Raw genomic sequence first — 55,649 nt, 5'->3', positions numbered from 1 at the left:
GCGGACTTCCGCCGCTTCCTGGAGCGCGCCGCCGACCTCGTGGCCTCCTACGGTGGCTCGCTCTCCGGCGAGCACGGCGACGGGCAGGCCCGCGGCGAACTGCTCACCCGCATGTTCGGTGCGCGACTGGTCGGCGCCTTCGGCGAGTTGAAGGACCTCTTCGACCCGGACGACCGGATGAATCCGGGCAAGGTGGTGCGCCCCCAGCCGGTCGACGGGCAGTTGCGCCTCGGCGCCGACTGGCGCCCGGACAGCCCCGAGACCCGCTTCGGCTTCCCCGACGACGAGCACTCCTTCACGCGCGCGGTGCTGCGCTGCGTCGGCATCGGCAACTGCCGCAGCCACTCCGGAGGGGTCATGTGCCCCTCGTACCGGGCCACTCGGGAGGAGGAGCACTCCACGCGCGGGCGGGCCCGGCTGCTGTTCGAGATGCTCAACGGGCACGCCGACTCCGCCGTCAAGGACGGCTGGCGCTCCACCGCCGTCCACGACGCCCTCGATCTGTGCCTCGCCTGCAAGGGCTGCAAGTCGGACTGCCCGACCGGCGTCGACATGGCCACCCTCAAGGCCGAGTTCCTCTCCCACCACTACGAGGGCCGCCTCCGGCCCGCCGCGCACTACGCGCTGGGGTGGCTGCCGCTGTGGGCCCGGCTGTCCCGCCTCGCGCCGTTGCTGGTCAACTCCGCGCTGCACGCGCCCGGTCTGGCCCGCGCGGGCAAGCTGCTGGCCGGGGTGGACGGTTCCCGTGCGGCGCCGGTGTTCGCCGAGGAGTCCTTCGTGCAGTGGTGGCGCGCCCGCGGAGGGGAGTCTCCGGACCCGGCCGACCCGCGCACCGTCCTGCTGTGGCCGGACACCTTCACCACCTACTTCCACCCCGCGATCGGCCGCGCGGCCGTCCGGGTCCTGGAGGACGCCGGATTCCGGGTCGCCGTGCCCACCGAACCGGTGTGCTGCGGCCTGACCTGGATCTCCACCGGCCAACTCGACACCGCGAAACGGGTGCTGCGGCGCACCCTCGGCGTGCTCGCGCCCTATCTGGAGGCCGGCACCCCGGTGATCGGGCTCGAACCCTCCTGTGCCGCCGTCTTCCGCTCCGACGCCCCCGAACTGCTCCCGGCCGACCAGGACGTCCAGCGGCTCGCCGGGCAGTTCCGCACCTTCGCCGAACAGCTCGTCCACCACGCCCCGGACGGCTGGCAGCCGCCCGGACTCGCCCGCCAGGCCGTCGTACAGACCCACTGCCACCAGCACGCCGTCCTCAAGGACGACGCCGACCGCGAACTCATGCGCCAAGCCCACCTCGACGCCGACGTGCTGGACGAGGGCTGCTGCGGGCTGGCCGGGAACTTCGGCTTCGAACGCGGCCACCACGAGGTGTCCATGGCCGTCGCCGAACAGGGCGTGCTGCCCGCGGTGCGGGGCGCCGCGCCCGGCAGCCTGGTCCTCGCCGACGGCTTCAGCTGCCGCACCCAGATCGAGGAGGGCGGCACCGGCCGGCGCGCGCTGCACCTCGCCGAGGCCCTGGCGTCCGCCCTCGACGGGAATCTGCCGAGCGAGCGACCCGAACGCCTGGCCGACCGGCCGTCCCCGCCGTCCCGCGCCGCCCGCTGGGCGACCGCCGCCCTGCCCGCTGCCGTCGCCCTGCCCGCGGGCGCCGCGCTCGCCCGGCGCCTGCTGCGGCGCCGCGCCTGAGGAGCCCGCATGAGCGACCGGCCGACCATCGACGCCCTCGACACCGCCGTCTACACCGTGCCCACCGACACGCCCGAGGCGGACGGCACCCTCGCCTGGGACCGCACCACCCTCGTCCTGGTCACCGCCCGCAGCGGCACCACCACCGGACTCGGCTACACCTACGCGCCCGCCGCCACCGCCGGCCTGGTGCGCGAGGTGCTCGCCGGCACCGTCACCGGACGCCCGGCCCTCGATGTGCCGCGCGCCAACGAGGAGATGCTGCGGGCCGTGCGCAACGCCGGACTGCCCGGTGTGGCCGCGCAGGCGATCTCCGCCGCGGACATCGCCCTGTGGGACCTCAAGGCCCGCCTCCTCGGCCTGCCCCTCGTCCACCTGCTCGGAGCCGCCCGCGAGGAGGTGCCGGTCTACGGCAGCGGCGGCTTCACCACCTACGACGCCGAGCGGCAGGACCGCCAACTCCGCTCCTGGACGCAGGAGTCGGGCATCCCCCGCGTGAAGATCAAGATCGGGGAGTCCTGGGGGCGCCGTACCGACCGCGACCTCGAACGCGTCGACCGGGCCCGAGCCACCATCGGCGACGCGGCGGAGCTGTACGTCGACGCCAACGGCGCCTACACCGGCGGCCAGGCCCGGCGCCTGGCGGGCCCCCTCGCCGCGGCGGGCGTCACCTGGTTCGAGGAGCCCGTCTCCTCCGACCATCTCACCACCCTCGCCGACCTGCGCCACCGGCTCCCCATGGACGTCACGGCCGGCGAATACGGCTACACGCTGCCGTACTTCGCGCATCTGATCGACGCCGGGGCCGTCGACTGCCTCCAGGCCGACGTCACCCGCTGCGGCGGCATCACCGTCTGGCTGCGCGCCGCCGCGCTCGCCCACGCGCACGGCATCGACATCTCCGGCCACTGCGCGCCGGCCGCTCACGCCCACGCCGCCGCCGCAGCGCCGGGCCTGCGCCATCTGGAGTGGTTCCACGACCACGTCCGCATCGAGCGGCTGATCTTCGACGGCGTCCCCGATCCGAGCGGCGGAACCATCACTCCGGGCGCCGACGGGGCACCCGGACTGGGACTGTCCCTCGCGACGGAGCGCGCGGAGCCGTACCGGGTGACGTGAACCCGCCGACAGTGAACCCACCGACCAGGAAAGGGAGTCGAACGCCATGCCTACGACCGTCGTGATCACCGGCGCCAGTGCCGGGATCGGCCGTGCCACCGCCCGCCGCTACGGCCGGCGCGGGGCCAATGTCGTCCTGGTCGCACGCGGCGAGGGCGGCCTCGGGGCGGCAGCCGACGAGGTCGCGGCGCTCGGCGGCCACCCCCTCGTCCAGCCCGCCGACATGGCCGACCCGGCCCAGGCGGAGGCCGTCGCGGAAGCCGCCGAGCGGGAGTTCGGCCCCATCGACGTGTGGATCAACTGCGCCTTCGCCTCCGTGTTCGGGCCCTTCGACCAGATCACCCCGGACGAGTACCGGCGCATCACCGAGGTGACCTACCTGGGCTTCGTCAACGGCACCCGCGCCGCCCTCGCCCGGATGCTGCCGCGCGACCGGGGCACCATCGTGCAGGTCGGCTCCGCGCTCGGCGAACGCTCGATCCCGCTGCAATCGGCGTACTGCGGCGCCAAGCACGCCATCAACGGCTTCACCTCCTCGCTGCGCACCGAACTGCTGCACCGCGGCAGCCGGGTGCACGTCACCATCGCCCAGATGCCCGCCGTCAACACCCCGCAGTTCGACTGGGTACGCTCCCGGCTGGACCGCCACCCCATGCCGGTCCCGCCGATCTACCAGCCGGAGGTCGCCGCCCGCGGCGTCGTGTACGCGGCCGACCACCCCCGGCGCAAGCAGTACTACATCGGGGCCTCCACCGTCGCCACCATCTGGGCGAACCGCCTTTTCCCGGCCCTCCTCGACCGCTACCTGGCCCGCACGGGCTACGACTCCCAGCAGACGACGCGCATCCCGCCCACCGGCGAGGACAACCTCTTCACCCCCGTCGACCGCGGCCCCGCCGCCGACCGGGGCGCGCACGGCGCGTTCGACGACAGCGCACACGCCCACTCCTGGCAGGAGGCGCTGGTCCGGCATCCCGCCGGCACGGCCCTCGGCGCGGGCGCGGCGGCCCTCGCCGCCGTCGCGGGCCTGCGTCGTCTGACCCGCTCGGCGGCCTAGGCTGAGGCCGTGCGTCTCCTGCTCGTGTCCGACACCCATCTGCCCAAGCGCGCCAAGCGGCTCCCGGACGGGCTGCTGGACGAACTCCCGCGCGCGGACGTCGTGGTGCACGCCGGGGACTGGGTGGACGCCGCCACCCTCGATCTGCTGGAGCGCCGCAGCCGCCGGCTGATCGGCGTGTACGGCAACAACGACGGGCCCGAACTGCGCGCCCGGCTGCCCGAGGTGGCGTACGCCGAACTGGGCGGGCTGCGCTTCGGGGTGGTGCACGAGACCGGGTCCGCGCAGGGCCGCGAGGCCCGCTGCGCCGCCCGCTTCCCCGACCTCGACGTGCTGGTGTTCGGGCACAGCCACATCCCCTGGGACACCACCGCCCCCGGCGGCCTGCGGCTGCTCAACCCCGGCTCGCCCACCGACCGCCGCCGCCAGCCGTACTGCACCTATATGACGGCCGAGGCGGCGGACGGGGCGCTCACCGAGGTGACCCTGCACCGGCTGCCGCGACGGTAGTACGGCGTGCGGTCACGGGAGCCGACGCTCGGCCCGCGCCCCCGGACCCGCACCACCCTCCGTCCCCGGAGCCGCCCCGGCCGCCGCGCCGCGCACCACCGCCGCGAGCCGTTCCATCGCCGCCAGGCTGTGCCCCGCCACGAACGCGTCCACGCTCGGCAGCGCCGCCGCCATCCCCGCGGCCGTCGGCGCGTAACCCGGCCGTGCCTTGCGGGGGTTGGCCCAGATCACCCGGTGCGCCAGCGCGTGCAGCCGGCGCATCTGGGCGCCCAGCAGCGCGGGATCGTCGCGCTCCCAGCCGTCGGAGAGCAGCACGACGACCGCGCCGCGCGCCATGCCCCGCTGTCCCCAGCGGTTCAGGAACTCGCGCAGCAGCTCGCCCAGCCGGGTGCCGCCCCGCCAGTCGGGCACCGCCGCCGCGACCGCCGCCATCGCCGCGTCGGGGTCCCGCGGGGACAGCTCGCGCGTCACCCGAGTCAGACGCGTGCCGATCGTGAAGACCTCCGTACGGCCGCCCCGCGCCGCCGCGTGGGCGAAGCGCAGCAGCGCGTCCGCGTACGGCGCCATCGAACCGCTCACATCGACCAGCAGCACCACCCGGCGCGGCCGGTCCACACGGGCGTGCCGGCGCAGCCGGGCCGGTTCGCCGCCGCGCCGCAGCAGTTCGCGCACGGTACGGCGGGGATCCACCGCCCCGCGCCGCGCAGACCGCCGCCGCGCGGAGCGCCGGGCCTCGCCGCGCAGCGCGAACGCGGCCAGCAGACGGTGGAGTTGAGCGCGCTCGGCGGCGTCCAGCGCGGCGATGTCACGGTGCCGCAGCACCTCGGTGGAGCTGGCCAGCGCCGCGGCGGGCGGGCCCACCGGATCGCGTTCGCCCCCGGCACGGCCACCGCTCGTCATGTCCCGCGCGCGCAGCCGGGGCCGGGGCGGGGCGGGAGTGCGCACCGCCGGCGGCGCGGGGGACGCCTCGGCGGGACCGAAGTAGGCGGCGAACACCCGCTCGTAGCGCTCCAGATCGTCCGGCGAGCCGCACAGCGTCGCCCGCCCCGCCGCGCGCACCTCCGCCCGCACTCCGGGCCGCAGCACGGACACCGCCCGCAGGAAGGCGTACACCCGCTCGGTGCTCGCGTCGACCCCCGCCGCGCGCAACGCCCGTACGAAGCCGAGCAGTACGGCGTCCGCCCCGGCGAGCCCGGCCTCTGCTGCCCCGGCCATGCGGCTCACCCGTCCCGCGCCGCCAGCACCGCTGCCAGGTCGAGCCCTCTCGCCCGGTCCGTGTCCTCCCGGTACTTCAGGACCGAACCCAGCGTGGCGACGGCGAGTTCGGCGTCGACCTCGCTCGCGCCCAGGGCGTCCAGCGCCTCGGCCCAGTCGATGGTCTCCGCGACACCCGGCGGTTTCACCAGGTCCGCGCCGCGCAACGCCTGGACGAGCGCCGTCACCTGTTCGGCGAGCCGCACCGACACCGACGGCAACCGGCGCCGCACGATCGCCAGTTCGCGGGCGAAGCCGGGATGGTCGAACCAGTGGTACAGGCACCGCCGCTTCAGCGCGTCGTGCACCTCACGGGTCCGGTTGGAGGTGAGGACGACCACCGGCGGCACCTCGGCCCGCAGCGTGCCCAGTTCCGGGATGGTCACCGCGTACTCGGACAGCAGCTCCAGCAGGAACGCCTCGAACTCGTCGTCGGCCCGGTCGATCTCGTCCACCAGCAGTACCGACGGCTGAGTCTGGAGGGCCTGGAGCAGCGGCCGGGCGACGAGGAACCGCCGGTCGTACAGCTCGCCCTCCAGCCGCTCCGCGTCCCTGACACCGGCCGCCTCCGCCGCGCGCAGATGCAGCAGCTGACGCGGGAAGTCCCAGTCGTACAGGGCCTGCGAGGCGTCGATGCCCTCATGGCACTGCAACCGGATCAGCGGCGCGTCGAGCGCTTCGGCGAGGGCGGCGGCGAGCGCGGTCTTGCCGACGCCCGCGTCGCCCTCGCAGAACAGCGGCCGGTGCAGTCTCAGCGCCAGGTAGCAGGTGACGGCCAGCCCCTCGTCGACGAGGTACCCCGTCTCCTCCAGGCGGGCCCGCACCTGGTCCGGGCCGTCCATCCGGCTGATCGGCGCTCACCCCATCCCGGCGGCCGTCAGCACCGCCCGCCTGGTCAGCACCTGTGCCAGATGCGTCCGGTAGTCGGGCGAGGCCGAGGCGTCCTGCCCCGGCTGGGTGCCCTCGGCCGCCGACCGCGCGGCCCGCGCCACCGCGTCCGGCCCGTCGGCCCCGGCCAGCGCCGCCTCCGCCGCCCTCGCCCGCAGCGGGGTCGCGCCCATGTTGGTCAGGCCGACCCGTGCCTCGGCGATGTGCCCGTCCGCACGGCGCACCATGGCGGCGATCCCCACGATCGCCCAGGACTGCGCCACCCGGTGGAACTTCTCGTAGTGGAAGCCCCAGCCGTCCGCCTTCGGCACCCGCACCTCGGTCAGCAACTCGTCTGGAGAGAGCGCCGTTTGGAGGTAGTCGACGAAGAAATCCCGTGCCGCGATGGCGCGTCGGCCGTCCGGGCCCGCCGCGATCAGTTCGGCGTCCAGCGCCAGCGCCACCGCGGGCAGATCGCCCGCTGGGTCGGCATGCGCCAGCGAACCGCCGAGCGTGCCCCGGTGCCGTACCGCCGGATCGGCGACGGTCGCCGTGGCGGCCGCCAGCAGGCCGGCGTGGCGGCGCACCAGCGGATCGCGGATCACCTCGTGGTGGGTGGTGAGCGCGCCGATCACCAGGGTGTCGCCGTCCTCGCGCACCCCCGTGAGACCGGGGAGGCGCCCCACGTCCACGACGAGTTCGGGGAAGGCGAGGCGCAGCCGCAGCAGCGGCAGCAGGCTCTGCCCGCCGGCCAGCACCTTCGCCTCGTCGCCCGCCTCACCGAGCAGCCGCACCGCCTCCTCGACGGTCTCGGGGCGGGCGTACTCGAACGCCGGGGGAATCATGCCGTCGCCTCCCTCACCGCGCGCCACACCCGCTCCGGGGTGCAGGGCATCCGTACGTCGTCGACGCCCAGCGGCCGCAGCGCGTCCACGACGGCGTTGACCACGGCGGGCGTCGAGGCGATCGTGCCTGCCTCGCCGACGCCCTTCACCCCGAGCGCGTTGGACGACGCCGGGGTCTCGGTCCGGTCGGTGACGAACTCCGGCAGATCGGGGGCCGAGGGCACGAGATAGTCGGCCATGCTGCCGGAGACCAGGTTGCCCTCGTCGTCGTAGACGGCCTCCTCGTACAGCGCCTGCGCGATGCCCTGTGCCAGCCCGCCGTGCACCTGCCCCTCCACGATCATCGGATTGACCACATGGCCGACGTCGTCCACACAGACGTACGACCTGATCCGTGTCCGCCCGGTCTCCGTGTCGACCTCGACCGCGCACAGATGGGTGCCGTGCGGGAAGGAGAAGTTCTCCGGGTCGACCACGTGCTCGGCGTTGATGGAGGGTTCCACCCCGTCGGGCAGATCGTGGTTGGTGAACGCCTCGAAGGCGATCTCCTGGATGGACTTGCGCGCCTCCGGAGAACCCTTCACGGAGAAGACGCCCTCCCGGAACTCCAGGTCCTGTTCGCTCGCCTCCAGCAGATGCGCGGCCACCTTGCGCGCCTTGTCGACCACGGTGGTCGCCGCCCGGTGCACCGCCTCGCCGCCCACGGCCAGCGAGCGCGAGCCGTAGGTGTCCATGCCCTGCGGGGAGGACTTGGTGTCGCCGTGCAGCACCTCGACGTCCTCGAACGGCACGCCGAGCACGTCCGCCGCGATCTGGCTCCAGCAGGTCTCGTGGCCCTGCCCGTGCGGGCTGGTCCCGGTGACCACCTCGACCTTGCCGGTGGGCAGCATCCGGATGCTCGCCGCCTCCCAGCCGCCCGCGCCGTACCTGAGGTCGCGCAGCACCCGGCTCGGCGCCAGACCGCACATCTCCGTGAACGTCGACACGCCGATGCCGAGGCGCACCGGATCGCCGCGCTCGGCGCGCTCGCGCTGCTCGGCGCGGAGCGCGTCGTAGCCGAACAGGGCGAGCGCCTTCGCGGTGGCTGCCTCGTAGTCGCCGCTGTCGTAGGTCAGCCCGGCGATCGTGGTGTACGGGAACTCCTCGTGCCGGATCCAGTTGCGGCGCCGCAACTCCACCGGGTCCAGGCCGAGTTCGGCGGCCAGCTCGTCCATGATCCGCTCGATCGCGAACGTCGCCTCCGGACGGCCGGCGCCCCGGTAGGCGTCGGTGGGCGTGCGCGTCGTGAAGACACCGGTGCAGGTGAACTCGTAGGAGTCCATCTTGTAGATCGCCGGGTACATGAACGCGCCCAGGATCGGGATGCCCGGTGTGACCAGCATCAGATAGGCGCCCATGTCCGCGATCAGGTCCACCTTCAGGCCGAGCAGCCGGCCCTCGCGGGTGGCCGCGACCTCGATGTCCTGGATCATGCCGCGCCCGTGGTGGGTGGCGAGATAGCCCTCGGAGCGGGACTCGGTCCACTTCACCGGCCGCCCCAGCCTGCGGGCGACCGCGAGGGCCAGGGCCTCCTCGCCGTACACCTGGAGCTTGGAGCCGAAGCCGCCGCCGACGTCCGGGGCGATCACCCGCAGTTTGTGCTCCGGGATGCCGGTGACCGTGGCGAGCATGATCCGCAGGATGTGCGGGATCTGGGTGGCCGAGTACACGGTGTACTCGCCGGAGGCGGCGAGCGGGGTGACCACGACCGCGCGCGGCTCCATCGCGTTGGGGATGAGCCGCTGCTGGTGGTAGCGCCGCTTCACCGTCACCTCGGCGCGCCCGCGCACCGCCTCGAAGCTCTCGCCCGTGGCCAGCGGCCAGGTGTAGCAGCGGTTGGTGCCCTTGTCGGCGTGGACCAGCGGGGCGCCCTCGGCGAGCGCCGCCTCCAGGTCGAGGACCGGGGGCAGCGGCTCGTAGTCGACCTCGACGGCCTCCAGCGCGTCGGCCGCCGCGTACCGGTCGCGGGCCACGACGACCGCCACCGGGTCGCCCGCGTAGCGGACCTCCTCCACCGCGATCGGTGGATGGTCGGGCAGCACGATGTCCTCGGTCACCGGCCACGCGCAGGGCAGCGAGCCGAGTTCCCCGGCGAGGTCCGCGCCGCTGAACGCGGCGAGCACGCCGGGGCGTTCGAGCGCCGGGGCGACATCGACACGGGTGATGCGGGCGTGCGCCATCGGGCTGCGCAGGATGGCCAGGTGCAGCAGCCCGGCGACCTGGATGTTGTCGGTCCAGGTGGTCTGGCCGGTGAGCAGCCGGGCGTCCTCCTTGCGCAGCCGGGACCGGCCGACCTCCCGCCCCGTGCCGACCTCGCCCGCCACGGCCTGATCGGTCATGCCCCGACCTCCTCGCCGACCTGCGCTCCGGACGGGGTCTCGGCCCGCGCCCCGGAGCCGTCCTGCTGTCCGGCGGCGGCGAGCACCGCGCGGACGATGTTCTGGTAACCGGTGCAGCGGCAGAGATTGCCCTCCAGGGCGTCGCGCACCTCCCCGGAGGTGGGGTGCGGGTTCTCCCGCAGGAGGTCCCGCGCCGCCATGATCATGCCGGGGGTGCAGTAGCCGCACTGGAGGCCGTGCTGCTCGTGGAACGCGCGCTGGAGCGCCGTCCACTCGCCGTCCCTCGCCAGCCCCTGCACGGTCGTCACCGCGCAGCCGTCCGCCTGGACGGCCAGCACCGAGCAGCTCTTGACGGTCGCGCCGTCCAGGTCGACCGTGCACGCCCCGCAGCTGGAGGTGTCGCAGCCGATCGGGGTGCCGGTCAGACCGAGGCGGTCGCGCAGATAGTGGGCGAGGAGCAGCCGGGGCTCCACGTCGTCCTCGTAGACCGTGCCGTCCACGTTCACCTTGATGTGGGTCATGCGCCCTCCAGACCGTGCGGGCAGGAGTCGACCATCAGCCGGTCCGGCGTGATGCAGGTCACTCTTTGGCCGATGTAGGTCACTCTATGGCCGGGGTGCGGGCCCGGCGAGCGCTGCGGTCGCCGCGGCCCGGATTCGTCGAATGCCGGCCCATCGCCTGGCGGGGAGTGCTTCGATGCGCACACGGAACACGACGCTCCGTCGCCCCGAGTCACTCCCTTCGGCGCGCGGGATCCGGCGGGAACTGGTCTGCTGGGAAAGGGCCGGGCCGCCGTAGCCTTGCCCGTCCCGGCGCGCGGCCGCCGTCGCACGCGCTGCCGGGACCGGCCGCCCACCGTCGCTCGCGCAACCCTTCCGCGGAGAGATTCATGAGTAGCTATCGAGTCGCCCAGGTCACCGCAGCCAACGGCACGTTCGAGCTGGCAGAGCGCGAGGTGCCGAGCCCTGGCCCCGGCCATGTGCGGATCGCCGTCGAGGCGTGCGGCATCTGCCACAGCGACGCCCTCTTCGTCGGCGCCGCGGTGCCCGGCATCACCTTCCCGGAGGTGCCCGGACACGAGATCGCCGGGCGGATCGCCGAGCTGGGGGAGAGGGCGGCCGACCGCGGCTGGCAGGTCGGCGACCGGGTGGCCGTGGGCTGGTTCGGCGGCAGCTGCGGCTACTGCCGGGCCTGCCGCGAGGGCGACTTCATCGTGTGCGAGCGCCTCAAGGTGCCGGGCTGGGCCTACGACGGCGGCTTCGGCGAGCAGGTGATCGCGCCCGTCGACGCCCTGGCCCGGATCCCGGACGCGCTCGCCGCGAGCGACGCGGGACCGCTGGCCTGCGCGGGCGTCACCACCTTCAACGGGCTGCGGCGCAGCGCGGGGCGGCCCGGTGACCTGGTCGCGGTGCTCGGCCTCGGCGGGCTCGGGCACCTCGGCGTGCAGTACGCGGCCGCGATGGGCTTCGAGACGGTCGCGATCGCCCGCGGCCCCCAGAAGGCCGACTTCGCCAAGCAACTCGGCGCCCACCACTACATCGACAGCACCGCCGCCACCCCGGTGGCCGAGGCGCTTCAGTCCCTCGGCGGCGCCAAGGTCGTCCTCGCCACCGCCGGCAACTCCGAGGCCATCGCCGCGACGGTGGACGGCCTGCTCCACCGCGGCGAACTGGTCGTCATCGGCGCGGACGTCGCCCCTCTCGGCATCAACCCGAACCAGCTCCTGATGGCCGCCCGCGTGGTCCGCGGCCACCCCTCCGGGACCGCGCGGGACGTCGAGGACACCATGGCCTTCAGCGTCCTGCACGGCATCCGCCCGATGACGGAGAAGGTCCCGCTGGCGGAGGCGGACGCGGCGTACCGGAAGATGATGGCCGGGAACGCGAGGTTCAGGATGGTGCTGGCGGAGGGGTGAGCCGGGGGAGCGGGGGAGTCGGCACGGGAGTGCGGGGCAGGTCGGGTACGGCCCCCGCCCCCGCCGGGCGCCGCCGGGACGGACCGAGCCGCGTCAGGCGGAGCCGCGTACGGCCGGGGCGGTCGAGCCCCGGACGGTGCGGCCGAGTGGGACCGGGAGGCCAAGTCCCGTGCGGGGCGGCCGTGTACGACCGGGTGGTCGACCCGCGTGCGGGCGACCGCCTGCGACCGGGAGGTCAAGTCCCGACGGGGCGACCGCGTTTGACCGGGCGGTCGACTCGCGTACGGAGCGACCGCATCGGCCGCGCGTTGAACTTCCGTACGTGCGAGCCGCGTACGGCCGGTGCGGCCGGGCCCCGCGGCCGGGCGAGGCGTGACCGCCCCGCCCGCCTTCGTCAGGCCGCCTCACGTCCCCCTGCGGCCCGCTCCGCCGCCGTCACCGTCTGCTCCAGCAGCGTGGCGATCGTCATCGGGCCGACGCCGCCCGGCACCGGGGTGATCAGCGAGGCCCGTTCGACGGCCGAGTCGAAGTCGACGTCGCCGACGTTCCCGGCGTTGTAGCCCGCGTCGATCACGACCGCGCCGGGCTTGATGTCCTGGCCGCGCAGCAGCCGGGGCCGGCCGACCGCGGCGACGACGATGTCGGCCTCGCGGACCGCCGCCGACAGATCACGGGTGCGCGAGTGGCAGTACGTCACCGTCGCGTCCCTGGCCAGCAGCAGCATGCCCACCGGCTTGCCGAGGATCGCGCTGCGGCCCACCACCACGGCCCGCTTGCCGGCCGGATCGACGCCGTACTCGTCCAGCAGCCGCAGGATGCCGCCCGGCGTGCAGGACACGAAGCCCGGCAGACCGAAGCTCATGGTGGCGAAGGAGGCGAAGGTGACCCCGTCGACGTCCTTTTCGGGCGCGATCGCCTCGAACGCCGCCCGCTCGTCGACGTGGTCGCCCACCGGGTGCTGGAGCAGGATTCCGTGCACCGCCGGATCGGCCGACAACTCCCGCAGCGTGCCCACCAGTTCGGCGGTGCTCGTCTGCGCGGGCAGGGCCACGTGCCGGGAGGTGATGCCGGCCTTGCGGCAGCGGTTCTGCTTCATCCGCACGTACGTCACGGACGCCGGGTCCTCGCCGACCAGCACGGTCGCGAGACACGGCGTGACACCGGTCCGTGCGGTGAGCTGCTCCGCCCTGCGCGCGGTATCCCCGACGATGCGGCGGGCGAGGGCGGTTCCGTCCATGAGACGGGCCTGGGTCATACGGCACACTCCTGAGCTGGATCGATCCGACTCGCCCAGGCGCGCGGCAACCACGAAGGGCCGCTCCCCGGTGGTACTCCACCTCAGCGCCAGTCACGGCCCGCGTACAGCGTAACGGAGGGGAGGACGCGGCCGAGGACCGGGCGCCACGCCTTCGCGGTACCGGGGGGCCCGCCGGACCGGGGTGGCTCAGCGCGACCGGCCGTGCCGCACCAGCCGGACGCGCGGCGACCGCGGCACCGCGACCCGCGGACGCCCCCGCACCGCCCTCAGCACCGACCGCAACACCGCCGTCGCCACCGGGACAGCCGCCCCCGAGACCGGCCCGCGGCGCCGGGGCCGCGCCCGGCCCACCCCCGCGCGGGCCGAGAAGGTCCAGGTCAGCCGGGAGCTGACCTGGACCCGTGCGAACCTCCTGGCTACTCGTCCCATGCCTGGATCAGGATCTGCTCGGCGATCTTCCCGTCCCGCAAGGTGATCATCGACTCGGCGAGGACGCGGGTGCCGTCGCCGTACTGGCAGGTCTCGGTGAACGCGGCGTGGTCGCCCTGCACCACACACCGGTCCAGCTTGTGGATCATGTCGCGGCGGTAGATGTCGTCGAGCATCTCGGCGATCTCGCCGCGGCCGTGCACGATCTTCGGGTGGCTGGGCTGGCTGTCGCGGTCGACGATGCGGATCTCCGCGTCGTCCGCGTACAGGGACAGCAGCGTGTTCCCGGTGTTCCCCTCGATGCCCCGGCGCAGTGTCTCGACGTCGAAGGCGGAGCCTGTCGCGGTGCCCATGGTGACCTCCTTCAGGCGCTCGCGGCCCGGCGCGCGGCGGACCGTACGGCCCCGTCTTCGAGCGTCCTCCGGCCCGGCGGCCCCGGCAAGCGCACGGGACGCGCTCCGCCTCACGAGTGAGCGCGGGCCGCCACCCGTGTCCGGCCGGACGCCCCGGCCGTTGCTGAAAGCATGATCTCAACACGCCGTATCGTCGCCGCCCTCGGTCTCGCCGCTGGGGTCACGGGCCTGGCCGCGCCCCTCGCCAACGCGGCCGACGCGAGCGCCACGCACACCGGGCAGATCAACCCCATGACCGTGCTCGACACGCTCACCACCGGCAACATCCCCGCCGAGCAGCGGGCGCAGCTGCCCTCGACCTCCGAGCAGCTCAAGGCCCTGAACCAGATCAGCCGGCTGGAACAGCTCAGCGAGCTGCACCAGGTCACCGACATCGTGGCGCCGGTGACGGGCCTGGTGCCGGCCGTCGGCTGAGCCGACCCGCGACGCGGGGCGCCGACCCGCCGGAGGCCGACCCGTAGTGCCGCAGCCGAGGGCAGGCTGGGAGCCGAGGCGTCACTCCGCTACCGAGGCGTCATCCCCGGCATCGAGGCGCGTCGTCCCCGGCACCGAGGTGTCACGCCGGGGCGCCGCGCAGTCGCGGCCCGCCGCCCGTGTTCAGCACCGCCCAGTCCCGCGCCACGGCGTACGCCGGGCCGGGGGCGGTGCCGGGCGGCAGGCCGGCCGCGAGCGTCCGGACCAGCGCGTCCGCCGGGCCCAACTCCAGCCAGACACGCACCCCGTCCCGGTGCAGCAGGGCCGCCAACTCCGTGAACCGCCGGGTCCGCGGGCCCGGCAGCCAGAACCCCGGCTCGGCGGTCTCGGCGCCGACCGGACGGCCGGTCACATCGGAGACGAGGGGGAGCCGCGGCGGGCTCGGATGGAGGGTGGCGAGCGTACGGCCGTAGGCGGCGCGGAGCGTCCGCGGCGCCGCCTCCTGCGGGGCGCCGTCCAGCAGCCGGGCCAGTGTGCCGACCGCGTGGCAGGCGTCCGCGAGCGAGAAGACCCCGGCGGCGTACGCGGCGGCCATCCGCCCGGCCCCGAGCCCGAACAGCACATCGGGCCGTGCGCCCCAGCTGAGCAGCAGCCGGTACTGCGCCACCTGGAGAGCGAAAAGCGCCGGCCCGGCATACGCCGCCCGGCCCAGCAGCGCCGCGGTCCGGGAGCCGGGGTCCGCGGACATCACGCATTTCAACGGCAGTTCGAGATACGGGTCCAGACGCGCGCACAGCTCGTCCAGCGACTCGGCGAACAGCGGGAAAGCCGCCGCGAGTTCACGTTCCGTTCCACGGCGCGGCGAGGCACCGGCCGAGAACAGGAATGCGGTACGTCCCTTACGGCCATCAGCGAGCATCCCTCCATGAAGACACGGCCGGGTAAGCACCCGGACCGGCCGGACTCCCGCGGCGCGCAAAGGGATTGCCATCAGCGAACGTAGCCCTCCGGTCCGATTCTTGCGCAATTCATAAGCGTCCCGCGGGCCGCGCGGGACACGGATACCGGGAGCCGGTGCGCCCGTGGTCCCGCGGTGCCGGAGGTGCGGGAGGGGGCCCCGGCCGGCGCCCCGCCGTCGTCCGCGCGCTGCCGCCGCTGCCCGCCGGGGGAAACATCCACGATCCTCGCCGTGGCCCGCTCCGCCGCCCATCGCGCGCGCGTAGGGTCTGCACCGTAAGCACTCGATGGAAGGAACCAGAGCATGGCGCAGGAAGTACGCGGCGTGATCGCACCGGGCAGGAACGAGCCCGTACGAGTCGAGACGATCGTGGTGCCCGATCCCGGTCCGGGCGAGGCCGTCGTACGCGTCCAGGCCTGCGGTGTCTGCCACACCGACCTGCACTACAAGCAGGGCGGCATCTCCGACGACTACCCCTTCCTCCTCGGCCATGAGGCCGCCGGTGTGGTGGAGTCGGTCGGCGACGGTGTCACCGAGGTCGCGCCCGGCGACTTCGTCATCCTCAACTGGCGTGCCGTGTGCGGCAACTGCCGGGCCTGTCGGCGCGGCCGCCCCTGGTACTGCTTCGACACCCACAACGCCAAGCAGAAGATGACCCTCGCCGCCACCGGCCAGGAACTCTCCCCGGCCCTCGGTATCGGCGCCTTCGCCGAGAAGACCCTCGTCGCCGCCGGCCAGTGCACCAAGGTCGACCCGTCCGTCTCCCCGGCGGTCGCCGGCCTCCTCGGCTGCGGCGTGATGGCCGGCATCGGCGCCGCCATCAACACCGGCAACGTCGGCCGGGGCGACTCGGTCGCCGTCATCGGCTGCGGCGGCGTCGGCGACGCGGCCATCGCCGGAGCCGAACTGGCCGGCGCGGCGAAGATCATCGCCGTGGACATCGACGACCGCAAACTGGAGAAGGCCCGCACCCTGGGCGCCACCCACACGGTCAACTCCACGCAGCAGGACCCCGTCGAGGCCGTCCGCGAGCTGACCGGCGGCTTCGGCGCCGACGTCGTCATCGAGGCGGTCGGCCGCCCGGAGACGTACCAGCAGGCCTTCTACGCACGCGACCTCGCCGGCACCGTCGTCCTCGTCGGCGTCCCCACCCCCGAGATGAAGCTCGAACTGCCCCTGCTGGACGTCTTCGGCCGCGGCGGCGCCCTCAAGTCCAGCTGGTACGGCGACTGCCTGCCCTCCCGCGACTTCCCCATGCTCATCGACCTGCACCTGCAAGGCAGGCTGCCGCTCGACGCGTTCGTCACCGAGACCATCCGACTCGACGAGGTGGAGAAGGCGTTCGAGCGGATGCACCAGGGCGACGTGCTGCGCTCGGTGGTGGTGTTCTGATGGCCGCCCGCATCGAACGCCTCGTCACCTCGGGGCAGTTCAGCCTCGACGGCGGCACCTGGGACGTCGACAACAACGTCTGGATCGTCGGCGACGACCACGAGGCGATCGTCATCGACGCCGCCCATGACGCCGACGCCATCGCCCGCGCCGTGGGCGACCGCCGGCTCACGGCCATCGTGTGCACCCACGCCCACAACGACCACATCGACGCGGCGCCCGCCCTCGCCGACCGCACCGGCGCGGTCATCTGGCTGCACCCCGACGACCTGCCGCTGTGGCGGATGACCCACCCCGACCGCGAACCCGACCGGCTCCTCGTGGACGACCAGGTCATCGAAGCGGCCGGCGCCGACCTCACCGTGCTGCACACCCCCGGCCACGCGCCCGGCGCGGTCTGCCTCCACGACCCCGCGCTGGGCGTCGTCTTCACCGGCGACACCCTCTTCCAGGGCGGCCCCGGCGCCACCGGACGCTCCTTCTCCCACTTCCCGACGATCATCGACTCCATCCGCGGCAAACTGCTCACGCTCCCGCCCGAGACCAGGGTCCTCACCGGCCACGGCGACTCCACCACCATCGGCGCCGAGGCGCCCCACCTGGAGGAATGGATCAAACGCGGGCACTGAACCGCCTTGTGCGCATAGGGTCGCGGGCATGACCACGAACACGCTCGTGACCCTGCACGACGTCCGCGTCCTGCGCTGCGCCCCCGACGGCCCGCCCCTGGACGGGGAGCGCGCGGCACTGGACCTGATCGGCGACGCCTTCGGGCAGGACGCCCAGCTGGTCGAGGTGCCGGTGGCCCGGATCGCGCCGGAGTTCTTCCGGCTGCGGTCCGGCGTCGCGGGCGCCGTCGTGCAGAAGTTCGTGAACTACCGGGTGCGGCTCGCCGTCGTCGGCGACATCACGGCCCACACCGCGGCGAGCGACGCCCTGCGCGACTTCGTCCACGAGTCCAACCAGGGCGACCAGTTGTGGTTCCTGCCGGACCCCGCCGCCGTCGCCGACCGGCTCGCCGGCTAGGGTCTTTCTTCCGGATCAGGTCGGCTTGAGTTGGCGGTGCCTTACGACCCCGGCAAGATCCGGAAGAAAGGCCCTAGCGGCACCCCGGTCCAGGACGCCCTCTTCGGTCCACGACGGTGAAAGACCGCGCGGTGGGCCGTACCGTCACCCCATGAGCGATCACACCCGTTTCGCGGGACACGGAGTTCTCGTCACCGGCGCGGCCCGCGGCATCGGCGCCGCGGTCGCCCGGCGGCTCGCCGAGGAGGGCGGCCGGGTCCTGGTGACCGACCGGGACCCGGCCGAGGCCGAGCGGACCGCCGCCGGGCTGCGCCGACAGGGCCTGAGCGCCGAGGCGTTCGCCTGCGATGTCGCCGACCGCACCGCCGTGGAGGCGGCCGTCGCCCGCGCCGTCGACGCCTTCGGCTCCCTGGACGTGCTGGTCAACTGCGCCGCCCATTGCACCCCGGACGCCCCGCGCTTCGAGGACGGCACGGACGAGACATGGGCCCGCGACCTCGACATCACCCTGACCGGCGTCCACCGCACCTGCCGCGCCGCCCTGCCCCATCTGGCCGCCTCCGGACGCGGCGCGATCGTCAGCATCGGGTCCGTCAACGGCCTCCAGGACTTCGGCAACCACGCCTACAGCGCCGCCAAGGCCGGGCTCGGCTCGCTGACCCGCACCCTCGCCGGGCACGCGGCGGCGCGGGGCGTGCGGGTGAACCTCGTGGCACCGGGCACCGTGCGCACCTCGGCGTGGGACGGGCGCGCCGACGACCTGGAGGCCGTCCGCGCCCTGTATCCGCTGGGCAGGATCGGCGAACCGGAGGACATCGCCGCCGCGGTCGCCTTCCTCGCCTCCCGCGACGCCGCCTGGATCACCGGCACCACCCTCGTGGTCGACGGCGGCCTCACCTCGGTGCACACCGGCTTCCGCGCCGCCCTGCACGAGCCCCGCTGAGGGCCAAGTACCGGACATCGCCACGCTGATCGCCGCGAGAGGCCGCGAACCGGCCTTGAAACCGCCACGGCCGCCTCCGGGGTGAGGAAGCTCACCGTTTCGTCACGGCGTGACCAGAAAGGCAACCCTGATGCGCCCGATCGGGTCTACTTGTCCGAGATCGTGGGAAACGCGCACGAAGACAGCCAGGGGGAGGCCCTGGGCGAAACGGTGACACAAAGGAGAAGAACCCTCATGGGGGACATACGCAGACGAGGTGTGGTGGCACTCGGGCTCACGGGACTGGTGGCGCCGCTCACACTCGCCCTCACCACGGCACCGGCCCAGGCCGCGACGTCCTGCACCACGGCGGCGGGCCCGTACCAGAAGCAGGCGGAGAAGTTCCTCGGCCGGCCGGTCGACGGCCGTCAGTCCGCCGCCGACTGCAAGGCGATCCGCTCCTTCCAGACGAAGAACGGCATCACCCCCGCCATCGGATATGCGGGACCCGTGACCTGGGATGTGATGAACCTCATCAACCAGCAGAAGGCCGTGGGGAAGAACCCGAACAAGAGCGGCAAGTGCCCGGTGAACAAGGGCCGGATCGCCTGCGTGGACCTGACGCACCAGCTCAGCTGGATACAGGACGGCAAGAAGCTCGTCTACGGTCCGGTGCCGGTACGCACCGGCCGCAAGGGCTTCGTCACCCGGACCGGCCTGACGAAGGTCTACTGGCGTGACCTGCACCACGTCTCGACGCTCTACAACGTGTCGATGCCCTACAGCCAGTTCTTCAACGGCGGGGAGGCGTTCCACTCGGTCGGACTGAGCATGTGGAACCCGCCCGGCTCGCACGGCTGCGTGAACATGACCCCGAAGGACGCCAAGAAGTACTGGTCGCTGCTGCGGACCGGCGACGACGTCTTCGTGTACGGCCGCAAGCCCGGCACCTGAGCGTTCCGGGCACGTGGAGCGCGTGTCGTGGCTCACCCTCACCCGGCGGCCGCACCGGGGCCGCCGGGTGAGGGTCGGGTGTGAACTCCCGGTCACCGCTTGACACATCGACGTGATGAGCAACACGGTCCGAAATGTCCGTATCGGGTGCACTTACTCACAGCGCCTTCACGCCGATCAGCATATGCTTCACAGCATGTCCACCACTCTTGAAGCCGCCTCCGAGCGATCGGCCGCGGAGGTCAACGAGGAGATCCGGGCCCTGTGGCGCCGATCGGGCGGGACGCTGACCACCGAGCAGCGCAAGCAGTACCAGCGCCTCGTGATGGAATGGGCCGCCGCGGCCCCACGGCCGTACCGGGGCGTCTGACCTCACCGCGCGAACCCGCGACCGCCCTCGGGCGTCGCGGGTTCCCGACCCCTCCTCAGTCCTTGCGGGCCACCCCGCCGAACATCGCGACCTCCTCCGGCTCGGCCCCGTTGTCATGCTCCGGGCGCCAGCGCGAGCAGGAGACCACACCCGGCTCCAGCAGCTGAAGACCGTCGAAGAACCGCGCCACGTCCGCCGGTGTGCGCTGGGTCAGCTTCGGCGTGCCGTGCTCGTTCCAGAACTTCACCGCCTCGTCCACATCCGGCATCGACGGATGCGTGACCGTGTGCGACAGCACCAGATGGCTGCCCGCCGGAAGGCGGTCCATCAGCGTCCGCACCAGCCCGTACGCCTCGTCGTCGTCCCCGATGAAGATCACCACGCCGAGGAGTATCAGCGCGACCGGCTCGCTGAAGTCCAGGGTTCTCGCCGCGTGTTCGAGGATCGCGTCCACATTGCGCAGATCCTCGTCCAGGTAGTCGGTACGGCCCTGTGGCGTGCTCGTCAGCAGGGCCCGCGCGTGCGTGAGGACCAGCGGGTCGTTGTCCACGTACACGATCCGCGACTCCGGCGCGATGCGCTGGGCGACCTCGTGCGTGTTGTCGGCGGTGGGCAGCCCGGTACCGACGTCCAGGAACTGGCGGACGCCCTCCTTCTCGACCAGATGCCGCACCGCCCGGCCCAGGAACAGCCGGTCCGCGCGCGCGTACTCCCCGATGCCCGGATGCAGCCGGCGGATCTGGTCGCCGGCCGCCCGGTCCACCTCGTAGTTGTCCTTGCCGCCGAGCCAGTAGTTCCAGATCCGCGCCGTGTGCGGCTGGCTGGTGTTGATACGGGCGCGCAGCGACACCGCCACGTCGTTGGTGGCTGCGGGGTTGTCGGTCACGTGCGTCAGCTCCTGGGTGACTGGAGGAGTTATCTCAACCTTCAAGGCGCAATCTAATCCCCCGAGTTGACCCGTGCCGCCGGTCCGCCCCATTCCGGTGGCGCGCCCGCGGGTGCCCAGCCGCCGGTGTAGGGGCGCAGGGCCGCGATCAGGAACGGGTCGCCGCCGCCGGCCAGCCGGTCGGAGGCGATCCTGCGGGCGACACCGGCCAGGAAATCGGCGATCTGCACACGGGCGTCGTCGCGGGAGTCGACCAGCCGCAGGCCGTCGAGCGCGATCCCGTCGCGCCGGGCGCCCTGCACGATCGCCGCGATCCGGCCCGGTGTCAGCGCGTTCTGCTGATCGTGGACCAGTGTCACCGGCAACCCGCCGGCACTCCACCACCCGGCCGTGCGCCGGATCGCCGGGAAGAGGGGGTTCAGGACCGGGAACAGCGGCGGGGTGACCCGGACCCGCTCCCGGTAGGCGGCGGCGCGGGGACGGGCCGCGGACAGCCGGCGCAGGATGCCTGCCGCCCCGGTGCCGGGCCGGGCCCGCGCGAGCGTGTCGATCGTACGGAAGAAGTGATCGACGACGGTGAGCGGATCGCCGCCGGGGCGCACGCGCAGCAGACGGTTCGCCGCGCGCAGGAACTCCTGCCAGTCCGGCCCGCCGAAGGTGCCGGGGCCGTCCCGGTACAGCGGCCCGGCCTCGGCCGCGTCCCCGAGCAGCAGGGCGACGGTCCGCTCCACCACGAGGTACGCCTTCTCCGTCAGCTCGACATGGGCGTACCCGTGGATCGGGCCCGACTCGTCCAGCAGCCACTCCAGCACCGCCCGGTGCTTCTCCCGCAGCAGATGGTTCGCCTTGTACTCCTCGGCGGGCGAACGGATCCGGTGCCGGATCTCCCGGACGCACTCCGCCGCCGCGTCCACCGGCAGCGCCACGCTCGCGTGCGCGAACACCTCCGTGTTGCCGCCGGTCAGGTTCTCGCCGTCCGACCCCGACTCGTCACAGGCGACCTCCCGGCGGTGCGCCACGGCCCCGCCCGCCTCCTTGGCCCCGTACCGGCCCACCGCGCTGCCCCCTATCTTGTGCCTCATGACCAGCTTCCCGCACGACACCGCCGGCGAACCGGACCCGCTGCGCGCGCTCGACCTGGAGCGGCTGCGCCGTCGTACGAGCATGAAGTGGCGCACCTACCCCGAGGACGTCCTCCCGCTGTGGGTGGCCGAGATGGACGTCCCCCTCGCCCCGCCCGTCGTCCGCGCCGTCACCGACGCGCTCGCCGCGGGTGACACCGGGTACCCGGCCGGCACCGCCTATGCCGAGGCACTCGCCGCCTTCGCGGCCCGGCGCTGGCACTGGGACGGGATCACCGCCGACCGGACGGCGATCGTTCCGGACGTCATGCTCGGAGTGGTCGAAATGATCAAGCTGGTGACCGGAGCGGGCGATCCGGTGATCGTCAATCCGCCGGTGTACCCGCCGTTCTTCGCGTTCCTCACCCATATGGACCGGCGCGTGGTGGAGGCCCCGCTCGGCGCGGACCTGCGCCTCGACCCGGCGGCACTGGAGGACGCCTTCCGGCGGGCCACGGCAGGCGGGGGACGCGCCGCCTACCTGCTGTGCAGCCCCCACAACCCCACCGGCACCGTGCACACCGCCGACGAACTGACCGCCGTCGCCGAACTGGCCGAACGCCACGGCGTGCGGGTCGTCGCGGACGAGATCCACGCTCCGCTCACCGACCCCGGCACCGCCTTCGTGCCCTACCTCGGCCTGCCCGCCGCCGCGCGGGGCCTCTCGCTCATGTCTGCCTCCAAGGGCTGGAACCTGCCGGGCCTCAAGGCCGCCCTCGCCCTGGCCGGTCCGGAGGCCGCCGCCGATCTCGCCCGCCTGCCCGAGGAGGTCGGCCACGGGGCCAGCCATGTCGCGATCATCGCGCACACCGCCGCCCTGCGCGAGGCCACCGGCTGGCTCGACGCCCTGCTCGCCGGGATCCGCGCCAACCGCCGCCTGCTGGACGCCCTGCTCGCCGAGCACCTGCCCGCGGTCCGCGCACACCCCGGCGAGGCCACCTATCTCGCCTGGCTGGACTGCCGCGCCCTCGGCCTCGGCGACGACCCCGCCCGGATCTTCCTGGACCGGGGCCGGGTCGCCCTCTCGGCCGGCCCCCCGTTCGGCACCGGCGGCGCGGGCCACGCCCGCCTCAACCTCGCCACCTCGCCGGACATCCTGACCGAGGCGGTACACCGCATGGCCGCCGCCCTGAACTGACCGGAAGCCCAGGGCCTTTCGCATGGATCAGGCCGGACCCCGCGAGCCCGGCCTGATCCATGCGAGAGGCCCTACACTCCCGTCATGGACGACGAAGCGCGCACGGCCCGGCTCGCCGCCGGAAAGTACCTGCTGCTCACCAGCTACCGACAGAACGGCACCCCCGTGGCCACCCCCGTGTGGGTGGTCCGGGACGGCGCGGGCCTCGGCGTCTGGACCACCGCCGACAGCCACAAGGTCAGACGCATCCGCAACCGCCCCGGCGTCCTCGCCGGCCCCTGCGACGTGCGCGGCAACCCCACCGGCGACCAGTTCCCCGCCACCGCCGAGATCACCGACCCGGCCACCACCGCCCGCTACCGCGCCCTGATCGCCCGCAAGTACGGCATTCTCGGCCGCCTCACCCTCCTGGGCAGCAGGCTGCGGCGCGGCACCGGCGGCACGGTCGGCATCCGGGTGACCCTCGGCGCCTGACGGGCGGGGCCACCCGGAACCACCGGCGGATCAGGGGGCGTTCAGCACCGAACCCTCCAACACCAGTCCGTTCGGCCGTGGTTCACCCGTCATGTCGTCCGTCTGCTCGAACCGGACCGACTCCGCGGGCTCGGCGGCCTTGTCCTTGACGGTGGGGACCGTGATGACCGTACTCGTCCGGTGCGCGGGGATGTCGACCCACAGGTAGAGGCCGTTCACCTTGGACAACGGGCGCTCCGGGTCCGGGGTCTCACCGGAGACGTCGCGCAGCCAGGCCGCGGAGACGTCCTTGGTGGACAGCTCGGGACCGGCGGCCGGCGCGGTCGCGCGGAACCCGGCGCTCATGTCCACGTCGACCGGCTCCGACAGCGAGACGCGCCAGCTGAGCGAACGGCCCTCTGTGACGCGGTCCGCGAGCGGGGTGACGGTCATGGTGGGCGCGGGATCGTCGTCGTGCACGGTGATGCCGCCGCTGTAGGAACCGACGACGGCGCCGTGCACCGCCTTGACCAGCACGTCGTACGTCACGTCCGTGCCGTAGCGGGTGTTGCCCACGACCTCGACCGGCACGTCGATGTCGTGGCCGCCCGGACGCACCGTGACCAGCCGGGCCGCGGCGTGGCCGGTGGCCGGGTCGAGGACGTAGACGCGGACCTGCCCGCTGCCGTGCCCCGACACCCGGACCGGCACGTGATAGGTGCGGGTGCCCGAGTCGCCCTCGGGTACGGTCAGCCGGCCGAGGTCCACGCGCGGCAGCGCCGCCGCGCGCACCGCGGGCGTCCCCGGACGCCAGCCCCACGCGTCGACGAGCCAGGCCCACCCGGCCGCCGAACGCGCCGTCAGCTCCATCGACTTGACCGAACGCAGGTCGACATGGGCACGGGCGGCGGCCGCCAGCGGAACCCGGTACTCACGGGCCCAGTAGGAGGCGGTCCGCTCGCTGCCGGGCAGCCCGTCGGCGTGGATTTGGCCCAGCACGGCCCGGTGCCCGGCGGTGTCGGTGAGCGTCACATCGAACTGGGTGCCACGGGAGTTGGGCGGCACGAACAGCCGCAGCGCCAGGTCGTCGGCGCCGGACAGGGACAGCGGCCGCTGTGCGGTCACCCGCGTGCGGGCGCCGGTGTGCGTCCAGCGCAGCGCGATCGCGCGCCGGCCGGCCTCCCGGTCGGTGCCCCACTGCGCGAAGTGCGGCGAGGAGCCGCCCGCGTCGTCGCCGAGGCAGCGCCTGGCCGGGCTGGGATCCACGGCGGCGCACAGCCTGCCGCCGCTCACCGAGACCCCGCCGTCCGGCAGGAACCCGCCGCCGCGGCGCGCCCCCACCGCGTGGCTGAGGACTCGCGCCGGATCTGCCGACGGTGCCCGCCTGCCGGAGCCGTCCAGCAGCGGCCGCACCCGGTCGTCGCCGGCCACGAACAGCCGCGCGGCCGCCGCGATGTACACCGAACCGGCCCGGTGCTGGCGGTCGGCGCTGAGCCGGGTCGGGGCGCGCTTGCCGCACACCGGGTCCGGATGGTCCGGGTCGTCGTAGAAGTCGTCCTCGGCGGGCGCCGCCGAGGTGCCGGGCGTCCACTCGGAGTTGAAGAAGTTGTGGTCGGCGCCGACGACGTACACCGCACTGTGCAGCGCGGTGCCCTCGCTGACCGCGCGCGTCCCGTCGACGTACAACTCGCCTTCCAGGTCGGAGACATCGCCGTCGCAGCCCGGCAGCACCGACACCGACGGCACGTCCGGCACCGGGTTCTGGCCGAAGACCGTGGGGCCGATGAGCACCATGCCGCGCACGGTCCAGCGCACCGCGCCGTGGTAGCCGTCCTGGTCGGCGGGCGGCGGGTAAAGGCTGTCCAGGGCAGCCCGGTTGACGCCCTCGCCGCCCCGCGAGTGCCCGACGAGCAGGACCCGCGACAGGTCGGCACGGGGTGCCGAACGGACGATCGCCGGTGCCGACTCGGGGTTCTGCGCCCAGTCGGCCCAGTGGGCGAGGTGGAGCCGGACCAGGGAGGAGCGCGCCTGGGCGCCGCCGTCCTCCGCGTCGCCGTCCTGCCCGTTGACGCCGTTCGCCGCGATCGACACCGTCAGGTAGCCCTGGGAGGCCAGCAGTCGCTGGTCGCGCAGATAGCCACGGTAGCTCGGCACCGGCTGGTAACCCGGCTTGCAGGGCCAGTCGATGGTGATGTCGGCGCCCCGGTAGCAGCTGGCGTGGCGGCCGTGCAGAAAGAGCGCGAGCGGACGCTTGCCCGTCGCGCCGACGGGGGCGACGACCACCGCGCGCATCTCCACCGGCTGCGCGAAGCCGGGCAGCCGCACCGACTCCAGCGTGTACTCGCCGGTCCTGGTGCGGTAGGAGCCCGCCTTGCCCGGATCGACACCGTTCGCGGGCAGCGGGGGCGGGAGGGCCGGCTTGCCCGGTGCGGCGGGGGCCGCGGGGGAGGCGGGCGATGCGGGCGCCGCGCCGCTCGTACGGCCGTCCAGCCGGCGGCCACCGGCCCAGACCTGGAGCCCGTCGAGCCGTCCGAGCCCGGCCGGCCCGTGGGCTCCGTCCGCCGCCCGGTCGAGCGGCAGCCGGAAGGTGCGCCCGTCCGCGTCCTGCTCCGGCACGCCCAACAGGCGCCCGCCCGAACGGAATTCGATCCGTGCGTCACCCACCGGCACCGGCTGGTCGGACCGCCACTCCAGCCGGGTCCCCGAGCCCACACCGGTCAGCCGCCAGCCCGGCGGCAGCGCCCCGCGACCGTCCGGCGACGCCGACGCGGCGGTCGCCGACGGTGGTCGGCCCTGGGCGACCGCCACCCCTGGAGACACACCCGCCACCGCGCACAACGCGGCAGCGGTGACCCATATACGCCGGGCACGGACCACAGTTCCTCCTCGACCCCCGACCTCGGGAGCCCCGGCCCACCCGAGACCCCTCGCTCCCGGAGGACGGAGCGCGGAGTCTGTGGGTTGCCTGTGGGGGAGAAGTGAATCGATCACATGGGCGGGAACCGGACGCGGGGAAGCGGGGTGTGCGGGAGTGTCAGGTCCAGGCCCGGTACGGCTCGTCCAGCAGCTGGAAGACCGGCTCGCCGCGCACCGGGTCCTTGGCGGTCGACAGCCGCACCCGGTCGCCGCTGTGGACGCCGACCGGCGGACCCATCACCCGGCCCCGCACGACGAAGCCCTCGGCCATCTCGATCAGCGAGACGTTGCGCGCCGCCGGGGTGTTGCGGTGCACGATCGTGGAGTGGCGGACGGTGCCGATCCCCTCGCTGCGCTCGGTGCGCAGGTCACTGCCCTGGCACACCGGACACAGCAGCCGGTGGTACATCGCCGTGCCGCACCAGGTGCAGCGCTGGAAGTGAAGGGCGTCCCCGGCGTCCGCGGGGGCGGGATCGAGCACACCCGCCGCGGAGCCGGCCGCCGGTTGCGGGGCGCTCACTGTGTGCTGGTACATCCTGGTCAACTCCCTGCACTCGGCCGGAATCCCGCGTGCGCGTCCCGTGCACGCGTGCGCCCGGCGGCCTGGCCGCCGCGCATGACCGACAGGGTATGGCACGCAGTGTCACCCGTAAAGGTACTCGGTACCCCGGAATTGGCCCGGCGGTGGCCCGTGCGCCTCCGTGGTGCCGGACGCTCAGCCGCGGTCCAGTGCCGTCTCCAGCTCTCGCACCACCCGCCACAGCGGGGCGTCCCTGCGCGTGACGAGGACCAGGACGTCGTCGGGGCGCGGGGCGTCCGCGTCGTCCGGCGCGGAGCCGAGCCACACGGGGCCGCGGGCGCCCGGCGCCGGTTCGTCCGGGTGCCCGAACTCCCGCTGCACGTACGCGAGCGCGTGATCCAGCGCCGCCACCGCGTCTCCTCGCCCGTCCGCACGCAGCCACGAGCGCAGGGCGTTGTTGTGCGCGGCGACCACCGCGGCCGCGATGACATCGGCCCGCAGCGTCCCGTCGGGCCGTCCGGCGAACCGGCCGCGCAGATAACCGGCCATCGCGCGCTCGTACCGCCACACCACCGACAGTTCGGACGCCCGCAGGCCCGGCACCTGCCGGGTGAGGCGGTAGCGCTGCACGGAGAACGCCGGGTTCTCCGCGTACATGTGCAGCACCATCCGGGCCGCGTCGCACACCCGCCGCACCGGGTCGCACTCCGCGCCGCCCGCCGCGAGGAAGGCGGTCATCTCGGCGAGGCAGCGCTCGTGGTCGGGGAAGACCACGTCCTCCTTGGCGGGGAAGTACCGGAAGAAGGAGCGCCGGCCGACTCCGGCCAGGGCCACGATGTCGTCCACCGTGGTCTGCTCGTAGCCGTGTTCCGAGAAAAGCCGGAAGGCCGCCGCGACCAGGGCGTCCCGCATCGGCGGTTTGGCGGCCGGCGCCGCACTGCTGGAACTCATGGCACGGGAACGTAGCACCCGGACCAGTATTGTGACACTCGGTGCAGCGAGTGTGGAGATTTTAGGGAACTGAGTGCTGTACGGGACGCGCGTTGGCACTCAGGAGCGATCGCGGGGAGGGGACATACCCGACACGGCTGTGGGCGCAGTGGCCCGGCGGCCCGCACCGGACCGCCGGGTCAGCGGTCCAGCCAGTCGGCGATCTCCCCGGTGTGCTCGCCGAGACGGGGCGGGCGGCGGTCGTAGCGGGGCGGGGTGCGGGACAGCGAGATCGGGTTGGCGACGAGATCCAGCACCGTTCCGTCGCCCCCCTCGACCGGGGCGCGGGGCGCGAGACCCAGCCGGTCGGCGAGGGCGAACGCCTGGGCGATGTCGTTGACCGGACCGCACGGGACACCGAGCGGCGTGAGCCGCTCGAACCACTCGGCGGCCGTGCGGACCGCCAGCAATGCGCCCAGTTCCTCCGCCAGTTCGTCCACATGGGCCACCCGGTCGGCGTTGGTGAGGAACCGCGCGTCGCCGGCCAGTTCCGGGGCGCCGAGGCCACGGCAGAGCGCCGCGAACTGGCGGTCGTTCCCGACGGCGATCACCAGCGGCCGGTCCGCGGCCCGGAACACCTCGTACGGTGCGATCGACGGGTGCCGGTTGCCCATGACGCCCGGCACCCGGCCGGCCAGGGTGTAGCCGGCGGACTGATTGACCAGGCTCGACAGCAGGGTCCTCAGCAGATCCACCTCGATCAGCTGCCCCTCGCCGGTCGCGTCCCGGTGCCGCAGCGCGGCCAGCACCCCGACCGCGGCATGCAGCCCGGTGAGCACGTCCACCAGCGCCACCCCGGTCTTCACCGGCTCGCCCGGCGCGGGCCCGGTGACGCTCATCAGCCCGCCCACGGCCTGGATCAGCAGATCGTATCCGGGCAGCGCGGCCCCCGGCCCGGACCCGAACCCGGTGATCGAGCAGTACACGATGCCCGGATTGGTGGCGCGCACGTCGTCGTAGCCGAGCCCGTGCCTGCGCAGCGTCCCCGGCCGGAAGTTCTCGAACAACACGTCGGCGCGGCGCGCCAGTTCGGCGGCGCGGCGCCGGTCGGCCGCCTCGCGCAGGTCCAGGGCGGCCGAACGCTTGTTGCGGTTGACGGACAGGAAATAGGTGGCCTCGCCGTGCGCGTGCGGCGGGCCCCAGGCACGGGTGTCGTCACCGCCCGCCGGATGCTCGACCTTGATCACATCGGCGCCCAGATCGGCGAGGAGCATCGTCGCGTACGGCGCGGCGAGCACCCGCCCGAAGTCGGCGACGAGCACGCCGCTCAGCGGCAGCGGCGGCTCGGCGGCACTCATGGCGTCGTCCTTCCGGAGCCGTGCGGATACCCGGTGCGCCGGGGCCGCCGGACCGTGCCGGCCCGCCCCCGCCCGTCGCCTGCGATGGACCGCAAATCGTCACTCCCTTCGGCACGCCGTCCGCATGCCGGGGTACCCCGCGGCGTGCCGACGGCCTGGCTGAGGCGGCCATTGTGGGGGCGGCGGCCCCGGTCACGCACTGGACGAAATGGCCTGCTCCGGGGGGCCGTTGTGCGCCGGTCTGTCGATGGCGCCGCGCGGTGAGCGGAACCGCAGGTGGCCGAAAGGACGTGATCGAAAGGGCGCGATCGATCAGGCGTAACCTTTCTGCGCCCGAACGGTCCGACCCCCGCGCCGCCCAAGGAGACCCGCATGCCCGCCGCTCGCCCCCGTGTTCTCTACGTCACCGACCTGGCGTACCAGGCCCGCGGGCGCCGCTACTGCGACGAGGACATCTTCCTCACCTCCCGGCTGCGCGCCCACTTCGACCTCGCCCTGTGCCACCCGCTGGACGCGGCGGCCCTGCTGGACGGCCACGACGCCGTCGTCATCCGCAACAGCGGCCCCGTCCTCGGCTACCAGCAGGCCTACGACTCCTTCCGCGCGCGGGCGCTGGCACACGGCAGCCGGGTGTACAACCCGCTCACCGGCAAGGCGGACATGGCCGGCAAGCAGTACCTCCTCGACCTGACCGCCGCCGGGTACCCGGTGATCCCGACCGTCGACCGCCTGACGGACGTGCACCGGCTACCGCCCGCGCACCGCTACGTCGTCAAGCCCCGGCTCGGCGCGGACTCCCTCGGCCTGCGCATCGTCCCCGCCACCCGCCTCGACGCGCACGCCGGGGACGACGTCCTGATCCAGCCGCACATCGACTTCGCCTACGAGGTCTCCTTCTACTTCGTGGACGACGACTTCCAGTACGCCCTCTACGCGCCCGACCCGCGCCGCCGCTGGGAGCTGAAGCCGTACGCCGCGACCGCCGCCGACCTGGAGTTCGCCCGGCGCTTCATCGACTGGAACGACCTCGGCCACGGCATCCAGCGCGTCGACGCCTGCCGCGCCCCCGACGACGGCCTCCTGCTGGTCGAACTGGAGGACCTCAACCCCTACCTTTCGCTGGAGGCCCTGCCGGAGGAGGACAGGGACGCCTTCGTCGGCGCGTTCACGGCGTCGCTGAGCCGGTTCATACAGGGTGCGGGTGTGGCGGGCGAGGCGGGAGCGGACGCAGCGGCCGGGGCGGTCAGCGCAGCCTGACGGTGATCACCTGGGTGGTTCCCGCCGTACCGGTGAGGTCGCCGAAGGTCAGCGTGAGCGACGTGCCCGTCGCGGCCGAAGCGAGCGTGGCCGGTGCGGAGGTGACCGAGGCGACCGGACGCCGCCAGGTCACCGTCAGACCGGTACGCATGAGCATCGGATCGCTCACCGCGATCACCGCGCCGCCGTCCGCCGCCTCGCTGATCATCACGGAGCACGGATCGCTCGCGGTGAGCGGTCCGACCGTTCCACCGGACCAGAAGTTCACCCCGGTGAAGCCGAGCGAACGGACCGAAACGCCTTGCTGCCCCCTCGTGTTGGCCAGGACGGTCAGCCAGTGCCGGTCCGCCGATCGTGCGCGCGTTCGCGCCGCGCTCGCGCCCGGCATGAGCAGGTAGGCGTACGAGGCGTTCGCCGGATCGATGCCGTGATCGACGTACATCGTCAGGTACTTCCTGCTCAACACGCCTGTGGATCCACCCGAGTTGATCGAACTCCAGCTGCCCTCCCGCGCCTCCCGCAGCGCCCGCACCGTCGCCCCGCCGGGGAAGACGTATCCGCCGTGCCCGCCGATGTGCGCCCAGCCGGCGGCGGTGAGCGTCTGCGACCAGGGATAGCCGGCCGGTTCCGTCCTGCCGTCCACCGTGAACACCGCGCCGCCGGCCGCGCCGAGGTTGCGGTTCTCGACCGTCGTCTCCACGGCCGTCCCGTCGGTGCAGGAGATGCCGGCGCCCAGGCAGACCACCGTGTCGTCCAGGAAGAACCACGACTTCTTCGCGACCAGTGTCGACTGGAGGCCCTTGAGGTGCTGGCCGACCGCGGCCCGCCGGCCGTCCGTCGCGCCGCCCACCCAGTCCGCCTCCGGCCGGGCCGCGCCCCAGTCGCCGCCCGCCCCGTCGGCCAGCACCTTGCGCGAGACGGTCGTGCCGGGCAGCCGGTAGGGGTCGACGGTCGGCCAGAAGGCGTCGCTGTACTGGTCGTTGGCGAACGTGTCGCCCCACCAGTAGAGCATTCCGGAACCGGTGTGCCAGCCGCGCGGGTTCTCGCCGTTGCCGGACTCGTAGTACGCGATCCGTCTGCTCGCCATGCTCAGCGCGGCCGCCCAGCCGGGCCGGCGGTGCGTGGCCCGCGCCATCGCCGGGAACAGGCGGTGCCCGGTCGGCTCCGGGACCGCCCGCACCGTCGCATCGTCCTCGACTCCCCGCAGCAGGGCCAGGTTCGGCAGGCTGAGCACCGGATCCGCGAGCGGCGGCCGGTAGTGGTCGCGCCGCATCCAGCCCTTCACCAGGGCACGCCAGCGCGCGTTCCGGTCCGCGCTCGTGCCCTGCCCGAGCAGCACGATGGCGGCGAGGATGGGATGGCCGCGCAGATGATCGTCCTGCTGCACCTGCGCCGGATCGCCGGCGGACAGGCCCCGGCTGACCGCGCGGCCCGCGACGCCGTCCATGACCAGGCCGTTGTAGAGGAACGGCGCCCAGGCTCTCTCGACCGCGTCGAACACGATCGTCCGGTTCCCGTCCGTCACCTCCCAGTCCGACCCGGCCAGCAGCGCGAACAGCATCCCCAGACCGCCCAGGAACACCGAACCGTACGAGCCGGTGTACGGCACCCAGGTGTGCTGGATGAAGGAGCCGTCGGCGTGCAGACCATCACCCGAGGAGACGTACGGGAAGACGGGGGACAGGGCGTCGCGGGCCAGCGCCACCTTCGCCCCGGCCGCCCCGACCGCCCCGCGCAGCGCCAGCACCCGGCACAGGTCCACCCGGTTGGCGCCCGTGCTCGTACCGCTGTAGCTGCCCACCGCCGAGTCGGGCACGAAGTGGTCCACCGCGGCGAGGTAACCGGCGAGCCGGTCGGCCGGCAGCGCGTCGTACAGCAGCACGCACACGTCCAGCAGCGCCTGCGGGGCGCCGATCTGCCAGCTCCACCAGTTGCCGTACCGCACCTGGCCGGCGTGGTACACGTCGTCGTGCAGGTGGTCGAGGCCGGTGCGGACGGCGTCGCGCAGGTCCGCGTCTCCGGTCAGGCCGGTGCCGGGCTGGCTGTACGCCTGCGCGAGGGTGCTCAGCCGGGTGTAGCTGGTGCTCATGTTGCCCGAGAAGACGTACGACTGCGGGTCCTGGTCGGCGTACGGCAGGTCGGGCCACAGCGATCCGGCCGCGGGGGACATGGCGGCGAGGTACCGCCGTGCCGTGCCGCCCAGACCGGCCAGACGGGAGGCGAAGGGCTCGGCGGCGGGATCGAAGCCCTCGCCGAGGATCAGCGTGCGCCACTTCGCGCGCAGGGCGGCGAACTCGTCCGGTGCGGCTGCGGACGCGGGCGCCGCGGAGGCCGGGACGGCGGCGCCCACTCCCAGGGCGGCGGCGGTACCGGAGCAGACGGCCAGGAATCCACGACGTGACCAAGGAGTCGTCATGACGGCGCTTTCTAGCACGCGCTTACTCGCACCCTCAATAGGCGCGTTCCGGGCGATCGTCCGATCGTTTCGGCGGGCCGGGTGGGCGCGTCGCAGCGATGGGACGATTCGCCGGCGGCGTGCGGGGAACACCACCGCACGCGACGATGGGTCGCGAGGCGACCGCCGTGCGGACACGGCGGCCGGCACGGTGGAAAGCGACGGCGGACGGAGCGGAGCGGCATGACGCGAGCGGAGGACGGTTTCGTGGGGCGGCTCGACCCCGACATGTGCGTGGTCACGGCGGTGGCCGGGGGTGAACGCGCGGGTTGTCTGGTCGGCTTCGCCTCGCAGTGCTCCATCCAGCCGCCCCGGTTCACCGTGTGGCTCTCCAAGGCCAACCACACCTACCGCGTCGCCGGCGCCGCGCACCACCTCGCCGTACACCTGCTCACCCGCGACCAGCGGGCCCTCGCGGAACGCTTCGGCGGCCGAAGCGGGGACGACACCGACAAGTTCGCGGGTCTCGACTGGACACCGGGGCCCGGCGGCGCGGCCGTCCTCGGTGCCGCGGCGGCCTGGTTCGTCGGCACCATCCTGCACCGCGTCGACGGCGGGGACCACGTCGGCTTCGTCCTCGACCCCGTGGAGTGGGGCGAGGGCCGGGCGGGCCCCCTGCTCCGGCTGTCCGACGCGGTCGGCATCGAGGCCGGCCACCCCGTGGACTGACCCCCGCGCGCCCCCTCCCCGAGACACCCGGCCTCTCTACGGGCCCCCGGCCCCCGCAGTCCAGATCCCCTCGTCCCCGATGTCCGCCGCGTCTGCCGCCTCCACCGCGTCGACCGCCTCCTGCGTACGGCCTTCCACCCGCGCCGGCATCCGGATGTCCACCACGCACACATCGTCCCGCCACTCGTCCACCAGCATCGCCGCGAGCACGGCCTCCAGGGAGCCGGACCCGTCCTCGCCATGCGCGCGCACCGCCCGCGCGAGCCGGTCCAGACCCGCGTCCAGGCCCTCGCCGGGCCGCTCGATCAGACCGTCGGTGTACAGCAGCAGCCGGTCACCGGGTTCCAGGCGCAACTCCGCCGACTCGTAGTACGGGTCCGCGCTGGCGCCGAGCAACAGGCCGCCGGGGCGGTCGAGATAGCGCACCTCGCCGCCGCGCACCAGCAGCGGCGGCGGATGCCCGGCCTGGGCCCAGGCGAGGAGCTGGCGGTCCGGATCGTAGCGGGCCATGATCATGGTGGCCGTCATCCGGCTGTCACGGGAGTGCAGCAGCAGATGGTTCAGGCGCGCCAGCGCGACGGTGAGCGAGGTGCCGGTGCTGACCATCCCCTTCGCGGTGAACCGGAGCTGGGCCATGGTGGCGACCGCGTCGATGCCGTGCCCGGCCACGTCACCGACCACGAACAGCGCGTCGGAGTCGGGCAGTTCGATGGCGCTGAACCAGTCGCCTCCGACATGGATACCGGCCTGCGCGGGCAGATAGGCGACCTCGACGCGCAGTCCGGCCAGCAGTACCGGCTTGCTGGGCAGCGGCAGCAGGGCGTGCTGGAGCCGGGCCGCGAGCGCCCGTTCGGCCTGGAGGACCCCGCGCTGCACCGACATGGTGCGCTCGCTCTTGACCAGGGCGAGCTCCGCGCTGCGCTGCGCGGTGAGGTCCTGCACGAAGCCGTGCACCTCGGCCGGGGTGCCGTCCGGCTCGCTGACGGCCTCGGCGACCAGCCGCAGATGCCGTACGCCCTCGGAGGACATGACCCGGAACGGCACGTCGACCGGGCACCCCCGCTTGACCAGCCCGGCGATCGCCGCCGCGAGCGGCTCCGCGTCCTGCGGCAGCGCCAGCCGCGGCAGCTCCGCCAGCTCCAGCGGCCCCTGCTCGGGGGCGCGCCCCAGGACGGCATACGCCTGCGCGGACCAGGAGATCTCCCGCCGGAGCAGATCCCAGTTCGCCCAGCCGAGGTTGCCGAGCCGCTGCACATCGGCGAGGCGCTGCTTCTGCCGGTCCACGAGATCGTGCCGCAGCCAGGACACCAGCAGACCCGAGCCCATCGGAGCGGCCCGCACCGAGAAGGTGGCGGTCACGGCCACCCCGTCCGCCGTGACCTGGTAGGCGAACGGCTCGCTTACGAACGGCACCCCGGTCGCCAGGGTGTCCAGGTAGCCCTGCCACAGCGGTTCGCCCGCCACGGACGGATAGCTCTCCAGGATGAGCCGGCCCACCATGTCCCGCCCGCCGCGACCGCACACGTCGACCGCCTGCGGGGTCGCGGCGTCGATCCGGTAGTCCGCCACCTCGCCGGTGGCGGTGCGCAGCGGCGTCAGCAGGACCGCGGCACCCGGCAGCGCGTCGAACACCGCCTGCACGGTCTCCGCGACGCCCGGCACGCCGGGCGCCTCCCGCGCGGGGTCGAAAGCGCGCAGCCGCCCCGCGCACAACCGGGCGGCGGCCATGAGCAGATGGCGCTCGCGCGGCTCGAACGGCCCGCCGTACCGGCGCAACACCCCGAGCGCGAACCGGGCGGATTCCCCGGCGGGCACGGGCAGCCACACCCGGCTCGGCCACCGCTCCGGCGTGTCCCCGACCAGCAGATGACGGGCGCGGTCGGCGGCCAGGTCCTCCAGCCACAGCGGCTCGCCCGTCGCCAGGGCCTCGACCGGCGGCACCCCGGCCAGCGGGGGCACATGCCGCCACCGGGCGGCGTACCCCGCGTCGACCCCGGCATGGCCGACCAGTTCGAGACCGCCCTCGGGCCGCCGCTCGTAGAGGAGCACGGCGTCGGCCCGCGCCCGCGGTGCCAGGTGGTCCAGGAGGCAGCCGGCGAGTTCGTGCGGGGAGCCGACGCGGAGCAGGTCCCGCCCTATCCCGCCGAGCACCTCCGCCATCTCCGGGCCACCGGCGGGCGCGGTCGCGCCGGTAGCGGACGACGCGCCGGGCACGGGTGCCGTCGCGGGGGCCGGGGACGCGGCGGCCGGCTGCTGCGGGGGCGACGGGAGGGAGCCCAGCGTGAGCCAGCACTCCTCCAGCAGGGTGTGCCCACCGTCCGCGGCGCGCCGGCGCAGCTCCGCGTCGGCGGCCTCCGGGGCGCATCCGGTGAGCGCCATCAGGGCGCCTTTGGCCCGTTCGAGGACCGCCGATGTCGCGGCGAGATCGCGCAGCCGCTCCAGCTCGGCACGCTGCCGGGCGACGACCCGCGCGAGCGCGGCGCTGTCGGCACCGGGTCCGGGGTCGTCCCTCGGGGGCACGGACTCGCTCGTCACGCCATGAGCATCGCACATTCGGGGGCGCTCGATCACTTGTCAGGGGGGCCGGGGAGCTACGGCCGTCCGGCCGCCCCTCTCGGCCGAGCGACGGGTCCGGTGCGGGCCGGAGCGACCCGGCGCGGCCCGGCGCGGTCGGTCACCGTCGTGGCGGTCCGCCGCGGTCGGTCGCCGTCCGGGGCGGACCGCCGGGGCCCGCGGGGGCGGCTGCCATCCGGCGGGGTGCGCGTCAGCGGCGGCCGAGGGCCGTGCTGACCGCGCGGACGCTGCGGGCGATGTGCTGGAGTTGCAGCACCTCGGCGGCGTACATCTTGATCGTGTGCTCGATGACGGCCTCGGGCAGCCCGAGCATCGGAAGTTCGGCCCGCGCCGTCTGGAGCGCGGTGCGGGCCACCCGCATCTCCTGCTCGACCTGGATCTGCGCGTGCCGGGCGAGCAGCACGGGGTGCCGGATCAGGGCCGGGTAGCTGGCGTAGCGCGCGGGGATCAGCTCGCGCAGCCACTTGGCGGCCGAGCGCTCCCAGTCGTAGGAACCGGGGGTCTTGACCTGGCAGGGCCAGTCGGGGCTGACGCGCGTGCTGGTCAGGGGCATGGTCGGGGGCATGGTCACTTCCGGTCTGCGGCGTCGTGAGGGTGGTCCGACGTGAAGCGGGCGGCCCCGGTCTAGGGGATGACCGGGGCCGCCCCGGTGGTGCGGCACAGGGGCGCCGCACCACCGGACACACCGGGCGCCGTCCGGGTAGGTGACGGCGTTCGGGATGTCCGCGCGGCGATCCGCCAGCAGAGTATTTATATATACCGAGCAGTTTGCAAGACGTATGAAAACATTCATGCGTGATATGGGCCGAAAGATCCGGCTACGGGCGCTCGGTGCCCGCAAGATCTTCACGAGTGTGGGGGTGCCGCCGCAGGACCTCGCGGCCCCCGGCGGCGTGCGGGGCGGCTCAGTCCCGGACGAAGAACTGGTGCTGGTCGGACACCTGCTCGTACTTCTCCAGGCGCGCCTGCGTGCGCTCCGGATCGGCGTCGGTCATCGCCTGGAGCAGCGCCGCGGCCATCATGTTCGGGGCGGCGTAGGAGTCGAAGACCAGCCGGGAGCCGGTGCCGGTGGCGAAGGTGACGTCGGCCTCGTCCGCCAGCGGTCCGAGCGCGAGGTCGGTGATCAGGGCGACCTTCAGCCCGACGTGGTGCGCCACCCGGACCGCCTCCAGGGTCTCCAGCGAGTGCCGCGGCATGGCGAACGCCAGCACCCAGGCGCCGCCGGCCTCGCGGGACTGCAGCAGCGCGTCGTAGGCCACGCTGCCGCCGCGCGTGACCAGACGCACGTCGGGGTGGATGCGGCGCGCCGCGTACCCGAAGTACTCGGCCAGCGACTCCGCGATACGCAGGCCCAGCACGGTCAGCGGGGTGGAGCGGGACAGCTCGCGGCCGACGTGGATCACCCGGTCCGGGTCGGCGAAGTCGCGGCGCAGATTCTCCAGGTTCGCGATCTCCGCGTCCACCGCCGCCTGGAGCTCGTTGGCCCGGTTCGGCTCGCCGGGCCCGCCGGCCAGCGCCTTCAACGCGATCGACTGGAGCCGCTCACGCAGTGCGGGGTAGCCGCTGAAGCCGACGGCACCGGCGAAGCGGGTGACGGACGGCTGGCTGACCCCGACCCGGTCCGCCAGCTCGGTGATCGACAGGAACGCGGCCTCGGTGATGTGCTCGATCAGGTACTGGGCGATCCGCCGCTGCCCCGGCGACAGCCGGGGCCCGTCGAACAGCTCCCGCAGCTGGGAGGTCGGGGCGGCCTCGGCCTCCGGCGCGGTCTTGCCCGAGGTGATCGCTGATGCCTGTGCGCGGGCCTGTTGCGGCGAGGGCACCGGTCCGTCTCCTTTGTCTCCCACGAGCATTCAACATAGCTCACTCAAAGCCGTGACCAGCGGGTTGACCAGCGATCGAGGGACCTGGAACGCGGCCCGGCAGCCGCGCCGGACGGCGCCGCTAACCGGCCCGGTGACACGGCGGCGCCGACGCGTCCGCCGGGACCAGCAGATCCGCCCGCCCCCGCGTCGCCGCCACCAGCTCGGCGTTGCGCTGATCCGTGCCCAGCACCCAGGCGCGCGCCGCCGCCGGCTCCTTGCCGAACTCCACGTGCCGGGCCACCAGTCGGCGGATCCGCTCCTCCTCGGGCAGCTCGCAGTACCAGACCTCGTCCAGGCACGGCCGCACCCGCGCCCACGAACCCTCCTGGAGGAGCAGGTAGTTGCCCTCGGTCACCACAAGGCGCACGGCCGGCGGCACCGGGATCGCGCCGGCCAGCGGCTGCTCCAGGACCCGCTCGAAGCAGGGCGCGTACACCACCTCGCCGGTCTCCTCGCGCAGCCGCCGCAGCAGCGCCGCGTACCCGGCCGGGTCGAAGGTGTCCGGCGCGCCCTTGCGGTCCCGGCGGCCCAGCCGGTCGAGTTCGGCGTCGGCCAGATGGAAGCCGTCCATCGGGACGTGAGCGGCCCACGCGGGGCCGTCGGCGTTCAGGGCGCGCACCAGGCGCGCGGCCAGCGTGGACTTGCCCGCGCCGGGGCCGCCCGCGATGCCGAGCAGGGCGCGCCGGCCGGCTCGGGGGAGTGCGCGGGCGCGCGCGAGGAGGTCGTCGAAGGTCGGGGGCGCAGGTTCGGGCGTCGGTGGCACACAGACGAGTGTGTCATCCCCGGAACGGGAAAATTGTGGCGTGGGACACTCGCTGGAGCGCGGCTCATGGGGAACAGTCCTCGGTATGACTCAGCTCGGTCTGCCCGACGACATCCAGGCATGCCTGTTCGACCTCGACGGGGTCGTCACCAAGACGGCCGTGGTGCACGCGGCCGCGTGGAAGGAGACGTTCGACGCGTTCCTGCGCTCCCACGAGGGCCCGGACGCGCGGCCGTTCGACGCGGTCGCCGACTACGACGAGTACGTCGACGGCCGCCCGCGCGCCGACGGGGTGCGCGCCTTCCTCGACTCGCGCGGCATCCGGCTGCCGGAGGGCACGCCGGACGACCCGCCGGACGCCCTGACCGTCAACGGCCTCGGCAACCGGAAGAACGAACTGCTCCTGAAGCGGATCCGCACCGGCGGCGTCGAGGCGTACGAGGGCACCCTGCGCTACCTGGAGGCGGTGCGCGCCGAGGGGCTGCGCACCGCGATCGTCTCCTCCAGCGCCAACTGCCGCGACGTGCTGCGAGCCGTGGACGCCGAGCACTTCTTCGACGTCCGCGTCGACGGCGTCGTGGCCGCCGAGCGGAAACTGCCGGGCAAGCCGCACCCCGACACCTTCCTTGCCGCCGCCCATGACCTCGGCGTCGAACCGTCCCGCGCGGCCGTCTTCGAGGACGCGCAGGCCGGCATGGAAGCGGGCCGCGCGGGCGGCTTCGGGTACGTGGTCGGTCTCGACCGGGTCGGCCAGCGCGACGCCCTGTACGCGCACGGCGCGAGCATCGTCGTGGAAGACCTCGCGGAGCTGGGAGGCAAGCGGTGATCACCCAGGGGGCGTACGCCGTCGAGCCGTGGGCGGTCCGCGAGACCTCCCTCGACCTCGACCTGCTCGCGCAGAGCGAGTCCGTGTTCGCACTGTCCAACGGCCATGTCGGCTGGCGCGGCAACCTGGACGAGGGCGAGCCGCACGGACTGCCCGGCAGCTACCTCAACGGGGTGCACGAGGTGCATCCGCTGCCGTACGCCGAGGCCGGGTACGGCAATCCGGAGTCGGGCCAGACCGTCATCGACGTCACCAACGGCAAGATCCTGCGGCTGCTCGTGGACGACGAGCCGTTCGATCTGCGCTACGGCCGCCTCACCGCCCACGAGCGGGTCCTCGACCTGCGCCGCGGGGTGCTGGAGCGCACCTGCGAGTGGACCTCCCCGGCCGGCTCCACGGTCCGGGTCCGCTCGACCCGGCTGGTCTCGCTCACCCAGCGCGCGGTGGCCGCCGTGGCGTACGAGGTGGAGGCCGTCGACGCCCGCAGCCGGGTGGTGATCCAGTCCGAACTGGTCGCCAACGAGAGTCTGCCCGGCTCCGACGGCGACCCGCGCGCCGCGATGGCGCTCCAGTCGCCGCTGGAGCAGGAGGACCACCTCGCCGCGGGCAACCGGCTGCGCCTGGTGCACCGGACCCGGCGCAGCGGACTGCGGGTCGCCGTCGCCGCCGACCATGTCGTCGACGGGCCCGAGCGCACCACCACCCGCAGCGAGAGCGGTACCGATCTGGCCCGGCTGACCGTCACCTCGGTTCTGGAGCCCGGCCAGCGTCTGCGGGTGGAGAAGCTGGTCGCCCACGGCTGGTCCGCGGCCCGTTCGCTGCCCGCGATGGCCGACCAGGTCGACGCCGCGCTCGCCGCCGCCGCCCACGACGGCTGGTCCGGCCTCCTCGCCGACCAGCGGGCCCGCCTGGACGACTTCTGGGCCCGCGCCGACGTCGAGGTCACCGGGGACGAAGAGATCCAGCAGGCCGTACGGTTCGCCCTGTTCCACGTCTTCCAGGCAGGGGCCCGCGCGGAGCGGCGCGCGATACCCGCGAAGGGCCTGACCGGCTCCGGCTACGACGGGCACGCCTTCTGGGACACCGAGATGTTCGTGCTGCCGGTGCTCATGCACACCGCGCCCGCGGCCGTCGCCGAGGCGCTGCGCTGGCGGCACGGCACCCTGGACGAGGCCCGCGAACGCGCCGCCCAACTCGGGCTCGCCGGGGCCGCGTTCCCCTGGCGGACCATCGCGGGACCGGAGGGCTCGGCGTACTGGCCGGCCGGCACCGCCGCCTTCCACGTGAACGCCGATATCGCCGACGCCGTCGTCCGCTACGTCGAGGCCACCGGCGACACCGCCTTCGAGCGCGAGGCCGGAGTCGAACTCCTGGTGGAGACCGCCCGGTTGTGGCGCTCGCTCGGCCACCACGACGCGCACGGCGTCTTCCATCTCGACGGCGTCACCGGGCCCGACGAGTACAGCGCGGTCGCCGACGACAACACCTACACCAACCTGATGGCCCGTCAGAACCTGCTGGCCGCCGCCGATGCCGTCGAACGCCATCCGCGCGAGGCCGCCCGGTTCGGGGTGGACGAGGAGGAGAGCGCGGCCTGGCGGGACGCGGCCGAGGCGATGCACGTGCCGTACAACGCCGAACTCGGTGTGCACGAACAGCACGCGGGGTTCACCCGCTACCAGCGCTGGGACTTCGAGGGCACCCGCGCGGACCAGTACCCGCTGCTGCTGCACTTCCCGTACTTCGACCTCTACCGCAAACAGGTCGTCAAACAGGCCGACTTGGTGCTGGCGCTGTACACCTGCGACGCCTGGTTCGGCGAGCGGTACGACGAGCAGCAGATCGCCCGGAACTTCGCCTACTACGAGCCGCTGACCGTGCGCGACTCCTCGCTGTCCGCCTGCTGCCAGGCCGTCGTAGCCGCCCGGACCGGCCATCTCGACCTCGCCTACGACTACACGGCCGAGGCGGCCCTGATGGACCTGCACGACCTGGAGCACAACACCCGCGACGGGCTGCACATCGCCTCGCTCGCCGGTACCTGGATGGCGCTGGTGGCGGGCTTCGGCGGGATGCGCCGCGACGGCGAACGGCTGCGCTTCGCCCCCCGGTTGCCCGAGCGGCTCTCCCGGCTCGCCTTCCACGTGCAGTTCCGGGGCCGCAGGCTGCGGGTGGAGATCGACGCGGACAAGACGACGTACGCGCTGCTCGACGGGCCGCCGCTGAGCCTGCGGCACCACGGTGAGGACGTGACGGTGAGCACGAGCGAGCCGGCCGTGCGCGCCGTACCCCCGGCCGTTCGCCGGCCGGCACCGCAGCAGCCGCGGCACCGGGTGCCGAACCAGCGGTCCTGAGGGCCGGCCCGCGCAAGGCCCAGGGCCCCTCGGGCGGGGCCCGCCCCGGTCACGGCGTCGCGCCCGTCAGCAGCCGGAAGAGGTCGCCGGTGGCGTCGGCCGCCAGCAGCGGCGGCAGGGTGCTCAGCGCGAGGACGGCCAGCGCGGCGGAGCCAAGGCTCGGCTGCGGAACGGCCTGGAGGGCGGCGATACGGCGGGTGACGGCCTGGTCGGCGAAGTGCAGCGCGGGCACCTCGCCGCCGCGCTGCGCGGTGAGCGCGGCCCGCGCCAGCGCCAGCGCGGCGGTGCGGCGGTCGCCGATCCGGGCCGCCGCCAGCTCGTCGGCCCACCGCTCCACCAGGTAGACGACGGCCGAACGCACCGGGCACAGCAGCGGATCGGCCGCCGCCGCGAGGACGGCCGCCGTCACCAGCACATCGTGCCGGTGGGCGAGATGGGCCCGCTCATGCGCGAGCAGCACCCGCCGCTCGGCGGGCCCGAGCGCGGCCAGCATCGCCGAGGTGACCAGGATCCGGCCCGGCCGTCCCGGAACCGCGCACGCCCGCGGCACCGACGAGGCGGCCACGATCAGTTCGGTGTCCGCGGGCTGCCCCTCGCACAGCCGGCGCAGCGCCCGCCGGGTGCGCCACTCGGCCCGTACGGCACGGCGCAGCCGCACGGCGACCACCACCAGCCCCAGACACGCGGCCAGCCCGATCACCACCGGCACCGGATCGGCCGCCGCGTCCCGGCGGCCCCCGCGGACCTCGGGCGGCACGTTCCCGAGCAGCGCGGCACCGAGCAGCGCCAGCGTCCAGACGGTGGCCCCGGCGGTCACCACGGCGGCCCCGGCCAGCACTCGCGCGGCCACCGCCGGAGCGACGTACCGGCCGGTCAGCGGGCCGGCCGCGGCGAGCAGCAGCGACAGCGCCAGCGGGCTGTACACATCGAATCTCATGCGCGAGACCTCACGTCGTGGACGTCGTGCGTGGAACCTCGTGTGCCGAACCTCGTGCCGGCCCCGCGCGGGGCCGTCCTGCCGCTACGCGTCGCCCCCGGCGAGCAGTTCGCGCAGCACGCGCTCCTCCTCGCGGCTCAGACCCGTCACGAACTGCTGGAGCGCGGCGATCGGGTCCGGGCCCCGGTCCAGGGCCTGGTGCATGGCTTCGGCGGTCAGCTCCGCCGCGTTCTTCGCCGGACGGTACGCGCCGCGCCGCCCGTCCGCGTCCCGCAGCACCAGCCCCTTGTCGTACAGCCGCTTGAGGATGGTGTGCACCGTGTTGTACGCGAGATCGCCGCCGATCTCGGCCTGGATCTCCGCCGGGGTGAGCGGCCGATCGGTGGCCCAGAGGGCGGCCAGCACCTCGCTTTCCAGCTCCCCGGCGCTGCGCCGTTCCGCCCTGCCACGGGACCCTGTGCCAGCCATGGTCCAACCTTACAGCGCGTAGTGGCGGCGCCCGAGGGGCCGTCCCGCCTTCCCGGACACCGGGCGGGCGGCGGTTCGCCCGCGCTCTTTGCCCGCCCTGTGATCAGGTGGTCCTTTCCGGTCCCGGCTCGTTCATGGTGGGATCGGGGCGAAGGGGAGGAAGATGAACGGCAGCGCCGACACCGTACGCACCGGGACGCGGAACACCCGCTCCCGGCGGCCGTCCGACGGCGCCCGGAAGATACCGGCCGCCCTCCCGCTCGCAGTCGTCTGCGCGGCCTTCACCCTGGCCCAACTGCTCCTGGTCCGCCCCGGTATGGGTCTCGGCTGGGACGAGGCGGTGTACGTCAGCCAGGTCGGCGGCGGCGCGCCCGCGGCCTACTTCAGCGCGCCACGGGCCCGCGGCATCTCGCTGCTCGTCGCGCCGGTCGCCGCGTGGTCGTCCTCGACGGTCCTGCTGCGCTGCTACCTCGCCGCCCTGTCCGGCCTCGCCCTGTACCTGGCCCTGCGCACCTGGCGCGGCCTGTTCCCGCCCCGCGTCCTCGCCCTGGGCGCCGCCCTGTTCGCCTCCTTGTGGGTGACCCTCTTCTACGGCCCCCAGGCGATGCCCAACTACTGGGTCGCGGTGGGCGCGCTGGTGACGGTCGGCGCGTACCTGCGCGCGGGCGCGCCTGATTCCGGCCGGGCCGCGCCGTGGAGCCTGGCCGCGGGTGCCGCGCTGATGGGCCTGATGCGGCCCATGGACGCGGTGTGGGTCGTCCTGCCGCTGCTCGTCCTCGGCCTGCTGCAGCGGCACTGGCGGCGGCCGGCCGCGCTGCTCGCCGGGCTCGCGGCCGGGGTCGCCGAGTGGGTGATCGAGGCGTACGTACGCTACGGCGGGCTGCTCCAGCGGCTGTCCGAGGGCTCGGCGATCCAGGGCGGCCTCGGCTGGCACCTCGCCCTCGTGGACCAGTTGCGCAGCCTCGGCGGGCGCACCCTGTGCCGGCCCTGCACCGGCGCGCTGCCCGGCCCGCTCGTCACCTTCTGGTGGTGCGCGCTGCCCCTGCTCGCCGCGCTCGCCCTGCTGTGCGCGGTCCGCGCGGGGCGCCCGGTGGCCACCGCGCTGCCGCTCGCGTGCGCCGCGTCGGCCGCCTTCCCCTACCTGTTCCTGATCGACTACGCGGCCCCCCGCTTCCTGCTGCCCGCCTACGCCCTGCTCGCCCCGCCCGTCGCCGCGGCGCTGCTCCGCCTGGCGAGCGCCCCGCCCCGGCCCTGGCGCCCGGCGACCGCCGCGGCGCTCTGCCTGGTGTTCGCCGTCCACCTCGGGGCCCAGCTGACCGTCCTGGTGCGCACGGCGGACGTCGCCGCCGCGGGGCACCGCTCCTGGTCGCGCACTGCCGCCACCCTGCACCGCCTCGGTGTGCGCGCCCCCTGCCTGGTCACCGGCGAGGACGCGCTGCCCGTCGCCTTCTACGCCGGCTGCTCCTCGGCCGCGACCTCCGGCCCCAACGCCGACACCACCGCGGACGCCATCGCGCGCACCGCACGGCACATGCCGACGGCCGCGCTCGTGCCGGCGGGCGCGCGACCGCCCGCGTACGCCCGCGATTGGCCCTGGACCACGGCCGGAAACCGACGGGTGTACTACACGCCGGGGCACGGGAAAGGGTTTCCGGTTCCACCGGGTCAGGTAGGACACGGGTGATACCGCGTGACCATGGAGGGGAAGCAGATGACGGGGAACGACACCGCCGGACTGATGGACGAGGCGTTCTTCACGCCGGGAAGCTCGTCCTTCGCCGAGTTCCTGGCCGCCCACCGCCCCCGCCTGCTGCCCACCGCCGCCCCGCTGCCACCCGGCACGCGCGCCGCCCCGGACAGCTTTCCGCACGGCACCACGGTCCTCGCGCTCACGTACGGCGACGGCGTGCTGCTCGCCGGGGACCGCAGGGCCACCATGGGCAACCTGATCGCCCAGCGGGACCTGGAGAAGGTCCACCCGGCCGACGACCACACGGCCGTCGCCTTCGCCGGCACCGTCGGACTCGCCCTCGACATGGTGCGGCTCTACCAGGTCGAACTGGCCCACTTCGAGAAGATCGAGGGCATTCCGATGACGCTGGGCGCGAAGGCGACCCGCCTCGCGACCATGATCCGGCAGAACCTCGCCCAGGCCATGCAGGGCCTCGCCGTCGTCCCCCTGCTCGCCGGGTACGACCTCGGCGCGCCCACCGGGGAGGGCGGCCGGATCTTCGCCTACGACGCGGCCGGCGGCCTGTACGAGAAGCGGGAGTTCCACGCCGAGGGCTCCGGCTCGCCGTTCGCCCGCGGCGCGCTCAAGAAGCTCTACCGGCCCGGCCTGTCCCGCCGCGAGGCCGCCCTCGCCGCGCTGCACGCGCTGTACGACGCGGCCGACGACGACTCGGCCACCGGCGGTCCCGACCTCAACCGCCGTATCTTCCCGATCCTCGCGTTCATCACCGAGGACGGCTACGAACGGCTGCCGGAGGCGGAGACCGAGGAGCTGAGCCGCGAGATGGTGCGCCGGCGCGACAGCCGCCCGGACGGCCCGCACGCCGCGCCCTGAACCCTGGCGGGGCGTCAGGCGAACGGCAGCGAACGGCGTGCGGACACTGCCGGACTCCGGCAGTGAACTCCGGGCTGGTCAGGGCCTAGATTCCCGGCAGGGGGCGCTCGCGCCCCGCACACATCCCGCACTCCGGACCGACACAGAGAAGGTGCCTTCGTGAGACCGACCCGCGCCGCCCTGACCGTCGCGGCCACCGCGCTGCTGCCCGCCCTGCTGCTCACCGCCCCGGCCTTCGCCGCCGGCGCGCCCGCCGCCGCGACGAGCGTCGCGGCGGCGACGGACGGCTCGACCACACCGGTCGACGACATGTCCGACGACGATGTGCGCGTCGCGGTCTTCCGGATCCTCGCCCATGCGCAGCAGAACCAGGACAAGGCCGTGATCCGGGAGGCGAACGCCGCCCTGGACGACGGTTCCGTGGACGCCCTGCGCATTTTCCTGAAGACCGGCTACCGCCTCGCCCAGGCCGAGGACGACCGGGTCGCGATCCTGCGCATCCTCGCCGACCCGGCCACCGGCGCGGCCGTGCGCGCGGCAGCCCAGAGGGCCCTGGACGACGGGACGCCCGAGGCACTGCGCGCCTTCCTGGAGCACGGGCGCTACGAGACCGGCGTCTGACGGACCGGGTCAGCGCTCGTACACACCGGTCAGACGGCCGCGGGCGAGGACAGGACCGGTGACGGCGGCCAGCAGGGCGCGGGGGCGGGCCCGTTCCGGCCGCGGGAGGTCCACGGGGGCGGCCAGGGCGAACAGCTGGAAGGTGTAGCGGTGGGGGCCGTGGCCCTTGATCGGGGCGGGGCCGTGGTAGCCGCGGCCGATGGTGGAGCGCAGCAGCCGTACGCCGGGGGCCGGTTGCCGTCTCCCGAGGGCACCCCCGTCGAGGTACCCGGTCGCCGGGTCGATCAGGGCGAGGCAGTGCACGGCGGGCCTGGCCAGCGGGACGTCGATGTCCTCGACCACCAGCAGGAACCGGGCCGTGCCGGGCGGCGGCGCAGTCCAGGCCAGGTGGGGGGAGAGGTCGGCGCCGCCGATGGTCTTGGCGCACTGCCGGAGCGGCATCGGGTCACCGTCGCCGAAGTCCCGGCTGGTGAGCGTCAGCAGCTCGGGGCCCTGGAGGCGGGGCAGGTTCCACGCCGCATGGGTCTCGCCCGCCCTGCGGTTCCGCAGAAGTCGGCCCGGAAAGCTCATCGCGTCGCCTCCAGCAGCGCGGCGACCTCGGCGGCGGTGGCCGTCTCGCCGAGCTTGGGGAAGATCCGCTCGATGCTGTGGCGGTGGGCCTCCGCGTCAGGGTCGAACATGGCGTCGGTGGCCAGGACGACGTGGTAGCCGTGGTCGGAGGCCGAGCGCGCCGTCGATTCCACACCCGAACTCGTCGAGATCCCGGTGAGCACGACCTGGGTGACGCCCAGGTCCCGCAGCAGGGTGTCGAGCCCGGTGTCGTGGAACGCGCTGCGCCGTCGCTTGGTGATCAGATGATCGCCCGGCTGGACGTCGAGCTCGGCCACGAGATCGGCCCAGTCGGACGGCCGCCCGGCCCGGCGCCCCTGCGGCCCGGCTTGCCGGGACCGCCCGCTCTCCGTACGGCCCGGCGCGCGGCCGGTGACGTTGACGAGGACCACCGGCAGCCCGTGCCGCCGGAACTCGCCGGCCAGCCGCGCCGATCGCTCGACGGCAACGCTCACCCCGGCGTCGGTGCGGGGCGAGACGATGCTCTTCTGGAGATCGATCACGACGAGAGCGCACGCCGGGTCGATCGTGGTCAGTGCCATGGTGGTTGCTTCTCCTGTGGGGGTCGGTGGTGCCGGGCCCCGACCTGTCCCGAAGGCGCCGGGGCCGGGTTCACCAGCCCGCAGTCGAAGGGCCCGGTCGGCGCCTGTTGTCGCGCCGGGGTCAGATGTTCTGGGCCAGCCGTCGCAGCAGCGGGGCGGTCGTGGCGAGCCGATCCAGTTCCGCGGGCGTGAACCCGCCCCCGGTCAGGGCCCCGGCGATCAGTTCGGCCCGCGCGTTGCGCTTGTCCCGCAGCGCCTGCCGGCCGGCGTCGGTCACCGTCAGCACCAGGCGCCTGCCGTCGTCCGGGTCACGGCGGCGCTCGACCAGGCCGCGGGCCCGCAGCGCGCCGAGCGTCGCCCCCATGGACTGCGCGGTGATCTGCGCCTCACGGGCCAGCGCCGAGGAGGTGCTGGGGCCCGTGCGGTCCAGCAGCGCCAAGGCGCCGCGTTCCGGGAGCGTCAGCCCGCCCTCGACCGGCACCTGGCGCACCCGGCGCACCAGCGCGCCGATGCTCGCGAGCAGGTCCGCGGCGACCGCCTCGGGGTCCAGATCATCACTCATATGCTAAGGCTAGCTTATAAAGCTTCCTTAGTATCTCCCTAAGGTGCGTCCGAGCCGGGGCCGGAGCCGGAATCGAGGGCCGGTGCGTGGGGCCGGAGGATGGCGGGCAGCCATCGGCCGGCCGCCGCGAGCAGCAGGGCGAGCCAGCCCGCCGCGAACAGCCAGCCGCCCAGCACATCGGTGCACCAGTGCACCCCGAGGAAGATCCGGGTCAGCCCGACCCCCGCGGCCCAGCAGACGGCCAGCAGCGCCAGCGGGCCCCGGCCCTGCGGGGAGCGCAGCCACAGTGCTGTGATCAGCAGCCCGGCCGCCAGGGCCGAGGTGGTGGTGTGCCCGGAGGGGTACGACCAGCCGGAGGCGAGCGCCTGCCAGTCCCGGTACGGCGGCCGGGCCCGGCCGACCAGCTCCATCACGCCGTACCGCACGGCCTGGCCGAGGCCCAGGCAGAGGAGGCCCAGCAGGGCGGCGGCCCCCCGCTGCCGGGTCGTACGGCCCGCGATCAGCCCGGCCGCGACCACCAGCGCGTACGGCACCGCCCCCGTGCCCGTGCCGGTCAGTCCGCGTGCCACGGCGACCGCGACCGGTGGCCGGTGCCCGAGCGACCACGCGTGCAGGGCGCGATCCGGCGGGAGCGGGGCGCCGTGCCGCGCGACCACGACGAGGGTCAGCGCCGCGAACGCGGACCAGGCGCAGACACCGAGACCGGCGACGAGCGAGCCCCCGCGGCGGCTCACGGCGCCGGCGGCGGCCACGCCCGGCACACCGCCGCCATGGACGATCGCCCGTGCGTCGCCGGCTTCGTCACGGCGTCTCCTTCGCCGCCCTGCGGGCACGCAGCGCCTCCGCCGCGAGCGGGCTCAGCGAGACCAGGACGATCAGGGCGATCAGCGGCAGCAGGTACTTGTCGACGTTCGGGATCGAGGACCCCAGCGCGTACCCGCCCAGGGTGAGGCCGAGGCTCCAGACCAGGCCGCCGAGCACCTGCCACAAGGTGAAGGTGCGGGTCGGCACGCCGAGCGCGCCCGCCATCGGGTTCAGCACCGTCCGCACCACCGGCACGAAGCGGGCCAGCACGATCGCCTTCGCGTGGCCGTACCGGTCCAGCAGCTCCTGCGCGCGGTGCGCGCCCTCGCGCAGTTTCGCCGAGCGGGTGCGGGCCAGCAGCGCGCCACCCGCCTTGCGGCCGATCAGGAACCCGCACTGGGAGCCTGCCAGCGCGCCGAGCGCCGCCGCGACCAGGAGCGGGCCGAGCGAGAGGTGCAGGCCGCGGTCGGCCGTGCCGGTGCACAGCAGGCCCGCTGTGAACAGCAGCGAGTCGCCCGGCAGGAAGAACCCGATCAGCAGGCCCGTCTCCGCGAACAGCACCACGCCGACGCCGAACACGCCGAAGGCGGCCAGCAGCGAGTGGGCGTCGAGCACATTGACCGCGAGCTGCGCTGCCAGTTGCGGGGGAGTGGCCACGGCCGCACGCCCTTTCCTTCGACTTGCTTCGACAACATGTGACTACACATTTGTAGACGGTCGCCGGGTGTCCCGGCGAATCCGGCCAGGGGTCGCTTCCCGGACTTTGCCCCCCGATTGCCTGTTCGTGACCGGTTGCGTACGAAGGTGTGGTCATCATGGTCGCGAAGGTAAGGCATGCCTTCGCTAATTTCCGGGAGGGCCGCAGGGCATGTGGGACGACGCGTTTCCGAGTTTCCTGATCGGATTGCGGGAGGGGCTCGAAGCGGGACTCATCGTCTCCATCCTGGTCGCGACCCTGGTCCGCGCCGAGGCGCGCTCGCGGCTGCCGCAGGTGTGGACGGGTGTGCTGGCCGCGATCGCCGTCGCGATGAGCTTCGGCGCGGTCCTCACCTTCACCGCCGCGTCCATGCCGGGGACCGCCCAGGAGGCGTTCGGCGGCATCCTCAGTGTGATCGCCGTCGCGTTCGTCACCGCCATGGTGTTCTGGATGCGCCGCTCGGCCCGCAATCTCTCCAGTGAGCTGAAGCACAAGGTCACCGGCGCCCTCGCCATGGGCTCCGGCATGCTGGTCCTCACCTCCTTCCTGGCCGTCGGCCGCGAGGGCCTGGAGACCGCGCTGTTCCTGTGGACCACCGCACGGGCGGCCGGCGAGTCCGCGGGCCCGCTGACCGGCGCCGCCATCGGTCTGGTCCTCGCGGCGGGGCTGTGCTGGGGCCTGTACCGCAGGGTCCTGAAGATCAACCTGACGAAGTTCTTCACCGCGACCGGCGCCGTCCTGATCGTCATCGCCGCGGGCGTGCTCGGTTATGGCCTGCGCGATCTCCAGGAGGGCGGCGTGCTGCCCGGCAAGACGGCCTACGCCTTCGACCTCGCCGGCAGCATCGACGCCGGCTCCTGGTACAGCACCCTGGTCCAGGGCGTCTTCAACCTGACGCCCACCATGACCTGGCTCCAGGTCGTCGCCTACGTCGCCTACCTCGCCGTGGTGATGACCCTGTTCGTGCGCGGCGTGCGCGTCAGCGCTCCCCGGCCCGCGCCCCAGGCCGGATCCGCTTCGACGGACGCGCCCGCGCCCCAGGCCGCATCCGCCTCCCCGGCCGAGGCCACGCCCAGGACGGACCCCCCTTCCAAGCCCGAGCCCGCGCCCGAGCCGAAGCCCGCCGCCCGGCGCCGCCCGGTCTGGGTGGTCCCGGCCGCCGTGGTCGCCGTACCCGCCGTCGTCGCCGGACTCTTCGTCGCCCTCGGCCGCCCCAAGCCCGCGGGCGACCAGACCGTCGCCGTCTCCGAGACGGACTGCGGCAAGGGCTTCACCGCGCCCAAGCCCGGCCGGCAGACCTTCCAGATGCACAACACCGGCCGCCAGGCCAGCGAGGTCTACCTGGTCGACCCGTCCACCAACGCGGTCTACGGCGAGATCGAGGGCCTCGCCCCCGGCACCACCCGCGACCTCGTCGCCACCGTCTCCGGCGGCACCTACGCCTGGCGCTGCGTCCCCGCGAGCGGCAAGGCCGTCACCTCCAAGGCGGTCACCGTCACCGGCGGCGGCGCGGCCAAGCCGGTCGCCCCCGTCTCCGAACAGGACCTCGCCGCGCCCCTGAAGTCGTACAAGACGTACGTCGGCAAGGGCCTGGACACCCTCGTCGGGCAGACCCGCACCCTCCAGCACGACATCGAGGGCGGCCACCTGGACACCGCGCGCACCGACTGGCTCACCGCCCACCGCACCTACGCCTCCCTCGGCGCCGCCTACGGCACCTTCGAGAACTTCGACCAGAAGATCGACGGCCGAGCCGACGGCCTGCCCGGCGGCGAGCACGACAAGGACTTCAGCGGCTTCCTCCGTCTGGAGTACGGCCTGTGGCACGGCCAGTCGGCCAAGGAGCTGACCGGGCCCGCCCGGCAGCTCGCCACGGACGTGGCCGGGCTGCGCAAGGCCTTCCCGAGCCAGGACTTCGACCCGGCCGACCTGCCGCTGCGCGCCCACGAGATCCTGGAGAACACCCTCCAGTTCGAGCTCACCGGCGACACCGACGAGGGCAGCGGCACCAACCTCGCCACCGCCGACGCCAACCTGGCCGGTACCCGCGAACTGCTCACCGTCCTCGAGCCGCTGCTCAGCCACCGCGCGCCCACGGTGCTGCCCACCGTGGACACCGACATCGACCGGGTGCAGAAGCTGCTGGACGCGGACCACGGCGGCGGCCACTGGACCCCGGTCGAGAAGCTCTCCACCACCGACCGCCAGCGCCTCGACGGGGCGACCGGGCAGCTCCTGGAGGATCTCGCCCCGATCCCGGACCTGCTGGAGATCCGGAAGTCCGCCTGATGACCACCGCGCACCCGCACTCCGAAGGGAACCCGCCCATGTCCACCGCCGACACGCCGTCCTGCCCCGTCGGCCCCGCCCGCCGCTCCTTCGTGCGCGGCGCGCTGGGCGCGGGTGCCGCCGGAGCGGTCCTGGCCGGCGGCGGCTTCGCGCTCGCCGAGAGCGGCGGCACCGCCCAGGCGGGGCCGAGCGGACCGGACGCCGGTGCGAAGGTGCCCTTCCACGGCGCCCACCAGGCCGGGATCGTCACCCCGCAGCCGGCGGCCGCCGCGTTCGTCTCCTTCGACGTCATAGCCGACGACCGCAAGGGCCTGGCCGACCTGCTGAAGACCATCACCGAGCGGGCCCGCTTCCTCACCTCCGGCGGCGCCCCCGCCGACCTCGGCGTCGGCGCCCCGCCCGCCGACAACGGCATCCTCGGCCCCGAGGTCCCCGCGGACGGCCTCACCCTCACCCTCGGCGTCGGCTCCTCCCTCTTCGACGACCGCTACGGCCTCGCCAAGGCCAGGCCCGCCCGGCTGGTCCCCATGCGGACCTTCCCGAACGACAACCTGAACCCGGCCGAGTGCCACGGCGACCTCTCCCTCCAGATCTGCGCCCAGAGCCGGGACACCGTGCTGCACGCCCTGCGCGACATCGCCCGGCACACCCGCGGCGCGATGCAGGTCAAGTGGCGCATCGACGGCTTCCAGAACGCGCCCCGGCCCACCGGCGCGCAGCGCAACCTGCTCGGCTTCAAGGACGGCATCGCCAATCCGGATGTCAACTCCGCGCGCGAGACGAACAAGCTGATCTGGGTCGGCGCCGGGCAGGGCGAGCCCGCCTGGGCCGCCGGCGGCAGCTACCAGGTCGTCCGGATCATCCGGATGCTGGTCGAGTTCTGGGACCGGGTCTCGCTCACCGAGCAGGAGAAGATGTTCGGCCGCCGCAAGGACACCGGCGCCCCGCTGGACGGCGCCAAGGAGACCGACGCCCCGAACTACGCCAAGGACCCGCACGGCAACGCGATCCCGCTGGACGCCCATATCCGGCTCGCCAACCCGCGCACCGCCGCGTCGGACAGCTCCCGCATCCTGCGTCGCGGCTACAACTACGACCGGGGCGCGGACAACGTCGGCAACCTCGACATGGGCCTCGTCTTCTGCTGCTACCAGCAGGACGTCAAGCGCCAGTTCGAGGCCGTGCAGACCCGGCTGATCGACGAACCCCTGGTGGACTACATCTCCCCGACCGGCGGCGGCTACTTCTTCGCCCTGCCCGGCGTCCGTGACAGCGCGGACTGGCTGGGCCGGGGCATGTTCTCCGCCTGACCGGACCGCCTCCCTGGAGCCGCTCCCCGTCCGGGGAGCGGCCTTTTCCTTCCCATGGTCTTTTCCTGACCATGGGAAAGGCGTGTCGCCGCCTTTACTGCAAATGGGTTGCAGGTACGGGATGATGGCACAAGGCTGTGGTGTGCAGCCGCACTCCGTACGACGTTAGGAATGACCCTCCCGATGACGGCCGCCCCTGGTCCCGCTCCGTCCCTCCCCGTCCGGGCCGACGCCCCGAGGCCGTCGCCCTGGCAACGCGTGCGCCGCTCCATGACGCGCCAGGAGTGGACCAGGGTCGGTTCGATGGCCGCCTTCGTGCTGGCCCTGCACATCGTCGGCTGGGGCACCCTGGTCGGCGTCATCGCGCCCCGGCACTTCAGCGTCGGCACCGGTTCCTCCGGAGAGCCGGCGGCCTTCGGCATCGGCATCGGTGTGACCGCCTACACCCTGGGCATGCGGCACGCCTTCGACGCCGACCACATCGCGGCCATCGACAACACCACCCGCAAGCTGATGGGCTCCGGGCAGCGCCCGCTCTCCGTCGGCTTCTGGTTCTCGCTCGGGCACTCCAGCATCGTCTTCGGCCTCGCCCTGCTGCTCTCGCTCGGCATGAAGACCCTGGCCGGACCGGTCCGCGACGACAACTCGCACCTCCACCAGGTCACCAGCCTCATCGGTACGACCGTCTCCGGTGCCTTCCTCTACCTCATCGCCGCGATCAACCTCGTCATCCTGGCCGGCATCTGGAAGGTCTTCCGCAAGATGCGCACCGGCCACTACGACGAGGCCGCCCTGGAGGCCCAGCTCGACAACCGGGGCTTTATGAACCGGCTGCTCGGCCGGGTCACCAACTCGATCAGCAAGCCCTGGCAGATGTATCCGCTGGGCCTGCTGTTCGGCCTCGGCTTCGACACCGCGACGGAGATCGCCCTGCTGGTCCTCGCCGGCTCCGGCGCCGCCTCCGGCCTGCCCTGGTACGCCATCATGACCCTGCCGGTGCTGTTCGCGGCCGGGATGTCGCTGCTGGACACCATCGACGGCTCGTTCATGAACTTCGCCTACGGCTGGGCGTTCTCCAAGCCGGTCCGCAAGGTGTACTACAACCTCACCATCACCGGCCTGTCCGTCGCCGTCGCCCTCATCATCGGCTCGGTCGAACTCCTCGGCCTCCTCGCCGACAAGATGGACCTGCACGGCTTCTTCTGGGACTGGGTCGCCGGGCTCGACCTCAACACGGTCGGCTTCGTCATCGTGGGCCTGTTCTTCGCCACCTGGGCGCTCGCGCTGCTGGTGTGGAAGGCCGGCCGCATCGAGGAGAAGTGGACCGCGGGCCTGGCCGAGCAGTCCGCGGACTGACGCGGTCGCGCCGACCGATCCGGTGTTCGCGGGGTTGATCTCGCGGCTGCGGGAAACGTGGACCAGGACCGCCGCGCGCGAACACGGAAGGAGCCGACGATGAGCGACGCGCAGACCCCCATGGGGGACGACGCCTACCAGCCCACCGGGACCAACGAGGAGCAGGAGGACGCCGCGCCGCTGGACCTGCAGGACGCGGTCGGCGAACGCTCGTACGACGACATGCTGGACGAGGGCTACTCGCCGCCCGAGCGCCCGCTCGGTGTGACCAAGTACGGGACGACCGCCGCCGAGCAGCGCGCGGGCGAGAGCCTGGACCAGCGGCTCGGCCAGGAGGTGCCCGACACGGAGGTGCCGGTCGGCGACGGCATCGGCGACCTGCCCGGCGGCGCGGGCGAACCGGTCGATCCCGAGGCGGGCGGGGACCGCGCGGGCCGTCTGCTGGCCCCCGACGAGGGGACCCGCTCCGACACGACCAAGGAAGAGGTCGCCGAGGACGTGGGCATCGACGGGGGAGCGGCGGGAGCGGAGGAGGCCGCGGTGCATGTCGTACCGGACGAGACCGGACTGCCGGAGTGACGGAACGATTCGGCACCCGCGGCGGGCGGCCCGGCTGACGGGGCGCGGGACGGTGGCTCCGGGCGCGCGGACGCGTGAGCGTGGGGGCCGCCGCCGGGCCGCCCGCGGTGACGACTCCGCGCGCAACCCCTTGGCCAGCATGCGGGTACCGGCCGAGCCTCGGACTCCGCTCGGCCGGTACCCGCCGGAAAAGCTACGGCAGCAGCTTCTCGATCGCCGACGGACCCTCCGTCTCCAGCTTGCGGCGCGCCCAGTCGAGCGTCTTCGGGGTGACGTCCCTCCCGGCCGCCATCACCAGGTCCTCCGGAGTGACGTCCTGCTGGGGAGCCGAGTGGAGCAGAGAATCCGGGGTGCACTGGTCGTCGGGCGACCGGGACCCTCCGGTTGCGGATGTCGACATGTTGCCTCCTCCTCGGTCCGGATGACCGCATCCGTGCCGGTGCCGCCGAAC

General features: G+C 73.7%; 52 protein-coding genes and 1 riboswitch (1 of these 53 only partly in view). Of the genes, 25 read left to right on the top strand and 27 right to left on the bottom strand.

Translation table 11 applies throughout. The features are described 5' to 3' along the window. The 4 genes in view from ACZ7EC_RS01990 to ACZ7EC_RS01975 are tightly spaced (at most 46 nt apart) and all read left to right on the top strand, a layout consistent with a single transcriptional unit that may run on beyond the window. Positions 1-1,692: the 3' portion of an FAD-binding and (Fe-S)-binding domain-containing protein gene (locus ACZ7EC_RS01990; RefSeq protein ID WP_471056438.1), read on the top strand. Its footprint begins 1,383 nt before the window's first position; 1,692 of the gene's 3,075 nt are visible here — the last part of the coding sequence; the start codon falls outside the window, past its left edge; the stop codon is at positions 1,690-1,692. A 9-nt stretch (positions 1,693-1,701) separates the two neighbouring features. Then, positions 1,702-2,811, top strand: a complete 1,110-nt coding sequence (locus ACZ7EC_RS01985; protein WP_471056436.1) for an enolase C-terminal domain-like protein — start codon at positions 1,702-1,704, stop codon at positions 2,809-2,811. 46 nt (positions 2,812-2,857) lie between these two features. Further along, complete coding sequence (locus tag ACZ7EC_RS01980) at positions 2,858-3,868, top strand: SDR family oxidoreductase (protein ID WP_471056433.1); 1,011 nt, start codon at positions 2,858-2,860, stop codon at positions 3,866-3,868. Positions 3,869-3,877: 9 nt separating this feature from the next. Then, the gene (locus ACZ7EC_RS01975; protein WP_471056430.1) at positions 3,878-4,378 is read left to right on the top strand and encodes a metallophosphoesterase family protein; all 501 of its coding nucleotides are present in this window, start codon (positions 3,878-3,880) and stop codon (positions 4,376-4,378) included. Positions 4,379-4,390: 12 nt separating this feature from the next. Here the strand turns inward: ACZ7EC_RS01975 and ACZ7EC_RS01970 are convergent, their stop codons facing one another. From ACZ7EC_RS01970 to ACZ7EC_RS01950, 5 genes are read right to left on the bottom strand one after another with little or no spacing between them, the layout of a single operon-like run. After that, positions 4,391-5,593: a vWA domain-containing protein gene (locus ACZ7EC_RS01970; protein ID WP_471056427.1), complete on the bottom strand. Its 1,203-nt coding sequence runs from the start codon at positions 5,591-5,593 to the stop codon at positions 4,391-4,393. A 5-nt stretch (positions 5,594-5,598) separates the two neighbouring features. Continuing rightward, entirely contained in the window at positions 5,599-6,474 is an 876-nt protein-coding gene (locus tag ACZ7EC_RS01965) for an AAA family ATPase (protein ID WP_471056424.1), read from the bottom strand. Between the two features lie 15 nt (positions 6,475-6,489). Then, on the bottom strand, positions 6,490-7,344 hold the full coding sequence (locus ACZ7EC_RS01960; protein WP_471056422.1) for an FAD binding domain-containing protein: 855 nt from the start codon (positions 7,342-7,344) through the stop codon (positions 6,490-6,492). Next, positions 7,341-9,722, bottom strand: coding sequence for a xanthine dehydrogenase family protein molybdopterin-binding subunit (locus ACZ7EC_RS01955; RefSeq protein WP_471056419.1), 2,382 nt, complete (start codon positions 9,720-9,722; stop codon positions 7,341-7,343). Before ACZ7EC_RS01955 ends, ACZ7EC_RS01960 begins: the two co-directional genes overlap by 4 nt. Further along, positions 9,719-10,243 (bottom strand): (2Fe-2S)-binding protein, encoded by a 525-nt coding sequence (locus tag ACZ7EC_RS01950; protein WP_471056416.1) that lies wholly within the window; start codon positions 10,241-10,243, stop codon positions 9,719-9,721. Before ACZ7EC_RS01950 ends, ACZ7EC_RS01955 begins: the two co-directional genes overlap by 4 nt. A gap of 368 nt (positions 10,244-10,611) precedes the next feature. Here ACZ7EC_RS01950 and ACZ7EC_RS01945 point away from each other — a divergent pair, with 368 nt between their 5' ends. Further along, a complete protein-coding gene (locus ACZ7EC_RS01945) occupies positions 10,612-11,637 on the top strand; it encodes an alcohol dehydrogenase catalytic domain-containing protein (protein ID WP_471056413.1) in 1,026 nt (341 codons plus the stop codon). Between the two features lie 394 nt (positions 11,638-12,031). Here the strand turns inward: ACZ7EC_RS01945 and ACZ7EC_RS01940 are convergent, their stop codons facing one another. Both ACZ7EC_RS01940 and ACZ7EC_RS01935 read right to left on the bottom strand, forming a co-directional pair. Then, positions 12,032-12,892 (bottom strand): bifunctional 5,10-methylenetetrahydrofolate dehydrogenase/5,10-methenyltetrahydrofolate cyclohydrolase, encoded by an 861-nt coding sequence (locus tag ACZ7EC_RS01940; protein WP_471056411.1) that lies wholly within the window; start codon positions 12,890-12,892, stop codon positions 12,032-12,034. A 26-nt stretch (positions 12,893-12,918) separates the two neighbouring features. Next, positions 12,919-12,999, bottom strand: a riboswitch (ZMP/ZTP riboswitch). A gap of 312 nt (positions 13,000-13,311) precedes the next feature. Further along, the gene (locus ACZ7EC_RS01935; RefSeq protein WP_471056408.1) at positions 13,312-13,677 is read right to left on the bottom strand and encodes a nuclear transport factor 2 family protein; all 366 of its coding nucleotides are present in this window, start codon (positions 13,675-13,677) and stop codon (positions 13,312-13,314) included. A 171-nt stretch (positions 13,678-13,848) separates the two neighbouring features. On the opposite strand from ACZ7EC_RS01935, the gene ACZ7EC_RS01930 reads away from it, so the two are divergent. Beyond that, on the top strand, positions 13,849-14,151 hold the full coding sequence (locus ACZ7EC_RS01930; protein ID WP_397982498.1) for a hypothetical protein: 303 nt from the start codon (positions 13,849-13,851) through the stop codon (positions 14,149-14,151). 142 nt (positions 14,152-14,293) lie between these two features. Here the strand turns inward: ACZ7EC_RS01930 and ACZ7EC_RS01925 are convergent, their stop codons facing one another. Further along, positions 14,294-15,070, bottom strand: a complete 777-nt coding sequence (locus tag ACZ7EC_RS01925; protein ID WP_471056405.1) for an acyltransferase domain-containing protein — start codon at positions 15,068-15,070, stop codon at positions 14,294-14,296. A 342-nt stretch (positions 15,071-15,412) separates the two neighbouring features. Between ACZ7EC_RS01925 and ACZ7EC_RS01920 the strand changes: the two genes are divergently transcribed. The 6 genes from ACZ7EC_RS01920 to ACZ7EC_RS01895 all read left to right on the top strand — a co-directional run bounded on the left by ACZ7EC_RS01920 (position 15,413) and on the right by ACZ7EC_RS01895 (position 19,773). Next, positions 15,413-16,501, top strand: a complete 1,089-nt coding sequence (locus ACZ7EC_RS01920; RefSeq protein ID WP_471056402.1) for an S-(hydroxymethyl)mycothiol dehydrogenase — start codon at positions 15,413-15,415, stop codon at positions 16,499-16,501. Next, a complete protein-coding gene (locus tag ACZ7EC_RS01915) occupies positions 16,501-17,130 on the top strand; it encodes an MBL fold metallo-hydrolase (protein WP_471056399.1) in 630 nt (209 codons plus the stop codon). Before ACZ7EC_RS01920 ends, ACZ7EC_RS01915 begins: the two co-directional genes overlap by 1 nt. A 28-nt stretch (positions 17,131-17,158) precedes the next feature. Beyond that, positions 17,159-17,527, top strand: a complete 369-nt coding sequence (locus ACZ7EC_RS01910) for a DUF4180 domain-containing protein (RefSeq protein WP_471056395.1) — start codon at positions 17,159-17,161, stop codon at positions 17,525-17,527. 151 nt (positions 17,528-17,678) lie between these two features. Next, entirely contained in the window at positions 17,679-18,470 is a 792-nt protein-coding gene (locus ACZ7EC_RS01905) for an SDR family NAD(P)-dependent oxidoreductase (protein ID WP_471056392.1), read from the top strand. 234 nt (positions 18,471-18,704) lie between these two features. After that, positions 18,705-19,403, top strand: a complete 699-nt coding sequence (locus ACZ7EC_RS01900) for a L,D-transpeptidase family protein (protein ID WP_471056389.1) — start codon at positions 18,705-18,707, stop codon at positions 19,401-19,403. 184 nt (positions 19,404-19,587) lie between these two features. Beyond that, positions 19,588-19,773, top strand: coding sequence for a hypothetical protein (locus ACZ7EC_RS01895; RefSeq protein ID WP_397982490.1), 186 nt, complete (start codon positions 19,588-19,590; stop codon positions 19,771-19,773). A 55-nt stretch (positions 19,774-19,828) separates the two neighbouring features. Here ACZ7EC_RS01895 and ACZ7EC_RS01890 read toward each other — a convergent pair whose 3' ends face one another. Together ACZ7EC_RS01890 and ACZ7EC_RS01885 are read right to left on the bottom strand one after the other, a co-directional pair. Beyond that, on the bottom strand, positions 19,829-20,659 hold the full coding sequence (locus tag ACZ7EC_RS01890; RefSeq protein ID WP_471056385.1) for an SAM-dependent methyltransferase: 831 nt from the start codon (positions 20,657-20,659) through the stop codon (positions 19,829-19,831). A 53-nt stretch (positions 20,660-20,712) separates the two neighbouring features. Continuing rightward, positions 20,713-21,741 carry a DUF3800 domain-containing protein gene (locus tag ACZ7EC_RS01885; protein ID WP_471056382.1) on the bottom strand — a complete coding sequence of 343 codons (1,029 nt, stop codon included), beginning with the start codon at positions 21,739-21,741 and terminating at the stop codon, positions 20,713-20,715. On the opposite strand from ACZ7EC_RS01885, the gene ACZ7EC_RS01880 reads away from it, so the two are divergent. Next, a complete protein-coding gene (locus ACZ7EC_RS01880; RefSeq protein WP_471056379.1) occupies positions 21,740-22,918 on the top strand; it encodes a MalY/PatB family protein in 1,179 nt (392 codons plus the stop codon). The genes ACZ7EC_RS01885 and ACZ7EC_RS01880 overlap by 2 nt on opposite strands. 84 nt (positions 22,919-23,002) lie before the next feature. Beyond that, the gene (locus tag ACZ7EC_RS01875) at positions 23,003-23,392 is read left to right on the top strand and encodes a PPOX class F420-dependent oxidoreductase (protein ID WP_471056376.1); all 390 of its coding nucleotides are present in this window, start codon (positions 23,003-23,005) and stop codon (positions 23,390-23,392) included. Between the two features lie 30 nt (positions 23,393-23,422). Here the strand turns inward: ACZ7EC_RS01875 and ACZ7EC_RS01870 are convergent, their stop codons facing one another. The 4 genes from ACZ7EC_RS01870 to ACZ7EC_RS01855 form a co-directional block, all read right to left on the bottom strand. Next, positions 23,423-26,248, bottom strand: a complete 2,826-nt coding sequence (locus tag ACZ7EC_RS01870; protein WP_471056373.1) for an alpha/beta hydrolase family protein — start codon at positions 26,246-26,248, stop codon at positions 23,423-23,425. Between the two features lie 157 nt (positions 26,249-26,405). After that, on the bottom strand, positions 26,406-26,822 hold the full coding sequence (locus ACZ7EC_RS01865; RefSeq protein WP_471056370.1) for a Zn-ribbon domain-containing OB-fold protein: 417 nt from the start codon (positions 26,820-26,822) through the stop codon (positions 26,406-26,408). A 180-nt stretch (positions 26,823-27,002) separates the two neighbouring features. Next, a complete protein-coding gene (locus ACZ7EC_RS01860; protein WP_471056367.1) occupies positions 27,003-27,758 on the bottom strand; it encodes a TetR family transcriptional regulator in 756 nt (251 codons plus the stop codon). 179 nt (positions 27,759-27,937) lie between these two features. Continuing rightward, a complete protein-coding gene (locus tag ACZ7EC_RS01855) occupies positions 27,938-29,095 on the bottom strand; it encodes a CaiB/BaiF CoA transferase family protein (protein ID WP_471056364.1) in 1,158 nt (385 codons plus the stop codon). A 372-nt stretch (positions 29,096-29,467) separates the two neighbouring features. On the opposite strand from ACZ7EC_RS01855, the gene ACZ7EC_RS01850 reads away from it, so the two are divergent. After that, positions 29,468-30,352, top strand: a complete 885-nt coding sequence (locus ACZ7EC_RS01850) for an ATP-grasp domain-containing protein (protein WP_471056361.1) — start codon at positions 29,468-29,470, stop codon at positions 30,350-30,352. Here ACZ7EC_RS01850 and ACZ7EC_RS01845 read toward each other — a convergent pair. Further along, on the bottom strand, positions 30,339-32,768 hold the full coding sequence (locus tag ACZ7EC_RS01845) for a polysaccharide lyase 8 family protein (RefSeq protein ID WP_471056358.1): 2,430 nt from the start codon (positions 32,766-32,768) through the stop codon (positions 30,339-30,341). The two genes, ACZ7EC_RS01850 and ACZ7EC_RS01845, sit on opposite strands and share 14 nt — an antisense overlap. 222 nt (positions 32,769-32,990) lie before the next feature. Here ACZ7EC_RS01845 and ACZ7EC_RS01840 point away from each other — a divergent pair, with 222 nt between their 5' ends. Further along, the gene (locus tag ACZ7EC_RS01840; protein WP_471056355.1) at positions 32,991-33,476 is read left to right on the top strand and encodes a flavin reductase family protein; all 486 of its coding nucleotides are present in this window, start codon (positions 32,991-32,993) and stop codon (positions 33,474-33,476) included. Between the two features lie 36 nt (positions 33,477-33,512). Here ACZ7EC_RS01840 and ACZ7EC_RS01835 read toward each other — a convergent pair whose 3' ends face one another. The 4 genes from ACZ7EC_RS01835 to ACZ7EC_RS01820 all read right to left on the bottom strand — a co-directional run bounded on the left by ACZ7EC_RS01835 (position 33,513) and on the right by ACZ7EC_RS01820 (position 38,678). Continuing rightward, positions 33,513-36,029 carry a SpoIIE family protein phosphatase gene (locus ACZ7EC_RS01835; protein WP_471056352.1) on the bottom strand — a complete coding sequence of 839 codons (2,517 nt, stop codon included), beginning with the start codon at positions 36,027-36,029 and terminating at the stop codon, positions 33,513-33,515. A gap of 211 nt (positions 36,030-36,240) precedes the next feature. After that, a complete protein-coding gene (locus ACZ7EC_RS01830) occupies positions 36,241-36,603 on the bottom strand; it encodes a hypothetical protein (protein ID WP_471056349.1) in 363 nt (120 codons plus the stop codon). Positions 36,604-36,955: 352 nt separating this feature from the next. Further along, complete coding sequence (locus ACZ7EC_RS01825; RefSeq protein WP_397982478.1) at positions 36,956-37,873, bottom strand: MurR/RpiR family transcriptional regulator; 918 nt, start codon at positions 37,871-37,873, stop codon at positions 36,956-36,958. 121 nt (positions 37,874-37,994) lie between these two features. Then, positions 37,995-38,678: a nucleoside/nucleotide kinase family protein gene (locus ACZ7EC_RS01820; protein WP_471056346.1), complete on the bottom strand. Its 684-nt coding sequence runs from the start codon at positions 38,676-38,678 to the stop codon at positions 37,995-37,997. Between the two features lie 85 nt (positions 38,679-38,763). On the opposite strand from ACZ7EC_RS01820, the gene ACZ7EC_RS01815 reads away from it, so the two are divergent. Both ACZ7EC_RS01815 and ACZ7EC_RS01810 read left to right on the top strand, forming a co-directional pair. Beyond that, entirely contained in the window at positions 38,764-39,504 is a 741-nt protein-coding gene (locus ACZ7EC_RS01815) for an HAD family hydrolase (protein ID WP_471056343.1), read from the top strand. Next, positions 39,501-41,858, top strand: coding sequence for a glycoside hydrolase family 65 protein (locus tag ACZ7EC_RS01810; protein ID WP_471056341.1), 2,358 nt, complete (start codon positions 39,501-39,503; stop codon positions 41,856-41,858). The genes ACZ7EC_RS01815 and ACZ7EC_RS01810 overlap by 4 nt, the downstream gene beginning before the upstream one ends. Before the next feature lie 49 nt (positions 41,859-41,907). Here the strand turns inward: ACZ7EC_RS01810 and ACZ7EC_RS01805 are convergent, their stop codons facing one another. After that, the gene (locus ACZ7EC_RS01805; RefSeq protein WP_471056338.1) at positions 41,908-42,795 is read right to left on the bottom strand and encodes a M48 family metalloprotease; all 888 of its coding nucleotides are present in this window, start codon (positions 42,793-42,795) and stop codon (positions 41,908-41,910) included. Between the two features lie 84 nt (positions 42,796-42,879). Continuing rightward, positions 42,880-43,263 (bottom strand): BlaI/MecI/CopY family transcriptional regulator, encoded by a 384-nt coding sequence (locus ACZ7EC_RS01800; protein ID WP_471056335.1) that lies wholly within the window; start codon positions 43,261-43,263, stop codon positions 42,880-42,882. A 163-nt stretch (positions 43,264-43,426) separates the two neighbouring features. Between ACZ7EC_RS01800 and ACZ7EC_RS01795 the strand changes: the two genes are divergently transcribed. The 3 genes from ACZ7EC_RS01795 to ACZ7EC_RS01785 all read left to right on the top strand — a co-directional run bounded on the left by ACZ7EC_RS01795 (position 43,427) and on the right by ACZ7EC_RS01785 (position 46,450). Then, positions 43,427-44,947, top strand: coding sequence for a hypothetical protein (locus ACZ7EC_RS01795; protein WP_471056332.1), 1,521 nt, complete (start codon positions 43,427-43,429; stop codon positions 44,945-44,947). 27 nt (positions 44,948-44,974) lie between these two features. Further along, positions 44,975-45,829 carry a proteasome subunit beta gene (prcB, locus tag ACZ7EC_RS01790; RefSeq protein WP_471056329.1) on the top strand — a complete coding sequence of 285 codons (855 nt, stop codon included), beginning with the start codon at positions 44,975-44,977 and terminating at the stop codon, positions 45,827-45,829. A gap of 159 nt (positions 45,830-45,988) precedes the next feature. Next, on the top strand, positions 45,989-46,450 hold the full coding sequence (locus tag ACZ7EC_RS01785; protein WP_471056326.1) for an ALF repeat-containing protein: 462 nt from the start codon (positions 45,989-45,991) through the stop codon (positions 46,448-46,450). 9 nt (positions 46,451-46,459) lie between these two features. Here the strand turns inward: ACZ7EC_RS01785 and ACZ7EC_RS01780 are convergent, their stop codons facing one another. The 5 genes from ACZ7EC_RS01780 to ACZ7EC_RS01760 form a co-directional block, all read right to left on the bottom strand. After that, positions 46,460-47,020 carry a YbhB/YbcL family Raf kinase inhibitor-like protein gene (locus tag ACZ7EC_RS01780; RefSeq protein ID WP_471056323.1) on the bottom strand — a complete coding sequence of 187 codons (561 nt, stop codon included), beginning with the start codon at positions 47,018-47,020 and terminating at the stop codon, positions 46,460-46,462. Continuing rightward, positions 47,017-47,601: a cysteine hydrolase family protein gene (locus tag ACZ7EC_RS01775; RefSeq protein ID WP_471056320.1), complete on the bottom strand. Its 585-nt coding sequence runs from the start codon at positions 47,599-47,601 to the stop codon at positions 47,017-47,019. The genes ACZ7EC_RS01780 and ACZ7EC_RS01775 overlap by 4 nt, the downstream gene beginning before the upstream one ends. A 121-nt stretch (positions 47,602-47,722) precedes the next feature. Then, positions 47,723-48,163 carry a MarR family winged helix-turn-helix transcriptional regulator gene (locus ACZ7EC_RS01770; protein ID WP_471056317.1) on the bottom strand — a complete coding sequence of 147 codons (441 nt, stop codon included), beginning with the start codon at positions 48,161-48,163 and terminating at the stop codon, positions 47,723-47,725. Between the two features lie 38 nt (positions 48,164-48,201). Continuing rightward, on the bottom strand, positions 48,202-48,915 hold the full coding sequence (locus ACZ7EC_RS01765) for a phosphatase PAP2 family protein (protein WP_471056315.1): 714 nt from the start codon (positions 48,913-48,915) through the stop codon (positions 48,202-48,204). A gap of 49 nt (positions 48,916-48,964) precedes the next feature. Next, entirely contained in the window at positions 48,965-49,624 is a 660-nt protein-coding gene (locus ACZ7EC_RS01760) for a DedA family protein (RefSeq protein WP_471056312.1), read from the bottom strand. 211 nt (positions 49,625-49,835) lie between these two features. Here ACZ7EC_RS01760 and efeU point away from each other — a divergent pair, with 211 nt between their 5' ends. From efeU to ACZ7EC_RS01740, 4 genes are all read left to right on the top strand, one after another. Continuing rightward, a complete protein-coding gene (gene efeU, locus ACZ7EC_RS01755) occupies positions 49,836-51,953 on the top strand; it encodes an iron uptake transporter permease EfeU (protein ID WP_471056309.1) in 2,118 nt (705 codons plus the stop codon). Positions 51,954-51,991: 38 nt separating this feature from the next. Next, positions 51,992-53,263: an iron uptake transporter deferrochelatase/peroxidase subunit gene (gene efeB / locus ACZ7EC_RS01750; protein ID WP_471056306.1), complete on the top strand. Its 1,272-nt coding sequence runs from the start codon at positions 51,992-51,994 to the stop codon at positions 53,261-53,263. 183 nt (positions 53,264-53,446) lie between these two features. After that, positions 53,447-54,619 carry a Nickel transporter NicT gene (gene nicT / locus ACZ7EC_RS01745; protein ID WP_471057798.1) on the top strand — a complete coding sequence of 391 codons (1,173 nt, stop codon included), beginning with the start codon at positions 53,447-53,449 and terminating at the stop codon, positions 54,617-54,619. Between the two features lie 99 nt (positions 54,620-54,718). Next, complete coding sequence (locus ACZ7EC_RS01740; RefSeq protein ID WP_471056303.1) at positions 54,719-55,198, top strand: DUF5709 domain-containing protein; 480 nt, start codon at positions 54,719-54,721, stop codon at positions 55,196-55,198. A 193-nt stretch (positions 55,199-55,391) separates the two neighbouring features. Here ACZ7EC_RS01740 and ACZ7EC_RS01735 read toward each other — a convergent pair whose 3' ends face one another. Then, positions 55,392-55,598 (bottom strand): hypothetical protein, encoded by a 207-nt coding sequence (locus ACZ7EC_RS01735; protein WP_471056300.1) that lies wholly within the window; start codon positions 55,596-55,598, stop codon positions 55,392-55,394. Positions 55,599-55,649 lie beyond the last annotated feature (51 nt).

This window comes from Streptomyces sp. NPDC037203 (assembly GCF_055605065.1).
This window is presented reverse-complemented; position numbering and strand designations above follow the sequence as displayed.

Bases quoted from the DNA above. Each gene is read 5' to 3' on its own strand.
- ACZ7EC_RS01985 (WP_471056436.1), top strand. From the start codon at position 1,702: ATGAGCGACCGGCCGACCATCGACGCCCTCGACACCGCCGTCTACACC.
- ACZ7EC_RS01980 (WP_471056433.1), top strand. From the start codon at position 2,858: ATGCCTACGACCGTCGTGATCACCGGCGCCAGTGCCGGGATCGGCCGT.
- ACZ7EC_RS01970 (WP_471056427.1), bottom strand. From the start codon at position 5,593: ATGGCCGGGGCAGCAGAGGCCGGGCTCGCCGGGGCGGACGCCGTACTG.
- ACZ7EC_RS01965 (WP_471056424.1), bottom strand. From the start codon at position 6,474: ATGGACGGCCCGGACCAGGTGCGGGCCCGCCTGGAGGAGACGGGGTAC.
- ACZ7EC_RS01960 (WP_471056422.1), bottom strand. From the start codon at position 7,344: ATGATTCCCCCGGCGTTCGAGTACGCCCGCCCCGAGACCGTCGAGGAG.
- ACZ7EC_RS01955 (WP_471056419.1), bottom strand. From the start codon at position 9,722: ATGACCGATCAGGCCGTGGCGGGCGAGGTCGGCACGGGGCGGGAGGTC.
- ACZ7EC_RS01950 (WP_471056416.1), bottom strand. From the start codon at position 10,243: ATGACCCACATCAAGGTGAACGTGGACGGCACGGTCTACGAGGACGAC.
- ACZ7EC_RS01945 (WP_471056413.1), top strand. From the start codon at position 10,612: ATGAGTAGCTATCGAGTCGCCCAGGTCACCGCAGCCAACGGCACGTTC.
- ACZ7EC_RS01940 (WP_471056411.1), bottom strand. From the start codon at position 12,892: ATGACCCAGGCCCGTCTCATGGACGGAACCGCCCTCGCCCGCCGCATC.
- ACZ7EC_RS01935 (WP_471056408.1), bottom strand. From the start codon at position 13,677: ATGGGCACCGCGACAGGCTCCGCCTTCGACGTCGAGACACTGCGCCGG.
- ACZ7EC_RS01930 (WP_397982498.1), top strand. From the start codon at position 13,849: ATGATCTCAACACGCCGTATCGTCGCCGCCCTCGGTCTCGCCGCTGGG.
- ACZ7EC_RS01925 (WP_471056405.1), bottom strand. From the start codon at position 15,070: ATGCTCGCTGATGGCCGTAAGGGACGTACCGCATTCCTGTTCTCGGCC.
- ACZ7EC_RS01920 (WP_471056402.1), top strand. From the start codon at position 15,413: ATGGCGCAGGAAGTACGCGGCGTGATCGCACCGGGCAGGAACGAGCCC.
- ACZ7EC_RS01915 (WP_471056399.1), top strand. From the start codon at position 16,501: ATGGCCGCCCGCATCGAACGCCTCGTCACCTCGGGGCAGTTCAGCCTC.
- ACZ7EC_RS01910 (WP_471056395.1), top strand. From the start codon at position 17,159: ATGACCACGAACACGCTCGTGACCCTGCACGACGTCCGCGTCCTGCGC.
- ACZ7EC_RS01905 (WP_471056392.1), top strand. From the start codon at position 17,679: ATGAGCGATCACACCCGTTTCGCGGGACACGGAGTTCTCGTCACCGGC.
- ACZ7EC_RS01900 (WP_471056389.1), top strand. From the start codon at position 18,705: ATGGGGGACATACGCAGACGAGGTGTGGTGGCACTCGGGCTCACGGGA.
- ACZ7EC_RS01895 (WP_397982490.1), top strand. From the start codon at position 19,588: ATGCTTCACAGCATGTCCACCACTCTTGAAGCCGCCTCCGAGCGATCG.
- ACZ7EC_RS01880 (WP_471056379.1), top strand. From the start codon at position 21,740: ATGACCAGCTTCCCGCACGACACCGCCGGCGAACCGGACCCGCTGCGC.
- ACZ7EC_RS01885 (WP_471056382.1), bottom strand. From the start codon at position 21,741: ATGAGGCACAAGATAGGGGGCAGCGCGGTGGGCCGGTACGGGGCCAAG.
- ACZ7EC_RS01875 (WP_471056376.1), top strand. From the start codon at position 23,003: ATGGACGACGAAGCGCGCACGGCCCGGCTCGCCGCCGGAAAGTACCTG.
- ACZ7EC_RS01865 (WP_471056370.1), bottom strand. From the start codon at position 26,822: ATGTACCAGCACACAGTGAGCGCCCCGCAACCGGCGGCCGGCTCCGCG.
- ACZ7EC_RS01860 (WP_471056367.1), bottom strand. From the start codon at position 27,758: ATGAGTTCCAGCAGTGCGGCGCCGGCCGCCAAACCGCCGATGCGGGAC.
- ACZ7EC_RS01855 (WP_471056364.1), bottom strand. From the start codon at position 29,095: ATGAGTGCCGCCGAGCCGCCGCTGCCGCTGAGCGGCGTGCTCGTCGCC.
- ACZ7EC_RS01850 (WP_471056361.1), top strand. From the start codon at position 29,468: ATGCCCGCCGCTCGCCCCCGTGTTCTCTACGTCACCGACCTGGCGTAC.
- ACZ7EC_RS01845 (WP_471056358.1), bottom strand. From the start codon at position 32,768: ATGACGACTCCTTGGTCACGTCGTGGATTCCTGGCCGTCTGCTCCGGT.
- ACZ7EC_RS01840 (WP_471056355.1), top strand. From the start codon at position 32,991: ATGACGCGAGCGGAGGACGGTTTCGTGGGGCGGCTCGACCCCGACATG.
- ACZ7EC_RS01835 (WP_471056352.1), bottom strand. From the start codon at position 36,029: ATGTGCGATGCTCATGGCGTGACGAGCGAGTCCGTGCCCCCGAGGGAC.
- ACZ7EC_RS01830 (WP_471056349.1), bottom strand. From the start codon at position 36,603: ATGCCCCTGACCAGCACGCGCGTCAGCCCCGACTGGCCCTGCCAGGTC.
- ACZ7EC_RS01815 (WP_471056343.1), top strand. From the start codon at position 38,764: ATGACTCAGCTCGGTCTGCCCGACGACATCCAGGCATGCCTGTTCGAC.
- ACZ7EC_RS01805 (WP_471056338.1), bottom strand. From the start codon at position 42,795: ATGAGATTCGATGTGTACAGCCCGCTGGCGCTGTCGCTGCTGCTCGCC.
- ACZ7EC_RS01800 (WP_471056335.1), bottom strand. From the start codon at position 43,263: ATGGCTGGCACAGGGTCCCGTGGCAGGGCGGAACGGCGCAGCGCCGGG.
- ACZ7EC_RS01795 (WP_471056332.1), top strand. From the start codon at position 43,427: ATGAACGGCAGCGCCGACACCGTACGCACCGGGACGCGGAACACCCGC.
- prcB (WP_471056329.1), top strand. From the start codon at position 44,975: ATGACGGGGAACGACACCGCCGGACTGATGGACGAGGCGTTCTTCACG.
- ACZ7EC_RS01780 (WP_471056323.1), bottom strand. From the start codon at position 47,020: ATGAGCTTTCCGGGCCGACTTCTGCGGAACCGCAGGGCGGGCGAGACC.
- ACZ7EC_RS01775 (WP_471056320.1), bottom strand. From the start codon at position 47,601: ATGGCACTGACCACGATCGACCCGGCGTGCGCTCTCGTCGTGATCGAT.
- ACZ7EC_RS01770 (WP_471056317.1), bottom strand. From the start codon at position 48,163: ATGAGTGATGATCTGGACCCCGAGGCGGTCGCCGCGGACCTGCTCGCG.
- efeU (WP_471056309.1), top strand. From the start codon at position 49,836: ATGTGGGACGACGCGTTTCCGAGTTTCCTGATCGGATTGCGGGAGGGG.
- efeB (WP_471056306.1), top strand. From the start codon at position 51,992: ATGTCCACCGCCGACACGCCGTCCTGCCCCGTCGGCCCCGCCCGCCGC.
- nicT (WP_471057798.1), top strand. From the start codon at position 53,447: ATGACGGCCGCCCCTGGTCCCGCTCCGTCCCTCCCCGTCCGGGCCGAC.
- ACZ7EC_RS01740 (WP_471056303.1), top strand. From the start codon at position 54,719: ATGAGCGACGCGCAGACCCCCATGGGGGACGACGCCTACCAGCCCACC.
- ACZ7EC_RS01735 (WP_471056300.1), bottom strand. From the start codon at position 55,598: ATGTCGACATCCGCAACCGGAGGGTCCCGGTCGCCCGACGACCAGTGC.